The sequence below is a fragment of the Mesorhizobium sp. M0052 genome (assembly GCF_040323255.1).
Lineage (GTDB): Bacteria > Pseudomonadota > Alphaproteobacteria > Rhizobiales > Rhizobiaceae > Mesorhizobium.
In genome coordinates this window covers 401839-457269 of sequence record NZ_JAMYUS010000001.1, presented here as the reverse complement: position 1 = coordinate 457269, position 55431 = coordinate 401839, and the positions used below count along the sequence as shown (strand labels likewise).

Here is a 55431-nt window from a genome sequence, read left to right as displayed (position 1 = left end):
AAGAACTGTCCATTTCCGCCACCGATGCGAAGGGCAATTCTCTCGACAATTTTGAATGGAACCTGCCCGGTTTTCCCCTCGTAAGGCAATACCGCGTGCCGCCTGGGGAATATCAAGTGATGCTTGATGGGCAGCCAGGTGCATTGATCGCCAATGCCAAGGCCGGACAGATTTCATACATCGAGGTGTCACAAAATGACGCTTCTGATTTTCGCGCCGTTCTAAAATCTGACAATTTCGACGCGTATAAGTCTGGCTTCGTTGATGCGCTTGGAGCGATAACTGAAAAACTTGGATACGAGAGTATCAAACCTCTCATATTTGCTCCGGTCGGGAATAAGATCTATATTAGGATGGCGGGGCCGGGAGTTAAACCGCCCCCAAACTGATGGCAAATGCGATGCGCGAACCGTCTAAAATCAATTTTGATGCGCTCAGAAACGCGATCTACCACACCGCGCGGCGCAACTACTACGACCTGCTCAACCGGCTCATGAGCTTGATAATTGTCGCAGCGGGCGCAGCGGCCGTAGCCGATTTTGAGAAGACCTTCGCTCCCCCGGCGGTTCTGGCTTTTGTGGCAACCATGGCGGGACTATTGCAGTTGGTGTTCGACTTTGGAGGTAAGGCGCGCACACATGAATTTTTGCAACGCCGTTTCTACGAACTAACGGCGGAAATCGCTGAGGCCGACAAGCCTAGCCCCTCAACGGTCAGAGATTGGGAGGCGACCCTTAAACGCCTCTACGCAGAGGAGCCGCCTCCGATGCGCGCAATGGACGCCATAGCCTACAATGCTGCTGCCGAAAGCCTAGGCAGCGACAAGTCAAAGCGCATTTACTTGACTTGGTGGCAGATTATTAATCGCTACTGGTGGGCATTCAACGGCGCGGAGTTTCCCTTCGTTTCTGACGTAAAAGCAAAAGACGCGTCGCCTTCTGCTTAGCTTCACCAATCCGACGGGTACGGCAGGTCATTCACACTGCCGCCAGCGACCTTAGCCCTGCGATGATCACTCTCGATGTCGTGTTGGAACAGTCCGCCGACCGGACAGACTGAGCCACTGCCTATCTTGCGACCTGCCCGCAGCCATCCGCAGTCGTTAATGCGCGCCGGAGATGCGGCACGCGTCCATCCGTGTCAAACCGCAAGATCGGTCGAGCGCGACATATCCGGGAGCGCCTATCTGGTGTCGCCACGCAGGACGAGACGTTTGATGACGCCACTTGAAAACTACCATGCCCGGATGCAGCGGGTGCTGGACCACATCGACCAGCATCTGGACGGCGATCTGGGCCTGGAAGCGTTGAGCGGCGTCGCGGCGTTCTCGAAATACCATTTCCACCGGCAGTTCACGTCAACCTTCGGCTTGTCCGTGCATCGCTATGTCCAGCTCGCCCGCCTGAAGCGCGCTTCGTACCGGCTTGCCGAGAGCGACGCCCAAAGCGTCACCGAGATAGCGATGGATGCCGGTTACGACGCGCCGGATGCCTTCGCCCGCGCCTTCAGGCAACGGTTCGGACAATCGCCTTCGTCGTTCCGGAACTCTCCCGACTGGGGGTCGTGGCTCATGGCCTTCGGGCCGCTCGAAAAAGCAAGGACCACGCTCATGCAGATAATCTTCGAACCCGCCGACGTGATGATCCGCGATGTGCCGCCGACGCCGGTGGCGATCATGGAGCATCGCGGCGACCGGGCGACGCTCCAGGACACCATCCAGCGCTTCATCGCCTGGCGCAAGGCGGCCGGCCTCTCGCCCGAGACAAGCCCGACCTTCAACATCTTCCGTTCCGAAAGGGAGCCGGCGAACCCGGCCGATTACAGCATGGATATTGTGCCGGAACCGACCTGCCGGTAGAAGGCGGGCCGATCGAGGCCGCGCAGATGAAGGCCGGCGTGATCCCCGGCGGACGCTGCGCGGTGCTGCGCTACCCCGGCAACACCAACAATCTTGAGCCGGCAGCACTTTACCTCTATCGCGAATGGCTTCCGGCCAGCGGCGAGGAGGCGCGCGACTTTCCGGTGTATTGCCAGCGACACTTTTCGTCGAACGGACCGGTGCGCGAAGTGGTGCTTGAGCTGTTTCTGCCGTTGAAATAGCGCGGTGGGGTGGCGGCCTATCTCCGGCCCTGAGCTGGTTGAGCCGACGACCGTGTGAAATCTGATATGGCGCTCCCCACTCCGTCTCGGCTTCGCCGAGCCACCTCTACCCCCACATTCGTGGGGGAGAGGAAACCCAAGCTTTTTGAAGGGCTGCGATCTCGGAGATTGGCATTTCCTCATCCCCCATGAAATGGGGGGTCCGAAGGACGGGCGAGACCCGTGGCTCGCCCCGGCAAGGTGGCTCGGCGAAGCCGAGACGGAGTGGGGGTCAGCGCCGCCATAGGCGATTGGCCCAGCGCGCGGATAAGGCAAGGCTATCCCTAAGCCTGCCCGCGCACAGCCTTCCGCAACCGCGAATGCCGTACCGGAGACGCTGCCTCGGGCCCCGGCGCTATCTCCGCAGCTTCCCCCTCATGCAACCCCACCCGCAGCGCCGCGCCCGCCAGATGGTCGCGCATCGCGGCTTGCGCCCCTTCGGCGTCGCCGGCACGGATCGCTCTCAGGATGCGCTCATGTTCGCCGAGCGTGATGCGGGCCATGTCGTCCGACTTTTGCTGGTTGCCGGCGGCGAGAATGCTTTCGCGGACGCGCTCGGAAACGAAGACCAGGAACTGGCCCATGTAGGAATTGCGCGTCGCCTCGGCGACGGTCCGGTGGAATTCGAGGTCGCTGCGCAGCCAGGCGACGCTGCCATAGGGTGCGGCGCGCATGCCGGATAGCGCATCGCCCATGGCTTTGAGATCGGCGTCGCTGCGCCGTTTTGCGGCAAGGGCCGCCGCCTGCACTTCGAGGATGCCACGCAGTTCGAACAGATTGCGAAACGAGTCGGCGCGCTGCAGCGTCTCATGGTCGATGGTCAGCACCGTCGGGTTGGTGGTTTCGACGACGAAGGCGCCGCGCCCCTGCTGCGACCAGATTCGGCCTTCCGAGCGCAGCCGCGCGATCGCCTCGCGCACCACGTTGCGGCTGACCCCGAAAGTGGTTGCCAGCGCCGCCTCGGTCGGCAGCTGGTCACCCGGCTTCAGCCGGCCTTGCGCGATCTCGCGCGAGATGGAACTGGCCACCAGAGTGGAGAGGTGTGGGCCGCGATTGACCTTGTCGAGTTTCAGCGTCATCGCTCACCTATAGTCGACGGCGGGTGCGGACGCCAGAATGCGGCCGTTGCTGAGAATGTGGCGCGGGTCGAATGCGTCCTTGATGCCGGCGGCGAGGTCGAGCGTCACCGGATCGATGCGTTCGAGGAACGCCTTCTGCTTGACCCGGCCGATGCCGTGCTCGGCGCTGATCGAGCCGCCATAGCGATCGACGACGGTGAAGATCTCGGCTTCCGCCTGCTCGAACAGATGTTCCATCGCCTCGGTGCCCATGCCTTCCGGCGGCACGACGTTGAGGTGGATGTTGCCGTCGCCGACATGGCCGTAGGTGACGGCCAGCGCGTCGGGCCGGGCTTTCTCCAAGGCGGCCAGCGCATCGGTGACGAAATCGGCAAGCCTGGAGATCGGCACCGACACATCGGTGCGCAGGTAGCGCCCGCCCCTGCCCTGCCGCTCGACCATGATCTCGCGGTAGAGCCACAACCGCTCACCTTGAGCCCTGGTCGAAGCGATGACGCCGTCCTCGACGATGTCCTCGACGCTGCCGAGAAACCCCAGCAGCATATTGGAGAGGTCGATCAGCCCTCCCGACGACACCTCGATCAGCACATAGACGGGATAGGGCTGGCTGAGCGGATCGGGAAAATCCTGGCCGCCGCGCATGGTGATCTCGATGCCGCCGCGCAGGATCAGTTCGAAGGCGGTGAGCAAATCGCTGCAATCGCGCCGCGCCCTTGCATAGAGTGCCATCGCGTCCTCGACGGAGCGCAGGCCAACCAGCGCGGTTTCGATCTGCGTCGGCTTGGGGAATAGTTTCAGCGCCGCCGCGGTGACGATGCCGAGCGTGCCCTCCGAGCCGATGAAGATCTGCTTCAGATCATAGCCGCGATTGTCCTTGCGCAGCACTTTCAGCCCGTTCCAGACGCGGCCGTCGGCCAGCACCACTTCGAGGCCAAGCACCAGGTCGCGCGTCATGCCGTAGCGCAGCACGTTGAAGCCGCCGGCATTGGTGGCGACATTGCCGCCGATACGGCAGCTGCCCTGCGCGCCGAACGTGATCGGCAGCAGGCAGTCGCTCGCTTCGGCGGCGCGCTTGGCGTCCTCGAGGATGCAGCCGGCCTCGACCACCATGGCAAAGTCGATCGGGCTGATCGAGCGAATCCTGGTCATCCGCTCCAGCGAGATGACGACCTCGCCGCCATCCGCCGCCACCGCAGCACCCACAAGGCCGGTCAACCCGCCTTGCGGCACCACCGGGATGCGCTCGGCATGGCAGAACCGCATCAGCGCCGACATTTCATCCACCGAGGAGGGCCGCGCCACCGCCAGCGGCCGGCCGAAATGGTCGCCCGACCAATCGCGGCTGAAGCGCGCCAGATCCGCTTCATCGGTCAGCAGCCCGCCATTCGGCAGCACGCCGGCCAGGGCTGCGATCTGCGATGCGGAGGGCGCGGCATTCATGGATTGGCTCTGGGCCCCTAGGCAAAACGGCTGGACAAATACCGGTGTTGTCGTGTTATCATACAACCCTGATTGAGAACATCAAGCAAGGCTTGCCGCCAAGCGCTCGATGTGGATGGTCAGACCCGCAAATCACAGAATTCGGAGGACTCCCCCAATGAGCGACGCCCCGGGCTTTCGCTATATGCACACCATGATCAGGGTGCTCGACCTCGACAAGTCGATCGCCTTTTACACCGAGGTGCTCGGCATGACCCTGCTGCGCCGCGACGACTACCCCGGCGGCAAGTTCACCAACGCCTTTGTCGGCTATGGCCCCGAGGACAAGGAAGCCGTCGTCGAGCTGACGCTGAACTGGGGCCGCGAGGAGCCCTACGAGATCGGCACCGGCTTCGGCCATCTGGCGCTCGGCGTCAACGACATCTACGCCGTCTGCGCCGAACTGGAAAAGCGCGGCGCCAAAATCCCGCGCAAGCCCGGCCCGATGCAGCACGGCACCACCCACATCGCTTTCGTCGAAGACCCCGACGGCTACAAGATCGAGCTGATCGGCCTCGACACGATGTGATCCGATCGGGCCGGACCGCATCGGCCTCGCGCCGATGCGGTCCCGTCCTGTCCGCGCTTGCCTGGGAGGCGGGATCACTTGATGACCGCGATCTTGCTGCGGTCGATGGTGATGGCGACGGCAGCGATCAGCACCGCGCCGAACACCATGTTTTCCAGGAAAATGTTGACGCCGACAAAGGTCATGCCGATGCGCACGATCGAGATGATCAGCGCGCCGACCGCCGTGCGCGCAACGCCGCCGAGCCCGCCGGTGATCGCCGTGCCGCCGACGATTACGGCGGCGATGGCCGGCAGCAGCAGCTGGTTGGCCAGCACTGGCGAACCGCTCGACAGCCTGGCTGCCAGCACGACGCCGGCGATGGCCGCGAGCATACCCGACGCGGCAAAGGCGATGATCTTGGTGCGGTCGACATTGATGCCGGCCGCCCACGCCGCCGGTTCGCCGGCGCCGACCGCGATCGCTTGCCGGCCGAAGCGCGTGTAGCGCAGCGCCAGAAAGGCGGCGATGCCGATGACCGCCGAAATCAGCACCACCACGGGAATGCCGGCGACAGTGGCGTTGATCCAGGCGGTGTTTTCACGACCAGCCTCCTCGATGGTGATGGCGCGGCCATTGGAGACCCAGAGCGCCAGGCCGGTGACCACGCCGCCTGTGGCGAGTGTCGCGACGAAGGACGGCACGCGCAGCTTGACGTGGACGACACCGCTCAACACGCCGAAGGCGAGCCCCGACAGGATCGCCACCGGAAAGGCGGCGAGGCCGAGCGACGGCAGCAATTGCGCCAGGATGACGCTGGCTAGTGACGCCACCGCCTGGATCGACAAATCGATGCCGCCGAGCAGAATGGCGAAGGTGACGCCGGTCGCCAGGATGAACAGCACGGCGGTGTTGGCAAACAAAAGCGCCACGGTTTCGCCGGTGAGGAAGCCGGGCGCGGCGATCTCGATGATCAGCAGCAGGCCGACCAGCAGGATCAGCGGAATGGCGCCTTGCGTCCACTTGCCCTCGAAAACCTGCCTGATGGAGAACGCCTCATTCATCGGTTCACACCATTGCCCTGAGAAGATCGACCTGGTTCGGCTTGTTGCCCGGACTGGCATCGAAGCGCGCGGTGATTGCACCGTCGCGCATCACCAGCACCTGGTGCGACAGACCGATCGTTTCCTCCAGCGTGTCGGAAATCAAAAGGATCGCCACGCCTTGCGCCGAGAGATCGCGCACCAATTCGTAGACCTCCTCCTTGGCGCCGACATCGAGGCCGCGTGTGGGATGGTCGAGCACCAGGATGCGCGAGCCCGCCGTCATCCAGCGCGCCAGCACCACCTTCTGCTGGTTGCCGCCGCTGAGCTTGCGGCAGGCGGCATCGGGACCGGGCGCCTTGATGCGCAGCCGCTTGATCCAGTCGGCGGCAAGCCGGCGCTCCTTGCCATAGTCGATGGCGCCATGGCGCATGACGCTGGAGAGATCGGCCAGCGAAATGTTCTCCGCGATCGACAGGAACATCACCAGCCCTTCGAGCCGGCGCTCGCGCGGGACATAGCCGATGCCCTTGCGCACAGCCGGCTCCGGCGAGGAGAAGCGCACGGCATCGCCGGCGATTTTCATCTCGCCGGCATCATGCTGGACGAAGCCGCCAACGGTGCGCGTCACCTCCTCGCGGCCGGAGCCGACGACGCCGGCAATGCCGACAATCTCGCCGGCCCGGATCGAGAGATCGACGCCGTGATAGTAACCGTTGGCGCCAAGCCCCTTGGCCTCGACCATCACGATATCGCGCGGCGCGAGCTGGCGGGCCTCGCGGTAATATTCGGCCTGCAGGCCACGCCCGACCATGATCTCGTGCAGCTCCGGCGCGGTGACTTCAGCTGCGCGGTGCTCGGCGACGACCGCGCCGTCCTTCATCGTGTAGACACGGTCGGAGATGTTGAGCACCTCGTCGAGGCGGTGCGAGACGAACACAAAACTGGCGCGGGATTTAAGCGAGCGCACCCGCGCGAACAGCACCTCGATGTCAGCGGCGTTGAGCACCGAGGTCGGCTCGTCGAGCAGGATGAGCAACTGCCGCTCGACCACTTCCTCCAAGGTCAGCGCCTTGGCGAGCTCGACCATCTGGCGTGCGGCGAAGGTGAGTTCGGAGGTGCGCGCGGTGACGTCGATGTCGATGCCGATCTTGGCCAGTTGCCGCCGCGCCGCCGCGTTCATGGCGCGCCAATTGACGAGGCCGAAGCGGGTGAAGCGGTCCTCTTCGCCGAGATAGATGTTTTCGGCAACCGTCAGGTTCAGCACCAGCGACTGCTCCTGGAACACCATGCCGATGCCATGCCTGGCCGCATCACGGGCGTTGCGCATGCGCAGCTGTTCGCCATCCAGCGTGAGCGAGCCGCCATCCGGCCGGTAGCCGCCGGCCAGCACCCGCATCAGCGTCGACTTGCCGGCGCCGTTCTCGCCGATCAGCCCGACAACTTCATTGGGCCGCACCTCGATGGAGACGTCGCGCAGCGCCTGGACGCCGGGGAAATTCTTGATGATGTTGGACGCCTGCAGCATGGCGTTCACTTGACGATTTTCAGGCGGACACGGTCGAGCGACAGCGCCACCGCGGCGATGATCATCAGACCCTGCACCGTCTGCTGGATGTAGGGCGAGATGCCGAGCAGGATCATGCCATTGGCAAGCACGGTGACGATCAGCACACCGATCAGCGTGTTGACGACGCCGCCCTCGCCGCCGGTCAAAGCGGTGCCGCCGACGACCACTGCGGTGACCGCTGCAAACAGCCTGCCGTCGCCGATGACGGCGTGCGACTGGCCGAGCTGTGCCGCGGCCAGCACGCCGGCAATGCCGAAGAAGAACCCTGCCAGCGCAAAAGCGGTGATGCGCACGCGCACGACATTGACGCCGGAGAGCTTGGCGACATCCTCATCACCGCCGATCGCCAATATGTGGCGGCCGAGCTTGGTGTGATACTGGATGACAGTGGCGAGCAGGAAGGCGCCGAACGCGACCCAGACCGCCACCGGCAGGCCGAGGAAACGGTGCAAGGCCAGGTCGCGGATCGAGGCGTCGTTCAGCTTGATGGCCGTGCCGCCCAGCATATAGACCGACAGGCCGAGGCCGATGAACCACATGCCGAGCGTGCCCATGAAGGACGGGATGCGCAGCATGGTCTGGACGAGACCGCTGACGAAGCCCATGGCGGTGCCGGCGGCGATGGCAGCGAGCACCGCCCACCACCCATAGTCGTTGCCGTTGCCGTCATTGGCGGCGAGCAGCACAAGCACCATTGCCGCCACCGAAAGCGTGCCTTCGACTGCAAGGTCGATGCTGCCCATCAGGATGATGAAGGTCAGCCCCATCGCCAGCGTCAGCGGCACGGCGGCGGAATTCGCAAGCCGCACCAGATTGCGCAGCTCGATGAAATTGGGGTTGGCAATGGCGATGAGTACGCAGAGTACAATCAGCACCGCCAGCGGCGCCAGGCTGCGCCAGCGCCTGCCGCCCAGGAATGTCGCGATACGGCCGGGGAACGATGTCATAGGCGTCGTCCGCTCGATGTCCGAAACGGACTTCAGGGGTTCTGTATGGATTGTCAAGAAACCGCTTCCCGTCTGCTGGTGACAGCCGTCGCGACAAGGGGATCGCGACGGCTGCGGGAGGAAGCGGGCCGCCAGGGAGTTGCAGCCCACTCCGATGGATCAGGTGCGGATTGCTCCGGTGACCCGGCCCCACAGATCGTTCCAGTCGATCTCGGGCTTCGCATCGACATTGGTCTTGTAATATTCCTCGACATTGTCGTGCGAGATCAGCACCGCCTTGCCGTAGAACTCACGGTGCTCCGCGGGCTCCTTGGTCGGGTCGAACTTGCCGATCTTGGCGTTGTAGCCGATGGCCAGACCCATGCCGCCCTGCCAGAACGGATCCGAAGTGACGGTGCAGGCGAACTCGCCGGTGCGCACCGCATCGACCGCCGTCTTGATGCCGTCGACGCCGACGATCGGCACCTTGCCGGCGAGATTTTCGGCACGCAGCGCTTCCAGTGCGCCGGAGCCCATATCGTCATTGGCCGCCCAGATGCCCTTGATGTCGTCGCCGAAGCGGGTGAGCAGATTGCCCATCAGGTCGAAGGCTTCGGTCGACTTCCAGTTAGCGACCTGGAAATCGAGCAGCTTGATGTCTGGGTTGGCGGCAAGCGCCGCATCGAGGCCCTTCTTGCGTTCGATCGCCGCCGTGGTCGAGATCAGGCCGCCGAGTGCGACGATGCCGCCCTTGCCGCCTATGGTCTTGAACAGGATCTCGGCGATGGTCTTGCCGCTGTCGATGCCGTCGAACTCGATATGCGAGACATAGTTCGGGTTGAAATCCTTCGGGTGCAGATCCCCAGGCTTGTTCCACTGCGTCACCACATAGGCGCCGGCCTTGGCGCAGGCCTCGACGATCGGGCGCGCATCGGGCGTGTCGTTGGGATCGGAATTCAGCACCATGTTGCCGCCGGTCTTGGCCAGCATCGCCTTGATGTCGGCAATGCCCTTCTCGCTGTTGCCTTCCGAAACCAGCGTGACGTGTTCCAGCCCGGCCCATTTGGCATACGCTTCGGCGCCGGTCTTCCACACCGCGTGATAGGGGTTGGATAGCGAGCGGATCGACGTCACCAGAGTCGGCTTGTCCTGCGCGCGCAGCACGCTCGGCATGGCGAGTGCCGCCACGCCGGCGGTGGCGCCCATCATCAGCGTGCGCCGGTTGACCGCAAAATTCTTCGTGTCGTTCATACCTCGAAACCTCCCGATTGAATTCTGTTCCGCCCGGCATCTTGCGCAGGGAGCGCGGCCGGGACCTCCTGGTGAGGATCGTCAAGCTCCTCCACTTGTACGACAACCCTTCAACACGATAACCATACCCTTTCTCTTGACGTGGCACAAGCGACTTGAGATCGTCGCGCGCAAGAGGAAGGGGCGGTGATTTCACCGCTGGCAGGAGCTTGATCCCGAAAAGTGGGAACCGGTTTTCTCGGACAAACGGGAAACCGTTTTGTCCGGAGATCTTGCTCCCAAAAGAGAGCCTGGAGTGGAAATGACGGATTACATCATTGTCGGCGGCGGTTCGGCTGGCTGCATTCTGGCCGCCCGGCTGAGCGAGGACCCGGACGTGTCCGTCGTGCTGCTCGAGGCCGGTCCGCCCGACACCGATCGCTACATCCATCTGCCGGTCGGCTTCTTCAAGATGACGTCGGGGCCGCTGATCTGGGGCTATGACACCGCGCCCGGCAAGGAAATCGACGGCCGCACCATGGTCTATCCGCAGGCCCGCGTGCTCGGCGGGGGCTCCTCGATCAACGCCCAGGTGTTCACCCGCGGTTGCCCGCAGGATTATGACGGCTGGGCGGCTGACGCCGGCTGTGCCGGCTGGAGCTATGCCGACGTGCTGCCCTACTTCGTCCGCTCCGAGGGCAACGACACTTTTGCCGATGCGCAGCACGGCACTGACGGCCCGCTCGGCGTCTCCAGCGGCGCGCCGCATCCGCTGACCCGCATCTTCGTCAAGGCGGCGCAGCAGGCGGGCCTTCCTTTCCGGGCCGACTTCAACGCCGGTGAGCAGGCGGGCGCCGGCTTCTACCAGACGACGACGCGTCGGGGGAAACGCTCGAGCACGGCGGTCGCCTATCTGAAGCCGGCGCTCGGCCGCAAGAATCTGACGCTACGCACCGACGCCTCGGTCAGCCGCATCGTGGTCGAGAACGGCCGCGCCATCGGTGTAGAGATCATCGTCAATGGCCGCACCGAACTGCTCCGCGCCGAGCGCGAAGTCATCGTCGCCGCCGGCGCCATCGGCTCGCCGAAATTGCTGATGCTGTCCGGCATCGGCCCGGCCGTGCATCTCGGCCAGCACGGCATCAAGGTGGTCCACGATTCCAAAAACGTCGGCCAGAATCTGCACGATCACATGGACGTCGATGTCGTCGCCGAGCTCAACGGACCGCACGGCATCGACCGTTACAAGAAGAAGCGCTGGCAAGCGGTCGCCGGTCTTGAATATGCGCTGTTCGGCAAGGGGCCGGTGGCCTCCAACATTGTAGAGTCCGGCGGCTTCTGGTGGGGCGACCGCGCGGAGAAGACGCCGGACATCCAGTTCCATTTCCTGCCCGGCGCCGGCGTTGAGGAAGGCATCGGCTCGGTTCCCGGCGGCAATGGCTGCACGCTGAACTCCTACCATGTGCGCCCGCGTTCGCGCGGCAGCGTCACGCTCAAGTCCGCGGACCTGCGCGATGCGCCCATCATCGACCCCAACCCGTTCGCCGAGCGCTATGATCTCGAACGCGCCATCGACGGCATCGAGATCAGCCGCGAAATCCTGTCGCAGCCAGCCTTCGCCAGATACATCAGCCGCGAGTATCTGCCCGGCAAGGCGATGCAGGGGCGCTCAGCACTCGAAGCCTTCGCCCGAGAACATGGCCGCAGCGCCTATCACCCAGTCGGCACCTGCCGGATGGGCGGCGATGCCGACAGCGTCGTCGATCCCGAGTTGCGCGTGCGCGGTCTGCAAGGCCTGCGTGTCTGCGACAGCTCGGTCATGCCAAGCATCGTGTCCTCCAACACCAACGCGGCCGTGGTCATGATTGCGGAGAAGGCTGCGGATCTGATTGCGGGGCGAACGCTGCCGGTGGCGTAAGCAGGACAATCGCATGTGGTGGCGCCACGCGATTGCCCTGCCTTGAGCACCTGTCGCTGAGCGCATAGCACTCGAACCGCACTAAAAACGACAGCCTCCCGCAGCGCCTTCAACCGACGCTTGCGCAACCCACCAACCGACCGGAAACCCCCGGTTGCGGGCTCGTTGCCGACGCCTGCGCGGGGATGTGAAAGCGCTTTTGCGCCAGTTCCGCGATCACACCATATGAACCGATCCAAGCTCTGCTAGCTTGTGGGCGTGGGACTTGTCCCGCTTTGGCCGGTGCTTCAGGCAACCCCATCCCAACCCCCCGCCCCCTGCGGTACCGGCCATCCCCCTCCCCCTTTTGGCAGGCTTCTCGACCTGCCATCCTCAGCCGTCCCTGCCAACTTCGAGGTCGACGAAGAGGCTTGATGCGTTGCATGCAAATCCAAACCATCGGGCAGCGTATCGAGGAATTTCACATCGGCTGTCTGGACGACCTCCTGAAAGGCGACCAGATCCGGGTCGAGCCGCCTCAGCTCCCGGTTGATGGCGGTCAGACGTTCCGGCTCCCCTTCCGTGTTCCAGACATTGATAGTGACGACGCGCACGCGCATGAGATTTTTCCTCGATGATTGAATGACCTCAACGCGCGTGATGCGGATAGGTGCCACGATAGGGTTCCGTGTCTGGTGACGTTCAGCGACCCGCCGCCTCGATGCGTTCCAACGTGGTGCGCGAAACGGCTCGGCCATCGGCGCGGTTCGGCTTGCCAAATTCCGCCATGCCGCCCATACACGGCTTGAACAACCGCCCCGAGGGTCCGCGCCCATTTTGCCAAAGGATACTCTCCGATGTCTGTGACGCCGTCCCCCTGGTCAAAGCCGTGACGGCCTCCCTCGCAAGCCTGGGCTGGACGGATTTCTTCGGCGACCAGCTTGAAGCCGATGAGGCAGACCTCGTGCCGACGCGCATCGCCTCGGTGCACCGCGACCGCCTGGCCGGCCTGTCCCGGGCAGGGCCAGTGGATCTGACGCCGCCGGCCAATACCAACACCGGCGACTATGCCGTCGGCGACTGGGTGCTGGTCGAGCCGCATACGCATCTGCTGCGCCGCCGCCTGACCCGCAAGACGGTGCTGGAGCGCCGCACACAGGGAGGCAGGATCCCGCAGCTGGCCGCGGCCAATGTCGACACGCTGTTCATCGTGACGTCCTGCAATGCCGATTTCAACATCGCCCGGCTCGAGCGCTATCTGGCGCTGGCCAACCAGGCCGGAACGACGCCGGTGATCCTGCTGACCAAGGCCGACACCGCTGACGATGTCGAGAGATACCAAAGCCAGGCTGCCGCCCTTCAGCGTGGTTTGCCAGTAGTGACGCTGAACCCGCGCGTCGCCGATGCCGCAGCGGCGCTTGCTCCCTGGTGTGGCGCAGGGCAGACAGTGGCGCTGGTCGGCTCCTCCGGCGTCGGCAAATCGACGCTGGTCAACACGCTGGCCGGAGCGGCGCAGCAATCGCCGCAACAGACTGCGGGCATTCGCGAGCACGATGCCAAGGGTCGCCACACCACCACGGCGCGGTCGCTGCACCCCATCGCCGGTGGCGGCTGGGTAATCGACACGCCGGGCATGCGCACGCTGCATGTCAGCGACGTCGCATCCGGCATCGACACGCTGTTTGCCGAAATCACCGAGCTCGCACCGCTGTGCAAGTTCCGCGACTGCACCCATGTCCACGAACCGGGCTGCGCGGTGCAGGCTGCGTTGAAGGCGGGTACGCTCGACCCTGAGCGCCTTGCCCGCTGGCGCAAGCTGTCGGAGGAAAACCAGGGCAACACGCCGGTTCAGAGCGGCCCGCGCGGCAACAAATCGCCAGCCGGGCGCCCGAAGCGGCGTTGAGAGGATAGGAATTGCGGAACGAGACGTCGGAGGCCCGGCATGTGCCGGGCCTCCCTTTTTTCACTCTCCGCGCATCGTTGCCTGGAAGGTCGGCAGGTGCTTCTGCTGCGCCTCCAGCATGCGCTCGCGGTAGACGCCGTAGATGACGTCGGTGTCGTGCAGCGTCACGCCGGCAATGGTCGGCGAGGCGAAGACCGGCAGTTCGATGCCGCGCTTGGCGAGCTGCTCGGCCGTGCGCGCGATCAGCTCATGCGCCAGGATCATGGCAAGCACCGTCGATGAGCCCGACACCGGCCGGCTCCAGCCCTCGACCGGCACGATGGCGTCCTCGATCGGCGAACAGGTGTCGATGACGAGGTCGGCGGCATCCGCCAGCCGCTTGCCGGACGAGTGCGTCGCCGGCTTGTCCAGATTGTTCTTGCTGGTGACCGCGACGACGAAGATGCCGCGCTTCCTGGCGTAGAGCGCGGTGTCGATGCCCGACGAGTTGCGGCCGCTATGGCCGAAGATGATGATGGAATCGCCCTTGTTGAGCGGCTGGTGGTCGAGGAATTTTTCGGCGTATCTTTCCGTACGCTCCAGCCACAAAAGCTCGCGCACGCCGCCGGCGCCGAGCACATTGTGCCACATCACGCGCGGGTCGGTCAGCGGGTTGAAGCCGACATAGCTGCCATAGCGCGGAAACACTTCCTGCACCGGCAGCACCGAATGGCCGGAGCCATAGAGATGCACCAGCCCGCCGCCCTCGAGCGAGTCGGCAAAGTGGCTGGCGGCCTGGCCAAAGGCCTCTTCATTGGCTTTCGCAGCCTGGTCGATGAGGGCGGCGAGACGGTGGATGTAGAGATCGGACACGTGGGTACTCCTGTTTGATGTGTCGGTCTGGAATGGATCAGCTTCTCGGGTTCAGCGGCACGCGTCCGGCGCGCAGCGTCGAGCGGATTTCGTAGCGGTCGCCGCGCATGATCGAGACGGTGAATTCGAACGGGCCGCGCTCGTCGGTGGTGATGCGTTCTACGACGAAGGCCGGGCTGCCGACAGCGAGGTCGAGCAGTTCGGCGTCCGCCGCGCCGACCGCGCCGACCCGGTAGTTCTCCCGCGCGGCCACCGGCACGATGCCGTAATGGCGCTCCAGCGCCTCGTAGAGCGAGCCCTGCAGCAGGCCGGCGTCGAGGAAGCCCGGCACGCGCACGGCCGACAGCTGCGCCGTCTGGATGCCGATCGGCTCGTTGTTGCCGAGCCGCAGCCTGCGAATGCGCACCACCGGATCGCCCTCCTCGATCTCCAGCGCGCCGGCAGCCGCCGCATTGGCGGTGGTCAGGCTGCAGTCGAGCAGGCGCGAGCCCGCGACCACGCCCATATTGCCCATCTCCTGGGTAAAGCTGGTCAGCTCGCGCGTGCCGGCGACCAGCGTGGTCGAGCGCACGAACGTGCCGCGGCCATGTTCGCGCCTGAGCAGCCCGGCCTCCTCGAGATTGCGCAGCGCGTGGCGCAGCGTGATACGGCTGACGCCGAACAGGGCGCACAGCCTGTCCTCCGCCGGGATCTGGTCGCCCGTTGCCCATTCGCCGCTCTTGACGATGGCGCGGATCGCCTCTTCGACCTGATACCAGAGCGGCTCCGGCCGTCTGCGGTCCGGCTGCTGAAAGCTTGCTTCGCTCATCGCACCTGCCTCCACCCTTGCCCAACGGCGCCGGCCAGCGCCGCGCCGACCAGACCGGCGCGGGGACCGAACTTTCCAGCCTTGACGTCGATGCCGCGCAGATGCGGCGGCAGTTGACGTCGCAGCGCCGCAAGCAGCGGCGGCCGGATCACATCCAGCGCCTCCGCCAAACCACCCGAAATCAGCACCGCTTGCGGATCGAGCAGCGCGACAGCGCCTGCAAGCGCGGTGCCGAGCTGTCGCGCCGGCAGTTCAAGCAAGGTGAGTGCAGCCAGCTCGCCGGCCTGGGCAGCGGCGATCAGTTGACGGCCGTCGGCAAGGCCGATCTGGCCGGCAAGGGCATCGAGCGCCCGGCCCGACGCGACGCGCTCCAGCCAGCCGCTGCGCTCCACGCCATGATCTTTGACGTCGGCGCAGGCCCAGCCGAACGAGCAGGCGCCGCCATGCGCGCCGGCAACGATGCGGCCATTGGCCAGCACCGCCGAACCGATGCCGGTGCCGATGGCGAGCAGGATCGCATCTGACATGTTTTTCGCACTGCCTTCGACAGCCTCCGCCAGCAGCGCAATCTGTGCGTCATTGCCGAGCGCTACGCGCAATTTGGGAAACAGCGTCTGGATGTCGACGCCGTCGAGGAACGGCAGGTTGGGGATCCAGCGGCAGATTGAGCCCTCGACCAGACCCGGCACCGCGATGCCAAGCGCTGAGACCGGCCCGGCCTCCACGCACAGCGCGTCGATGCGAGCAATGAAGGCATCAAGGGTTGCCGGCGCCGGCTCGCTGCCCAGCGCCTCCAACGCACCGACATCGCCCGTAGATACGGCGGCGCGCAGATTGGTGCCGCCGAGATCGATGGCGAGTACCCGCCTCATCGACCGGACCCTTTGCCGAAGGGGAGCGAGAACAGGCCGCTGCCGGCATTCCACGAATGCGACGCCGCCGCGAAGGCCTGCGCATGGCGCGTGCCACGCAGGCAGCCGCGCAGCCGGTAGAGCGAACTGTAATAGTCGACATAGGGGAAGCTGCTCAGGCCGCGCGCCAGCTCATACTCCATGACCGCGTCGCGCCAGGCCTCGAACCCGTCGCTGACATCGACGAGATGCTCGGGCCGGAAGCCGTCATCGTCCTCCCAGTTCTCGCCGAACAGCAGCAGTTGCGGCGTGTGCGCCGGATGGTCGCTGGCAACGGTCGGCAGTCCGGCGAAGAAGATACCGGTCTTCGTCAAATGCGCGGCGGCGCGATGGTCCTTGTGCCAGCTGCCATGCCAATGGGTGATGACGATCTCGGGTTTCAGCTCGCGAATGATGTCGCCCACTTCGAGCGCCGTCTGATCGTCTGTGGGCAGGAAGCCGTCGCGCAGGCCAAAGCTACGCATGGCGATGCCGAGCCGCTCCGCCGCGCTGCCCGCTTCCTCTTCCTTCTGCACGCAATAATGCGCGGGAACCAGGTACGGATGGCCCTGCTCACCCATGGTCAGATGCAGGAAGGTCACCGTGGCGCCGCGCTTGACGGCAGCGGCCGCCAGCGGCCCGGCCATCACCTCGGCATCGAAGGCGTGTGCGCCGACCACCAGGATGGATTTCGCCGCATAAATCCTGTCTTCGATCATTTCATGCCCCCTCCGGTGCCGACGCCTTCGCGAATCTGCCGCGCCAGCAGACAATACATGATCAGGATGGGCGCCATGGATATCGCCAGCGAGGCGAACACCAGGCCCCAGTCGGTGCGGAACTGGCCGACGAAGACGCTGATCGCCAGCGGCACCGTCTTGTAGCGGTCGTCGAAGATGAAGATCAGCGGGAAGAAGAAATCGTTCCACACCGCGATCGCGGTGAAGATTGCCACGATCGACACCGCCGGCTTGACCATCGGCAGGATGATCTGGAACAGGATGCGGACCTCGCCGGCGCCGTCCATGCGCGCCGCCTCGTCCAACTCGGAGGGCAAGACGCGCATGAAATTGGCGAAGATGAAGACGGCGAAGGGAATGCGGATCGCCGAATAGACCAGGATCAGCCCGGTCAGCGAATCCAGCAGGCCGAGATTGCGCATCAGCGTGAACAGTTCGACCGAGGCCAACCGGATGGGCAGCATGATGCCGGACAGGAACAGGCCGAGCATGATGGCATTCCAGCCAAGCTTGTAGCGGCTGAGCGGATAGGCGGCCATCGCCGAGACGACGATGGTGAGGATGACGGCGCCGCCCGTGACGATCAGGCTGTTGATGAAATTCTGGCCGAGATCGGCGCGCGTCCAGGCGTTGATGAAATTGTCGAAGGCAAAGCTTTGCGGCAGGCCGAGCCTGTTGTCGTAGATCTCGGCCGTGGTCTTGAAACAGGAGACGATGAGGATGTAGAGCGGCAACAGCACGGCCGCCGTCCAAACGACCAGCACCGTCCAGCCGGGCAGCCGCGCCAGCTGCCGAGAGATGGCCGGTCTTTGTGAAATCGCCAGCGCGCTCATAGCTGCACCGTGCGGCGGTCGAAGAAGCGCAGCATCATGAGCGTGCCGATGCTGAGGATCAAAAACAGCACGGTGCCGAGCGCCAAAGCCAGACCGATATCGGTGATGCCGACAGCACCTTCCGCGCCGAAGGCCAGCCGGTAGAAGTACGTCACCAGCGTGTCGGTCGAATAGCTCGGATTGCCCTGCACGCCCTGCATGACATAGACGAGGTCGAACTGGTTGAAGGTGTTGATGAACGACAAAGTCGTCAGCGTGCCCAGCGCCGGCATCAGCAGCGGCAGCGCGATCGAGAACAGCATGCGCGCATTGCCGGCGCCGTCAAGTTTTGCCGCCTCGAAAATCTGGCCGGAAATCTGCCGCAGACCTGCCGTGTAGATCAGCACCGGCAGGCCCATCCAGTTCCAGGCATCGACGGCGATCAGCATGGCGAGCGCGGTGTGGCTGTTGCCGAGCACAGTCAGGCTGCCCTGGTGCAGGCCGAGCCCGTTCAGCGCCCATTCGACGACGCCACCCGGTGCCAAAAGCAACCGCCACAGCGCGCCAATGATGACCGGGCTCAGCACCGCCGGAAAGAAGAACACCGACTGGAAGAAGGCCGCACCCTTGTCGCGCAGGAATAGCAGCCAGGCGAACAACAGGCCGAGGCCATTTTGGAAGACCATGATGCCGAAGAACCAGGCGGTGTTGTGCCACAGCGCGCCGTAGATCCGCGCGCCGCTGGGGAAAACGAACAGCCTTGAGAAATTCGACAGGCCGGCGAACTCGACCATGCGCAGCCCCTTCCAGACGAAGAAGCTGCCCCAGAGCGACATCCCCAGGGGATAGAGAACGAACAGCGCATAGACCGCCAGCGCCGGCAGGATGAACAGCACGGCCATGCGCTGCTGCGTGCGGCGAAGGCTGCTGGTGCGGCGAAGGGTGCTCATGCGCTTTTCTGGTCCGTGAGAGGCCGGCCGCTTTGCGACCGGCCGCGCCTACTGCTTCGGCTTGAACCAGGTGGCGACTGCGGCCTGCATGTCGGCCGCCAGCTTCTCCGGCGCGATGTTGCCTTCGACCATGTCGATGATCTCCGACTGCAGCACCGAAGACGCCGTCGGCGACTGCCAGCGGAAGCCGACCAGCGTCAGATAGGGCGTCGAATTCTTCGCCATCTCCATCATCGAGGCCAGCACTGGATCCTTCACCGTCACATCCGTGCGGGCCGGCGGCCAGCCGAGCTCGTCGGCGAACATCTGCGCGAACTCTGCCGAAGCCATGAAGCCCAGCACCTTGGTCGCGGCTTCCTTGTTCTGGCTCTCGGAGACCAGGCCATAGGAGCCGTCGGAGAAGGCCGAGGTGTAGAGTTTTGCCCCGGCATCGTCGGCGGGGAACGGGAAGATCGAGAATTTCAGCTTCGGGTTCTGCGCCTTGAAGCTGCCGTTCTCGAACGAACCGCCGAGGAACATCGCCGCCTTGCCGCCGATGAACTGCTGCGTGGCGGTGGTGTAGTCGATGCCGGCGAAGCCGTCGGGGAAATACGGCTTCAGCTCGGCGAAGCGCTTCAGCGCCGCGACATAGCGCGGATCCTCGAAGGTCGCCTTGCCGCTCATCATCTGGTCGTAGAATTCAGGACCATAGACGGTCGGGCCGACGACGCCGACGGCGATCTCCAGTTCCCAGGCCGAGCCGTTGGCGCCGCCGGTGGCGATCGGCGTGATGCCGGCCGCCTTCAGCTTCTCGCAGACAGCGGTGAAATCCTTGTAGGTCTTCGGTATCTCGATGCCCTGGGCGGCGAAGATATCCTGGTTGTAGAAGACGCCCATCATCGGCACCGAATAGGGCACGCCATAGAGCTTGCCGTCGCTGCGGCCGCGCGCGCCGCCAAGCGCCGCGTCCTCCATGTTCTTCAGCTCCGGCACGCTGTCGTCCAGCGCGTCGAGATAGCCGGCCTCGACGAAGGGCTGCAATTCGCCATAGGCCTTGAGCTGGGCGATGTCGGGCCCGCGCCCGCCGCGCAGCGCCGTGCTCAGCCGGTTCTGGTAGTCGGCATCGGGCGTGAACTGGATGGCGACCTTGATGCCGGGGTTCTTCGCCTCGAAGGCATCGAAGATGCGGCGCATCGCTGCCTCGTCCTCGGTGCGCCAGCTCCACAGCGTCACCGTGCTGTCGGCGGCTCGCGCCGGCAATGAGGCGAAGACGCCGGCGCAGGCGGCGGCAAGGCCGCCGATCAGGCCAAGTGCTGCGCGCCGGTCAAGTGAAAGCATGCTCATTGCCAGTCTCCCATTGTTCTCTGTCCTTGGCGTCCCGCGGCATTTCCTGCCGTGAGAGAGCCATTGGCTCGGGAAAAGTCATTATAATGACATAGCGGCATTCGCAAGAGGTCTGCTGCGCCTCAGGAATGGCGGCGTTGGCCCCCTCACGACATTGCAGTACCCGCATCCGTTTGTTATCTAAGGATAAATATCCACATTCCAGCGCTGCAAAGAAATCTGTGACCGTGCCATGTGAGACTTTTTCGCCAGCAAGCCCTTGCGTCGCCGCGCTAACTTGTCATAACCTCATTGTGAACCGATAGGAGGATGAGGAATGTCGTTTGCCTGGACGTCGAAACTGGCACTGGCCGCAGGCCTCGCCATCCTGCCCACCACCGGCTGGGCGCAATCGGTCAACATCTCCTATCTCACCCACTGGTCGCCGGAGACGGTCGCGCTGCTGGAAGCGGCGGCCAAGGATTATGCCAAGACCAATCCGGATGTCAGCGTCACCGTGCGCGCCGTCCCCTTCGGCGACCTCCTGACCACGCTGCGCTCGCAAGGCGGCGGCGCGGACGGCCCGACGATCGGCGGCATCTACGATCTCTGGTTGCCGGAACTGGCGCGCGACAAGCTGGTCGCGCCCGCCCCCGATGCGGTGGCCAGCGAGGTCAAGGCCGCATGGCCGGCGGGCATCACCAGCGCCGCCTCGGTCGGCGGCACGCTCTACGGCATCCCCAACGAAATCGACGTCTATGCGCTGAACTACAACAAGGCGCTGCTCAAGCAGGCCGGCATCGCGGCGCCACCCAAGACCTGGGACGAGTTCAAGGATGCGGCCAAGAAGCTGACCAACCAGGATGCGGGACAGCAAGGCTTCGGCATGATCAACTCCTGGGCGGCCGGCGTCGTCCACCCCTTCGCCTCGCTGCTGGTCTCCAATGGCGGCGACCTGGTCAAGGACGGCAAGCCGGTGCTCGACAGCCCGCAGGCCGCGGAGACTTTCCAGCTCTATGAAGACCTGATCAAGTCGGGCGCCAGCGTGCCGTCGATGGCGACAGCCGACGCCAACACCACCGGCCCCTTCCTCGACAATTTCGTCTCCGGCAAGACCGGCATGATCATCATGGCCAATTGGTGGGAGAGCGCGCTGAAGGCCGGCATGGGCGACAGATTCGCCGACATTGCAACGGCGCCGATTCCCGTCGGCCCGAGCGGCGACAAGCCGCATTCGATCTCCTACTCCTGGATGACCGTGGTCAACGCCAATGCAGGTGCCGCCGAGCAGAAGGCGGCGTGGGACTTCCTCGCTTGGCTGAACAATCCAAAGTCCGGCAAGAACGGCGCTTCCGCGATGTCGGATATCCTCATGTCGATGGGCATCCTGCCCTCACGCCTCTCCGACATCGAGGCGCACAAGGACAAGCTCGGCTCGGAATTCCTCTCCGGCTATGTCAGCGTGCTCACCGACGCCAAGCCGTTCCCGGTGGTGCCGGGCGGCCAGGAATTCTCGGAATCGCTGCAGCAGACGCTCGAGGCGTTGCAGTATGGCCAGGTCTCGGCCAAGGATGCGCAGGCGACGGCGCAGGCCGACGCCATTTCGATCCTGGAGCGCGCCGCCAAATAATGATTCAGAGGTACCGTGCCTCGGCGGGCATCATGCTGGCGCCCGCCGTGACGCTGATCGGCATCTTCGTCCTGTTGCCAATGCTGCTCACCGTCTGGCTGTCGTTCCAGGACTGGTCGACGCAGACACCGTTTTCCAGCGCCGGCTTCGTCGGCGTCGACAATTTCCGCGAGATTTTTGGGGTCTCCTCGGTCGGCCGCGATTTCAAGGCCGCGCTCGCCAACACAGCCGTCTACACCGCGCTCTCCGTCGTCCTCATCCTGCCTCTGTCGGTGGCCTTCGGCCTGATGGTTTACCAGCGCGACGTCGCCGGCGGCACGGCGCTGCGCACGGTGCTGTTTGCCACCTACATGGTGCCGATGATCGCTGTCGCGCTGGTGTGGTCGAAACTCTATTCGCCGAGCGAAGGCCCTCTCAACCAGATGCTCGGCCTTATCGGCATCGGCCCGCAGCCTTTCCTGTCGTCGCCGCGCTCGGCGCTGATCTCGATCGTCTTCCTCAATGTCTGGCAGCAGGTCGGCTATTTCACCGTGCTGGCGATCGCCGGACTGACGCAAATCCCCGGCAGCCTGTATGAAGCAGCAAAGCTCGACGGCGCCAACCGTTTCGAGCAGTTCCGCTTCATCACCCTGCCGCTGATACGGCGCACGCTTCTGTTCAGCGCCGTCATCGCCATCATTAACGCCGTGCAGGTGTTCGAGCCGGTTGCCCTGATCACGCAGGGCGGGCCGGTCGGCTCGACCAATGTGCTGACCTACCACATCCGCCGCGTCGGCATCGAGCGTGCGCAGGGTGGACTGGGTTCGGCCATGGCGGTGATGCTGATGCTTTCGCTGATTGTCGTCGTCTGCGCGCTGTTTGCCTTCGCCAACCGGAAGAACGACGAATGAGCGCGGGATCGTCGAGCCGGCTGTCGCGCCGGCGCCCGTCGGGCCGCAGGGCTCTGCTGGCGACGCTGATGCTGCTGGTCGCCGTCGCCTCGGCCTTCCCGCTGGTATGGATGGTGCTGTCGAGCCTCAAGACGCCGGCCGAGAGCATGCAGGTGCCGCCGGTGTGGATCCCCCTTACGCCGAGCTTCGACGCCTATGAGAAGGTGTCGGGCGTGGTCAATGTCGGCCGCTCGATGTGGAATTCCCTGGTCATCGCCTCGATCACCACCGCCGGCATCCTGCTGACCAGCATGATGGCCGGCTACGCCTTCGCCAAATACCACTTCCCCGCCAAGTCGCTGCTGTTCTCTGTGCTGATCGCCACCATGTTCCTGCCGCCGATCGTGACGCTGATCCCGCTCTATCGCCTGGTCGGCTCGATCGGCCTCAACGCCAGCCTCGCCGGCATCATCGTGCCCAATCTCGCCAATGCTTTCGGCATCTTCCTGATGCGCCAGTTCATCTCCGGCGTTCCCGACGAGCTCATCGACGCCGCGCGCATGGACGGCGCCTCGGAGTTCTTGATCCTCTACAAGATCGTCGCGCCCAGCATCGCCCCCGCAATCGCGGCTCTGGCCCTCTTCGCCTTCGTCTACCACTGGAACAGCTATCTGTGGCCGCTGACCGTGCTGCAGGGCAATGCCGACGCCTATCCGATCGTCATCAGCCTGAGCCGCCTGCTCAGCTACAACAGAGGTGCGGTCAACACCGGCCTGGTGATGGCCGGCGCGACGCTGGCCGTGCTGCCGCCGCTCATCCTGTTCGTCTTCCTGCAGCGCTTCTTCGTCGATTCCATCGTCGGCTCGGCGATCAAGGGATAGCTCGCCTCACCCGAACCGCGCCGCCGTCCACACCCCACCAGCCGCATTCGACTCCACCGCCGCCGCAACAAACTTCACCCCGCGCGCGCCCTCCACCACATCGGGCACCTGCGCCGCACGCGCCGGATCGACCACCCCACCAGAGCGATGGGCGCGAATGATATCGGCGGCGTCGCGGTAGATATTGGCGAAGGCCTCGATATATCCCTCCGGATGCGCCGCCGGCATGCGCGACACGCGCTGGCTCTCAGTGGTCGAGCCATGGCCGCCGCGCACCAGCGTGCGGGTCTCCTCGCCGTAGATGGAGAAGCGCAGTTCTTCCGGCCGGCCGCCCGACCATTCGAGCCCGGCTTTGTCGCCATAGATGCGCACCGAGAGATCGTTGTAGTGGCCGGGCGAGGTCTGGCTGGCCAGGATCGTGCCGCGCGCGCCGCCCGTCCAGCGCACCAGCACATGCGCATTGTCGTCGAGCCGGCGTCCGGGGACGGCGGTGAACAGATCGGCCGACACCGCCTCGGCCTCACAGCCGGAGATATAGCTTGCCAGGTTGAAGGCATGCACGCCGATATCGGCCAGCACCGCCGACTGCCCGGCGCGCGCCGGATCGGTGCGCCACTCCGCCTGCTTCTGGCCCTCGGCGTCGATCGGCTTGGTCAGCCAGTCCTGGATGTAGGCGCCATGCACGGACACGATGCGGCCAAGCGCGCCCGCCGCCACCATCTCACGCGCCTGGCGGACCATGGCGTAGCCGGTGTTGTTGAGCGTGACGACGAAGCGGCGCTTTTTCACCTGCGCCAGCGCCACCAATGCTTCTGCGTCGGCCAGCGTCGTCGACAGCGGCTTGTCGCAGATCACGTCGATGCCGGCCTCGAGAAAGGCCGTGGCGATCGGCGCGTGCAGATGGTTGGGCGTGACGATGACCACCGCCTCGATGCCATCCGGCCGCGCTGCTTCGGTTCGCGCCATCTCGCGATAGTCGGCATAGCTGCGATCCGGCGCGATGCCGATCTCGGCGGCCGATGCGGCCGCGTTTTCCGGGTCCGACGACAGCGCGCCGGCGACCAGCTCGATCTGGTCGTCGAGGCGCATGGCCAGCCGATGCACGGCGCCGATAAAGGCATTGCGGCCGCCGCCGACCATGCCGACCCGCAGCCGCTTGCCGGCTGATCCGTCCGATGTTGCGTAGACCATTTTCAAGCTCCTCCCGGCACACCGCTTTCGAATACGATTTCCAATTTTCATATTGTAAAACGATCGTATCGCGCTAGCCTGAAATCATGAGTGGGGCAAGCAAGGCATCCGGACGGTCCAGCACCGACGAGGCGGCGACGCGCAAGCGCGGACGCTCGCTGGCCGCGCTTGGCTACATCCAGCCGCAGACCTATGAGGAGCTGCGCGCGGTGCTGTCGTCGGGCACGGTGCATTTCCCCAAGCGGCTGCGCCAGGTGGCAATCTTCCTGTGGCAGCATCCGAGCGACGTCGCGCTCGGCACCATCGCGCAGGTTGCGGCACAGGCCGGCGTGCAGCCCTCGACGCTGGTGCGCTTTGCCCAGATCTTCGGCTATTCCGGCTTTTCCGATTTCCAGGGCCTGTTCAAGGAGCACATCAAGGGCTCATGGCCGGAAGGGCGCGGCGAACCGCGCACCGAGACCGAGCCCAATCTGCATTTCCTGCACGGCATGGTCGGCGCGTCGCAGGCCTCGCTTGGCCGCATCGAGGCGGGCTTCGATGTCGCGAGTTTCGACAAGATGGTGGCGCTGCTGGCGGCCGCCGAGCTGATCTATGTCATCGGCTCCAAGCGCGCCTTTCCCGTCACCGCCTATCTCTCCCTGACACTGTCGCAGCAGGGCGTGCGCAATGTGCTGGTCGACAATGTCGGCTCCTCCGCACTCGACCAGATCGGCTGCATCAGCGGCCGGGATGCCGTGCTCGCTGTCTCGTTTAGCCCCTACAATTCGATCACGCCCGATCTCGTCGCGGTGGCGCATGAGCGCAAGGCGCGTATCGTCACCGTCACCGACAGCACCTTCAGCCCGCTGATCCCGCTCTCGGACAGCTGGCTGGAAGTGGTGGAATCTGACTTTGCCGGCTTCCGCTCACTGGCGGCCTCGCTCGCCGTTGGGATGGCGCTGGTCCATGGCGTGGCGGCGCGGCGCGACGAATGAGGCGTCACTGGTCCAATTGACTATCGGGAATTGCCGTTCCATATTTCTCAAAATAGAAACTTTATTCCCGGGAGGAGGAATGGAGATCCGGCTTGACGGCAAGGTGGCTCTGGTCACCGGGTCGACGCAAGGCATTGGCCGCGCCATTGCCGAGACGCTGGCGCGTTCCGGTGCCGCCGGGCTGTTGGTCACCGGGCGCGAGAGGGCGCGTGGCGAGGCCGTGGCGGCCGAGCTTTCGCAATTGGGCACGCCGACCATCTTCGTCGCCGCCGACCTTGCCGATCCTGACGCCCCCACCCTTCTGGCGCAGGCCTGCATCGAGCGCTTCGGCCGCATCGATGCGCTGGTCAACGCCGCCGGCCTGACCGATCGCGCCTCTTTCCTCGACGCCAGCCTCGACGATTGGGCGGCGCTGTTTGCCGTCAATGCGCGCGCGCCGTTCTTCCTGATGCAGGCGGCGATTGCCGACATGAAGCAGCGCGGCCAAGGTGGCGCCATTCTCAACATTCTGTCGATCAATGCCCATTGCGGCTCGCCGGAGCTTGCCGTCTATTCCGCCACCAAGGGCGCGCTGGCGACGCTGACCAGGAACGCCGCCAACGCCCACCGCTTCGACCGCATCCGCGTCAACGGCATCAATGTCGGCTGGACCGACACGCCGGCCGAACGCATCATGCAGGCGGAGACATTGGGCAACGGCCCCGGCTGGCTCGACAAGGCCAATGCCGCGCAGCCTTTCGGGCGGCTGCTGACCCCGAACGACATCGCCAGCCTCGCCGTCTTCCTGCTGTCCGACGCCGCCGGCCCGATGACCGGCGCGGTCATCGACCAGGAGCAGGCGGTGATCGGAGCGAACCGGTGAGCGCTTCCACCGAAACGCTTGGGCCGGCGCTGCTCGATCGCTTGCCGGCTTCGGTCCAGACACCGTCCTACGACCGCACGATGCTGGCGCCCGGCATGGCGCATCTCGGCGTCGGCGCCTTCCATCGCTGCCATCAGGCCGAATACACCGACGATCTCATCTCGCTGCGCTTCGACCGCTGGGGCATCGTCGGCATCAACATCCGTCCGCCCCGCCTTGCCGACACGCTGGGACGGCAGGGCGGGCTCTACACAAGGCTGATCCGCGAGAACAGCCACATCGAGGCGCGCGTCATCGGCAGCATCGTCCGGGTGGTCGACAGCCAGGAGAGTGCGGCACCGGCGCTCGGCGTGCTGATCTCACCCGATATCGAGCTGGTGACGATGACGGTGACCGAAAAAGGCTATTGCCACATCCCGTCCAGCGGCGAACTCGACCTTGGCCATCCCGACATCGTCCACGACCTCGCCAACCCCGAGACGCCACGCAGCGTGCCCGGCCTGCTGGTGCGGGCGCTGGAGCAGCGCAGGGCCACACATGAGCGACCCATAACGTTTCTCTCCTGTGACAACATCCCGACCAACGGTACTATTCTGAACAATGTCGTGCGGACGTTTGCCGAACGGCGGAGCAAAGGGCTGGCCCGCTGGATAGAGGCCAATGTCGCGTTCCCCGCGGCCATGGTCGACCGCATCGCGCCGGCGGTGACGCAGGATGACCTCGACAGTGTCGAACAATGGTTCGGCTACCACGATGCCGCCGTCGCTGTCGGTGAGCCGTTCCGGCAATGGGTGATCGAGGAAAAATTCGCCGGCCGCATGCCGCGCTGGGATCTGGTCGGCGCCACCTTTGTCGACGACGTCACGCCGTTTGAGCATCTCAAGATGCGGGTGCTGAATGGCGCCCAGACGGCACTCGCCACGCTCGGCGTTCTGGCTGGTCTCGAGCACACATCGGATGCAATGGCCGACCCGCTGCTGTCGGACTTCATCAGGCGCATGCTGGTCGAAGAGACTGTGCCGACGCTGATGCCGGTGCCGGGCATCCTGCCGCTTGCCTATGTCGAGCAGAGCCTCGGCCGGCTGAAGAACACCGCGATCCGCCACCGCAACCATCAGGTCGCAACCGACGGTTCGCAGAAGATCGTCCAGCGCCTGCTCAACCCGATCCGCGACCGGCTTGCGATGGGCCAGAGCATCGGCCTGCTGTCGGTGCCGGTCGCCGGCTGGATGGCCTATCTGATCCAGGCCTCGGAACGTTTCGGCAGACGCTGGCCGGTGTCGGATCCCTATGCCGGCAAGGTCGCCGCAATCGCCGACGCGACGGGTCCCGATGCCAGCGCGCTGGTGTCCGCCATCCTTGCCATCGACGGGATATTCGACCCCGGCCTTGCCGTTGACGGGACGTTCCGCGCGGCCGTCACATCGGCGCTGGGCGACCTGCTGTCGGACGATCCGATGGCGGCTGTCCGGCACAGTCTCGAACAAGATGAGGTCGCGAGGTTGAAGCGATCCAAACAATCGGCATTATAGTCGTCGGGGTCTAGGGAGGCAGAATGAAACTAGGAGTGCTTACAGCACCTTTTGCGGAGACGCCGCTTGGCGAGGTCGCCGGCTGGGCGCACTCGGCCGGCTTCGAGGCGCTGGAAATCGCCTGCTGGCCGAAGACCTCCGGCGCGACGCGGCGCTATGCCGGCACCAGCCATATCGATGCCGCTTCCACCTCGCCCGCGCAGGCCAAGGAGATCGTCGCTTCGCTGACGGAGAAGAAGCTGACGGTCTCCGGCCTAGGCTACTATCCCAACCCACTGCATCCGGACCCTGCCCATCGCGAGGCCGTCATCGGCCATCTGAAGAAGGTCATCGTGCTGGCCGCCAATATGGGCGTGCCGGTGGTCAACACCTTCTGCGGTGGCGATGCCTCGAAGACCGTCGACGTCAACTGGCAGGACGCGCTGAAAGTCTGGCCCGAGACCGTCGCCTATGCGCGCGGCCACGGGGTAAAACTCGCCTTCGAGAACTGCCCGATGATCTTCAGTTATGACGAATGGCCGGGCGGGCACAACATCGCCTATTCGCCGCTGGTCTGGCGGCGCATCCTCGAAACCTGGGGCGGCGAGGTCGGCATGAATTTCGACCCCTCGCACCTGGTCTGGCAAATGATCGACCAGGGCCGCTTCATCAAGGAGTTCGGCCCCTACATGCTGCATGTCCACGCCAAGGATTTGATGATCGATCATGATGGTTTGTATGAGCGCGGAATCCTTTCCGCCGGGATAGGCTGGCAGGTGCCGCGCATGCCGGGATTGGGCGATGTCGACTGGAGCGGCTTCTTCTCCGGCCTCTACCGCGCCGGCTATGACGGCTCGGTCATCATCGAACATGAGGACAGGCGGTTTGAAGGCAGCGACGATGCGGTGAAGCGGGGCTTCCTGCTCGCCCGCGACGTGCTGCGCCCCTTCGTCAAATGACGAGGTGAATGACTTGGTCCGATCCTGCCGAAGGGTCTGGCCCTGAGACGAAAAACAACAATGTGGAGGAGTACTGACATGAAGAAAATACTGACCATGGTCCCGTTGCTTGCGGGCGCTGCCTTGCTGGCATCGATGGGCGTGTCGTCGGCCGAAGCCAAATACACGATCGGCATTTCCAACACCGTGCAGGGCAATGGCTGGCGCGAGGAAATGGTCTGCGCCATGAAGGCGCAGGCGCTGGCTTCGGGCGAAGTGACGAAGCTCAACATCGCCCACCGCAACACCGATGCCGCCGGCCAGCTCGAAGACATCCGCAATCTGATCAGCGCCAAGGTCGACGCCATCGTCGTCAACCCCGCTGATCCCGCCGGCATCAAGGCGGGCCTGGAAGAAGCCACCAAGGCCGGCATCGTCGTCGTTGCCGTCGACCAGGCGGTGACCGAACCGTCGGCCTACATCATCTCCAACAACCAGGAACAGTATGCCTATCTCGGCGCCAAATGGCTGTTCCAGCAGATGGGCGGCAAGGGCGAAGTGTTCTACATGCGCGGCGCCGCCGGCGCCTCGGCCGATAGCGATCGCGACAAAGGCTTCAAGAAGGCGCTGGCTGAAAACCCCGGCGTGAAGGTGGCTCAGGAAGTCTTCACCGGCTGGCAGCAGGATCAGGCCAAGCAGCAGATGCTGTCGTTCCTGGCCACCGGCACGCCGTTCAACGGTGTGTGGACCTCCGGCATCGACAACGTCATCGTCGACGCGCTGGTCGAATCGCAGGCGCCGCTGGTGCCGGTGGTCGGCGCCGACAATGCCGGCTTCGTCGGCCAGCTGAGCTCGGTGAAAGGTCTCGTCGGTGCAGCCGTCACCAACCCCGGCTCGATCGGCGGCGCGGGCGTGACGCTCGCGCTGCAGATCCTCGACGGCAAGAAGCCGGCGCAGCAGACCGTGCTGGTCGACCCGCAGCTGTGGGACAACGCCACCGACGAAGGCAAGGCCAAGCTGAAGGCAGCCGCCGACCCGTCGCTCAGCCCGGAATGGCCGGTCTCGATCTCGATCCCGGAGTGGACGACCTACACGAAGGAGCAGATCGTGGCCTGCAAGGGGCCGGGGGAGTAAGCCTGGTTTGAATGAACTGGCGAGGACGGCGAACGGCCGTCCTCGTCACACAGACTAGCGCTCTACGGCGCCCCCTCTGTCCTGCCGGACATCTCCCCCACAGGTGGGGAGATTGGCTGTCATCTCGGCTTTCGCTAATTTTCTACGTCGCAAGACGAGGGGCGGCGCCGGAACTGCCAATCTCCCCCCTTGTGGGGAGATGTCCGGCAGGACAGAGGGGGGCGCCGTAGAGCGCCGACATTAGTTTCTGGAACCATCAATTTTGACAACAAACCATTTGACCACCAGCCCCCTCCTCGACGCCACCGGCGTCGCCAAGAACTACGGCGCGGTTGCAGCGCTTCGCAACGCGTCGCTCTCCGTGCTGCCGGGCGAGGTCCACGCGCTGATGGGCGCCAACGGCGCCGGCAAGTCGACGCTGGTGAAGATCCTGACAGGCGCCATTCCGGCGAACGCCGGCCGCATCCTGATCCGCGGCGAGGCGCGCGACATTCGCTCGCCGGCCGCCGCGCGCCGCGCCGGGCTGCTGCCCGTCTACCAGGAACCGTCGCTGATCCCCGATCTCGACGTTCTCTCCAACCTCAGGCTCACCGGCACGCCGGTCGAGCTATTCCGCGCCTGGGTGCGCGAGCTCGGCATTCTTGACCTCGATCTGCGCGACACCGCGCGCGACATCCCGCTCGCCGTGCTGCGCGTGCTCGACCTGGCGCGGGCGCTCGCCGTCGAGCCCGACGTGCTGCTGCTTGACGAGATGACGGCGGCCCTGCCCGCCAACCTTGCCGAAAAGGTGCTGGAAGTGGTGCGCCGCCAGGGCGATTCGGGCCGCGCCGTGATCTTCATCTCGCACCGCTTCGTCGAGATCTCGGCGCTGTGCGACCGCGCCACCGTGCTGCGCGACGGCGAGACCGTCGGCGTCGTCGACATCGTGCCGGGCGTGGAAGAAAAGATCGTCGAGCTGATGCTCGGCACCCGCATCGTCAAAACCCATGTCGCTGCCCGCAGCGCTGCCGAGAAGGCCGCGCCCGCGACCACCCGGCCGCGCATTTCGGTGCGAAACCTGCGCGTCGGCGCCAAGCTCAGCGATGTCTCCTTCGATCTCGCCGACGGCGAAGTCGCCGGCGTCGTCGCGCTCGAAGGCCAGGGCCAGGACGAGTTGTTCGCAGCGCTTGCCGGCTCGATCCGGCCCTCCGGCGGCACCATCGAAGTCGATGGCCAGCCCGTGAAATTTTCCCACCCGATCGACGCCATCCGCGCCGGCATTGCCTATGTGCCGGGCGACCGCTCCGAGGCGCTCGCCATGCAGCGCTCGGTGCGTGAAAACATCGCCCTGCCCTTCAGTGCCGCGCTGCGCAACTGGGGGCCGATCAACATGCGCCGCGAGCGCGCGACCGTGCTCAGCGCCATCGAGCGGCTGCAGATCGACACCCGCGCCCAGGGCGAAGTGCAGCGCCTGTCCGGGGGCAATCAGCAGAAGGTGACCATCGCCCGCTGGATCGCGGCGGATGCCCGCACCATCCTGTGCTTCGACCCGACGCGCGGCATCGATGTCGGCACCAAGCAGGAGATCTACAAGCTGCTGCGCGAACTCGCCGGCAACGGCAAGTCGGTGCTGTTCTACACCTCCGAACTGGAAGAGGTGCAGCGCGTCTGCGACCGTGTCATCGTCATCTTCGGCGGCCGCCTCGTCGACATTTTTCCGGTCGAGGAGGCCGACGAGCCGGCGCTGATGCGCGCCGCCTACGGCCTGCCGCGCGGCGCCAAGGCCGATATCGGCATATTGGCTGATCCGACCGCGAACACTTCGGCTTCGCCGGAGGCCGCGCCATGAGCCATTTCCTGCGCCGCCAAGGCTGGGTCGTCGGCCTGTTCGCCCTGCTCATCGTCCTGTTCATCGCCACCAGGATCATCCAGCCGGCCTATGGCAGCAATGATTTCGGCTCGCTCGCCCGAGCCGTTCTGCCCTATGCCTTCGCAGTCGCCGCGCAGACCGTCGTCGTCATCGCCGGCGGCATTGACCTGTCGGTCGCCGCCATGATGGCGCTGACCAGCGTCACCGCGGCGTCGATGATGAATGGCGCGAGCGAGGAATACGCGCTGTTCGTGGTGCCCTTCGTGCTGGCCATGGGTTTCGTGCTCGGCGCACTCAACGGCCTGCTCATCGTCGTCACCCGCGTGCCCGACATTGTCGTGACGCTGGCCATGCTGTTCGTGCTGCAGGGTGCAGCCCTGCTGGTACTCGACGCGCCGGGCGGCGGCATCGCCGAATGGCTGAAGGCGCTGATCTCTGGCACCGTACCGATCCCCGGCCTGCCCGACGCCATAGACGCCTGGCTGCCCAAGGCGCTGCTGGTGCTGATCGTGTGCCTCTGCGTCATCTGGATACCGCTGCGGCGCTCGCGCCTCGGCCTCTCCATCTACGCCATCGGCTCTAGCGAACTGGCGGCGTTCCGCTCCGGCGTGCCGGTCAAGCGCACTCGCATCATCGCCTATGCGCTGTCGGGCCTGTTCGCCGCCTTTGGCGGCCTGGCGCTGACCATGAGCACCGGCATCGGCGCCCCCATCCCCGGCCCCTATCTGCTCGCCAGCGTCGCCGCCGTGGTGCTGGGCGGCGTAGCGCTCGGCGGCGGCAAGGGCGGCCTGCTCGGCCCCATCGTCGCCGTCTTCGTGTTGCGCCTGGTGCGCACGGATTTGACGCTGCTTGCCATCGACCCGAATGTCACCGCCATCATCGAGGGGCTGATCATGGTGGCGGTGGTGATGTTCGGCGCGTTTATCACGATGCGGGGGCGGCAATGATGGGAGGGCTGTCGCAGAGAGACGTCGGCGTTCCTTCGCGCCCCCCTCTGTCCTGCCGGACATCTCCCCCACGAGGGGGGAGATCAGCTGTCATCGCCGCTTTCGCCAGCCTTCAACGTTGCAAAAAGGAGCGAGGCGCTGGAGCTGCCAATCTCCCCACAAGTGGGGGAGATGGCCGGCAGGCCAGAGGGGGGCGCCGTAGAGCGCCATCCTCGCAGCACACAACACCAAGAGCCGCCCCATGAGCACCACCGCCATCACCCCGGTCCCCTTCGGCCGCCGCATAAAGCGCTTCATGGCCGATCGCCCGCTCATCCCGCTGATCGTCCTGCTCGCCATCCTGGTTATAGTCCTGCAGGTCCTGCGCCCCGGCATCGTCAACGAGCGCTGGATCGCCAACACCATCAAATTCGCCATCCCGCTGGCGATCCTCTCGGGATGCCAGACCATAACCATGCTGACCGGCGGCATCGACCTGTCGGTCGGCACGGTGGCGACGATGAGCGCCTTCATCATGGCCACGCAAGTGGTCAACCAGGATCCGGCGGTGGCGTTCCTCCTGGCGATGATGCCGGCGGTGCTGATCGGCCTCGTCAATGGCATCGGCGTCGGCGTCTTCCGCGTCCACCCGCTGATCATGACGCTGGGCACCAGCCTGATCGGCACCGGCTGCCTGCAGGTCTACCAGCGCACGGTGATCGCGTCGGGCGCAAAAATCCCCGACTTCCTGGCTTGGCTCGGCACCGGCGTGACATGGGGCTTCCCCAACGCGCTGCTTTTGTTCGTGCCGCTCGCCGCCCTCATCGTCTTCACGCTCGCCCGCACCGGCTTCGGCCGCCTGCTCTACGCCGTCGGCGACAATGAGCGCGCGACCCGCCTGTCGGGCGTGCAATACTGGCAGGTCATCACCGCGCTCTACGTCACCTCCAGCGTGCTCGCCGGCATCACCGGCCTGCTCTATATCGGCTTGATCAAGGCGCCGTCGCTGTCGCTCGCCGAACCGCTGGTGCTGCCCTCGGTCGCCGCCGCCGTCATCGGCGGCACCTCCATCTTCGGCGGCCGCGGCGGCTACACCGGCACCATCATCGGCGCCCTGATCCTGACCGTGCTGACAACACTGCTGACCATCCTGCAGATGCCGGAGGGGGCACGGCGGATCTTGTTCGGGCTGATCGTGCTGTTCGTGACGGCGGCGTATTTGCGGATTGTGGAGGAGCGGTAGGGGGCTGGCGGCAGTAGTGCCGCCGGTCCGGCGCTGCAAGCCAGGCTTACCCGTCAGAAGCGCAAGGCTATCGCCTACGGCAGCGCCAGCCCCCACTCCGTCTCGGCTTCGCCGAGCCACCTCTACCCCCACGTCCGTGGGGGAGAGGAAATGCCAAGCTTTCATAGGAAGGAAATCCAAGTTTTTCTTGAGGCAGAACCTAAGCCTTTGAAGCCGCGACTTCCAAAATTAGCGTTTCCTCTCCCCCACGAAAGTGGGGGTAGAGGTGGCTCGGCGAAGCCGAGACGGAGTGGGGGACCGACCTACTGATTGCCACCATCCTGGGCGACCTTGCCCACCCAGACGCAACGCCCCTTACTTCAACGAAATCGCCATCCCGCTCAGATCCGCATTCACCTGCAGGCCCACCTGCCGGCCGGTAAGCTCGAGCTGGGCGCCCTTGTCGTTGGTCATGACGATCACCTGCGCCCCCTTGCCGAGCGCGCCGCCACCGCCGGCCGCGCCATAAACGCCGGTCGCATCCCGCACCCTGCGGATATGGCGCACGGTGCCCCGGAAATAGGTCTTGGAAACCCCGAAGGCGAAGCCGCCCGAAACGCCGCCGATCGTGATGGGATAGGAGCGGCCGTGGAAGGTCAGCGTCCCCTCGCCGCCGGAACCGCCGACGAAGAAGGCCGCCTTGTAGACGGCAAAGCGGATCGTGCCGCTATCGGCATGCGCGGCGCTGGCAGCGCTGACGGACACAGTTGTGATGGCCGCAACCGCAAGCGAACGAAAGCTGGACGAGATGGTCATGGTGGGAGCTCCTCAAGTGCGCCGCTTGCCCAGCCGGCAGGCGGCGTCGAATTCGTAACCAACTTGAACAATCTAGCCCGTGATTTGGTTCCAGGCAGGCTGTGACAAGATCCGACGAAACGTGACGTGGTGTACTTTCGGGTTGCGGAGGAGGCGGCGCCTATTTTCTCTTCCTGAGCACTTTTCGCAGCATTAACTTCAGCCGCCTCATCTGGTAATGGCGCCGCAACTTGGCCAGCGCCGACTGGTGGGCGGTGTCGATTGCAGCCAGCGAGTCCGCCTCGGTAGCCTGCGGCAGCGCGAGCAGCGCGTCGGCCTGAAGATCGGCAAAGGGCTTGGGGTCATAGCTGGCGAACGGCGTCGGCGGGTCGCTGAGCACGGTGGGGTTGCTGTTGATCTCGAACACTACAAGCCTGCCGTCCACGAAAGTGTAGTCGATGCGGCCATACTGCATGCGGGCTTTTTCGAAGACCTGCATGACCGCATTGGCGTCAGGATTCGTATCGATATAGGTCCTGATTTCTTCGATATGCGCCGGCAGCAATTGCTCGGGCGAATTCTTGACGAACCACGATTTCGACATGGCGCAATGCTGGCCGTAGATCGTATCGCCGACCCGAAACGCCGCGTACTTCCTGAAATAACCGTCCATTCCGGGGGTGCCGATCATCTCCACCACCATCGGCCGCACCAGATCGCTACCGTCCAGCCGGGCGATCGCGGCGTCCAGCGCCGGCCGGTCGTGCAGCAGCGGCGGCTCCCTGTAGAGTGCGCCCGTCTCGTCGCGGATGAAAACGGGATAGCGTATCGCCTCTTCCAGCTCGTCCGGCCTGAACACACGAAAAGCGTTGCTGCCGTCGGCATGAAGCAGGCGCAGCAGGTCGAAGCGCTGCAGGCTGGCGGTCGGGTGATTGAGCTGCGTCAGGCCGGTGTTGTCAGCCAGTTCGGCGCTGATGCCGGCCGCGCGGCTCAATTCGTCCGATGTCAGCCGGTCCATGTCGGACCAGATGACCACCCCGGCGCGAACGCCGCGCAGCAGCCCGGCATCCTCGTAGCGCACCAGCCGGAACCACGCCTCCAGGTCAGTCCGGTGATACAGAAGCACCACCGCCTGCGTGTAGGCGTGCTCCCGGTGCGCGACGTAAAATATCATGCGTTTCCGTTGTCCGTATGTAATTGCAAAGGGGAACCATGATAATTAGACAGGCTTGTGAAAGCCGTGAAATGGTTCTCGATCCGGCATGCGTCAAACAGGAGATAGAACAGGTTGACGTTTCCGTGAAGCTGCAAACCGCATTGGCAAGAAACTGCCATGCGCCATCAACGCGTTAGAAGTCGAGGCAGCCGACACATGAATTTAGACGATGTTGCGATACCCATCCGCCGGTTAGACCTGGAAGACATCCCTTTGCTGATGGAGCTTGAGGCTGCCGCCTGGGCCGCACCGCTGCAGGCGAGCGAAACGACCATCCGCCACCGGCTGGCACTCGGACACACCATGTTCGGCGCGATCGATGGCGATCTGCTTGCTGGCACCATCTGCTTTACCGAGACCAGCCAGGATCCGCTGGTGCGCGCCGATTTCCCCAGGAATTTCGATGCCTATGCATCGCTGCCGCGCAGCGAGCCGGTTTACGCACTTTACGCCTACAATCTCTGCGTCCGGCCGAGCCATCGCGGCTCCAACACGGCGGTGCGGCTCTTGAAGGAGATGGAGAGCCACGGCCGCCGCCTGGGCGCCAGCTGGCTGATCGGCGATGGCCGCTGCTCGTCCTATGCCGGCTCCTCGGGCGAAGAGTATGATCATGTCAAGGCCGATGCGCGGTTCCGCGCCACCATCGACCGCTGGAACCAGACCGGCACAAGACCGCCGCTGGAAGAGATCATCCGCGATCCGCTGCTGCGCATGCACTACCGCGTCTACGGATGCGAGTTCCTCTACGTCATGCCGGACTTCTTCCCGCAGGACGCCACGTCAGGCGGCTTCAGGGTCATTTCAGCCAAGAATCTCAAGGCATGAGATTCGAGCCGTCATGACAGCTCCGCATTTCGATCCGTTCGCGCTCGGCGACGACCCGTTTCCGCATTTCGCCCGCATGCGCGCCGCCGGCGGCATTGCGCGCGGCGTCGCGCCCTATCCCGAGCTGGCCGACGCGCATTATGTGTTCAGCCATGAGCTGGTGTCGGGCGCGCTGAAGCATCCCGCTCTTCTTCAGGCGCCGCCGGGTACATATGAAGAGGTCCGCCGCAAGCTCGTCGACCATGCGCCCATGGCTCTGCTCAGCCGCTCGGTGCTGCTCGCCGATCCGCCTCAGCATGGCGCCTTGCGCCGGCCGGTCGCTGGCTTTTTCTCACGGCCGGCCATCGAAGCGCTGACGCAAGGTCTTCGCGCGCTGAGCCACGAGCTGGTCGAGCGTGCGCTGGCGGATGGCCGCGTCGACGCCGTCGCCGGGCTCGCCGTGCCGGTGTCCTTCTGGCTGCTGCAGGAAATCCTCGGCATCGAGATCGAGGACCCTTGGGCGTTGAAATCGGTGACCCGCCGCATGGCCAGCGCATTCGACCTGCGAAGAGCGCAGCCGCCGGCAGCAAGCGCCGAGGCCTATCGCGAATGCCAGGCTTTTGTCGAGGAGCGGCTGGCTCGACAGGCCTACCGGCCGGACGGAATGGTTGCCGGCATGGTGCGGGAGGTTGCGCAAGGCCGCTGGTCGCGCGGGGACATGGTGGCCAACATCGTCTTCATGCTGTTTGCCGGACAGGAGACTGTCGTCGACGCTCTCGGGAACGCAATTGTTGCGCTGGATCGCTTTCCCGAACAGCGCGCGCTGCTCGAGCGCGGCGCTGTCGACTGGAGCAGCGCGGCGGCCGAACTGCTGCGCTATGGCGCCTCGGTGCAATACGCCGTCGCCCGCATCGCGGCGCAGGACATCGACCTCGGCGACGTCAGGATTGCGGCTGGCGAAGCGGTCGTGCCGGTGCTCGGCAGCGGCAATCGCGACGATGCCGTCTTCGCCGATGGCGACCGGCTGGACCTCACGCGCCCGCCAGCCATGTCGATGACCTTCGGCACCGGCCTGCATGTCTGCCTCGGGCAACATGTCGCCCGTATCGAGATCGCGGCGATGATAGCAGCCCTGTTCACCCGTGCGCCCGGATGGCGGCTCGATGCCGCAAATGCCGAGCGCCGCGCCGCGATGTCGTTTCACGGCATGGCTACCGCGCCGCTGATCCTCGACCCCGCTGCGTGAAAAGCGGCCGCGTCTGGGCGATGACCGCCGGGTCGAGCGACCTGACGATTTCCGAAACCTTTGCCCGCAAGGCGCCCACCGTCGCATCGTCGAGCGGATCGATAATATCGTTCTGATCTCTCGATACCCGGTACTCGTCCAGCGACGGCGCCTCGCTCAACGGCGTGAAGCCGCCGCCGCGGGCATGCTTGTCGGCCAGTTCCTGCCTCGATTTCACGGCATAGTGGCGGATCCAGCCGATCTTCCATTCCATCGGCATGGCCGCCGGGTGCTTGTCGAGCGTCATGCCGTCGACCAGCGTCCTGCGCAGCGAGATGCGGAAACCGTGCGGGTGCGGCATGAACTGCCCGGGATCCCGCAGCGCCTTGCGCAGCACCGAGGACACGCGGGCAAACGACTTCTTCCAGCGCGCGGTCGGGGCGTCATGCGTGCCGCGCCTTTGAAACCGCACCGTCACCAGTTCGTCGTCATAGGCCTCTTTGCCGTCGCTGCCGAAATTCACCCAGCGAAAGGCGACGCTGCGCACGCCCGGGCGGCTCAAAAGCGAGCGGACCAGTTCGGCTCCGCTCCAGGGCGGCCCGTCGAGCGGCTCGAGGAACTCGTCGGCGTCCATGAAGCCCAGATAGCGATAGCCGTGGAGCAATGCCTGCCAGTAAAGATAGGAATAGGCCCGCCGCTGCGGCAGCACCGTGTCGTGCCGCCAGTCGACGAGCCGGATCCAGCCGGCATCGCGCAACGCCTGGAGCACCGCCGACTGCGGGCCGGCGCTGCAGTTGTCGGCGATCATCAGGTCGAAGCCATGCAGCTTGTGCCAGGCGACCCACTCGATCACATAGGGCTGCTCCAGCTTCATGATCGCGCAGATCACCGGCCTGTTGACGGAAAACGGAATTCTCATCGCAACGCTTTCCCGGCGCCACCCGCTGCTGCTTGAGGCTCGACCTGACGGAACGGGATCGCATCGCCATAAAATGCCGCAAGCTGCTCCGAAGAGCCCGTCCAGTCGCCCATGTCGAACTGGTGGAACCGATAGCGTGGGTCGTCAAGCGGCAGCAGGTCGATATCCGGCCTGATGCACCGGTCGAATATGCCGGCCACCGGCAGATGGATCGTCCGCGCCGAAGACAACCAACCGGCCAGCCAGGAGAAGCTGCTCACCCCCGTGACGAGATGGCTCGCCCGGCGCAGCGTCTCGAAATCGGTCAATGGCGACGCCTTCGGCGCGAAGACAGCATCGGGAAAACGCTGACGCAGGCGCCGGCAATAATCGTTGTCGTCATGGGTCTGGCCGACGAAGACCGGCTTGCGGCCGCTATCCTTGATGAGCGTCTCGAAGAAGCCGAATGGCATCGGGCAATAGTTGCGGTGGAAGCCGTCGAGGATGTCGCCGGCCCGCACATGGATGACGAGAAAATCGTCGCCATGGGTCGGCGCGGCGACGGCACGCCCGTCGAACAGCCCGGAGACCTCGTCCCGGTCATAATAACCCAGCCGCTGCGCGAAGCCCTTGAAGCGGATGCTCCGCGCTCGCCTGTCGCGGAACGCGGCTATGATCCCGTCGAGGTCGTAGCGGTGATAGCCGTCGACCCGAAGCAGCCGGTATTTCCACAACAAAGGCGGCCGCACCCTGGCAATGGACCATTCCGGCAGGTCGGCGTCGCAGACATAGCCACCGGGGATACGCTTCGCCAGCACATGGCAAAACATGTACTGGAACATCTTGTTCGCCATGCCGCCAAACGGCTGCATCACGATGGGCACTTGCCGCATTGGACCCCTTTCGCCAAAGACGGTCATTGTTACCCGAGCTGCGCGGGCCGGTCGACTGGCCTCTGACGCCAAGGGCGCATCATGATCGCCGCCGGCAAGCCACCCTCAGGGGTAATGCGTCGGCTTTGGCGCGTAGATCTTTGGATCGAAGTCCAGATCCCTCGGCAAGGGCAGGCTTGAGCACTGCAAATGCACCTCGCGTGCGAGCAGCCTTCGCTGCTTCTGCTCGTTCTCCTTGATGGCCGCCACGAGGCCCATGCTGTAGGGCCCCAGCACGACGCCGGCGGCCCATCCCGGATGCTCCTTCTCGCGCGCGTCGTAATTCATGGCATCGGTGCGGGCCTGCTGGCATTCCGGCGTCGCCCATTTCGGGTCTTGGGTCGAGAGCGAGGCTCCATACTGGACCGGAGACGATACGCACCCTGCCACTGTCGCAGTCAACGCGACGACCATTGCAATTCTCATCCGCAAGCCCCTCCTAATGTAGGAGGCGACTACAAGACGATTCCAGCGGGAAAAAGGCAGCTTCAGGATGCGGATTTTGCAGGGCCGCTCACCCCAGCAGGTTGCGCGCCGTGCGCATGAAGATCTTCGAACCGATCGGGATCAGATCGTCGGGAAAATCATAATCGGGATTGTGCAATGACGGGGTGCGCTCGCCCGCGCCGAGGAAGAACATCGCCGACTTCGCCTTGTGGCCGAAGATGCCAAAATCTTCCGAAGCGCGCATCGGCAGGGCTTCCTCGCTGCGCGCGACGCCCTCTTCGTCCAGCGCGCGGTTGAGATGTTCCACCGCGTCCGGCGCATTGACGCTGGCGACGAAGATTTCGTGATAGTCGCAGCGCACGGAAAGGTGGTGCTCGGCCGCTATCCTGGCGGCCAGCGCCTCCGCAGCTGCGACCAGCTCCGCCATGCGCTCGTCACGCCTTGTGCGCAGCGTCGCCCAAACCTCGGCGTAGCCGGGCGCGATGCCGAACACGGCCTCGCCCATCGTCGCATGGGTGACGGTGACCATGCTGAAATCGTCATCGGCGAAAGTGCCGCGCCCCAGTGCCGGAAGCGCCGGCATCAGCTGGCTGATCGCCGGCATCGGCGACACGCCGGTTTCGGGCATGGAGGAATGCGCGGTCTTGCCGTCCAGCACGATGCGGATGCCGCGCGAGGCGCAGTTGACGACGCCGGGCTTGAGACGCACCTCGCCGAACGGCACGCCCGGCAGATTGTGCAGCGAGAAGGCGAAGTCCGGCGCGATCTCGCCAAAGCGTGGATCGGCGACGACGCCGGCCGCACCATTGCCGGTCTCCTCCGCCGGCTGGAACATCAAGACGACGCGGCCGCGGGCCGGCCGCTCACGCCCGAGCTGGCGGCCAAGTGCGGCGAGGATCGCGGTGTGGCCGTCATGGCCGCACATATGCGATTTTCCCGGCACCTGCGAGGCATGCTCGACGCCCGAAAGCTCCTCGATAGGCAGCGCATCGATCTCCGAGCGGAACAGCACCGTCGGTCCCGCCTGGCCGCTGTCATAGACCGCCGCCACGCCATGACCGCCGAGGCCGGTCAGCACCTTGTCCGGCGCTGTATCGGCGAGGAAGCTGACGACTTCCTTGGCGGTCTGTTCTTCCTCGTTGGAGATTTCCGGGTTTTGGTGCAGCTTGCGGCGCCATGCCGTCAGCTCGATGATATCGCGATTGGTGAGGGTCATGGCTTGGGCTCCGCTTTGGTGCTGCAGGTTACACAAACACGATAGGGTTTTTCTCACGCCGTGCCATGCTGATCAATTCCACTGGTCCATCTGCCTGTCTTGTGTGAGCGTAGATGACGACATCCCATGACCACCACACAACCCAGAGAATTTCCAGCTCCGCACTGAGGCCGTCGATCTCATCTCCGACATCCGGTGGCTTCTCCTGAAAAGCGCCGCGTGCTCGCCTGTGCGACATCTTTGCTTCCATCCACCCGAAGGAACGTTTCGGAGCAACAATGGCCAGGCGGTTTGCGTTTCTCTTGGTTCGCGACTTCACGCTGTCGCCGCTGTCGCTGTTCATCGACACGCTGCGGCTGGCCGGCGATGAAGGCGACCGCAGCCGCCGGATCGAGTTCGACTGGGAGATCGTCGGCGAGCGTGGCCTGCCGATCCGCGCGAGTTGCGGTGTCGAGTTGCTGCCGACCAAGGCGATCGGCAATCCGCAGGAGTTCGACAATGTCGTCGTGGTCGGCGGTCTGCTCGACACCAACCGCAGCCTCAGCTCCGAAAAGGAGGCCTTCCTGTTGCGGGCGGCCGAAAAGTGCGTGCCGCTGACGGCACTCTGCACCGGCAGCTTCGTGCTCGCGCGCTACGGCCTGCTCGATGGCTACAGTGCCGCCGTCAGCTGGTTCCATATCAAGGATTTCCGCAGCCAATTCCCTGACGTGAACGCCCATGCCGACAGCCTGTTTTCCGTCGATAGGGGCCGCTCGACCTGCGCCGGCGGCACGGGTGCGGCCGACCTTGCCGGCCATTTCGTGTCGCAGTTCATCGGCCGCAAGGCGGCGGAAAAAGCCGCCAAGATCCTCGTGCTCGACCGCATCCGCTCGAGCCTGGATGTGCAGCCCGTCGGCGATCTCTTTCCGGCCGCGTCGAGCCGAGCGGTGAAACGGGCGCTGCTTCTGATGGAAAGCAATCTCCAGGAGACGCTGTCGGTCGCCGAGATCGCGGGCCGGTTGCATTTATCCCGGCGCCAGCTTGAGCGGCTGTTCGGCGCCGAGCTCGGCATCGGCCCGATGGCCGCCTATCTTGCGCTGCGCGTACATCAGGCCAAGTCGCTGCTGGAGGGGAGCGACTTGGCAATCGGCGACATCGCCTACCGCTGCGGTTTTCCCAATGCCGGCCATTTCAGCCGTGTCTTCCGCCATCAGACCGGTATCACGCCGACCCATCTCAGGCATCCGAACCGAATGTCCGGTGTCTTTGCCGACGGCAAGGGGAGCGGTCCCTAAGCCTATATTGGGGCGTGCGATCTCGCCGTTGGTATGATAATATCATACCAACCTGATAGGAGGGATCGATGTCCGCCACCGAAAAACGCACCTTCAGCCTGCCGGCCGAGCAGGCTGCTTTCATCGACCAGCTCGTTCGGTCCGGCACATACGCGACCAGCAGTGAAGTGATCCGCGCCGGTCTTCGCGCATTGCAGGAACGCGACGCCGCCGTGGAGCGCTGGCTGCGTGAGGAGGTCGCGCCGACCTATGATAGGTGGAAGGCAGACCCCTCCCAGGCCATCCCGGCCGACAAGTCTTTTGACAGCATCCGCGCACATCACGCAGCTCGCCTCAAGGGGAACGTGTGAAGCGCCGGCATGTTGTCCTTTTGCCGGAAGCCCAGACGGACCTGTTATGGATATACGACACGGTCGCTCACGCATCCGGCAACCTCACCGCCCTTCGCTACATCGAGCGGATCGAGCGATTTTGCCTGGGTCTCGACTATGCCTCGGAACGCGGAACCCTAAGGGATGATGTGCGGCCGGGGCTTCGCATCGTTGGCTTCGAGCGCCGCCTGACTGTGGCCTTCACCGTAGAAGGCGACCAGGTGGTGATTCTCAGGGTGTTCTACGGCGGCGTCAACTGGGAGGACGAGTTGGCGCCTATCGCTCCGTGAACGCCCGCGCGAACGAGTCCAGCATCGGCCGCGCCAGATATTCGAGGAAGGTTCGGTCGCCGGTGCTGATAAACGCCTCGACCGGCGTTCCTGGGTAAAGCTGCTCGGCTTTCACGCCCTGCGGCAGCGTGTCGGTGATCTTCAGCCTGGCGCGGAAATACGCCTCATGCGTGGTTTCATCGATCAGCCGGTCGGCGGAAATTTGCTTCACCGTAGCCGGGACCTCAGGGGTGAGGCGCGCGTTCAGGGCGGACAGCCTGAGCTTCGCCGGCTGGCCGACGCGAACCAGGTCCACGTCTTTCGGCCGCAGCTTCGCGTCGACGATGAGGCCCGACGCGGTCGGCAGGATCTCCATGATCTTCTGCCCCGGCGCAATCACGCTGCCTTTGGAGTTGTAGATCGAGGATACCACGATGCCGGCTGCCGGCGCCTTGATCGTCGTGCGCCCCAGCACCGCCTCGGCTGCGGTGATCTGTTCGCCGATGTCGGCCAGGCTGGTGCGAACCTCGTCGAGCTTGGTCAGCGCGTCCTCGACGCGCTGCGTGGTCGCGCGCTCGACCTGCGCCTGGGCTTCGACGATCTGCGTCTTGGTCGCTGCGATATCCGCCTCCAGCGCGCCGGCCTGGCCGACCAGATCGGCCTCGCTGCGCAGAAGCTGCGAATATTCGCTGCGGTTGGTGAGACCCTTGTCGAGCAGGCCGGTCTTGATGCCGAGTTCCTTCTTCACGATCTCGGCCTGTTGCTGGATGGCGAGTTTCTGCGCCTCCAGTCCCAGCGCCGACTCACGATGCATGGCGACGCGCTGCGCCAGGATCGACTGCTCGGAGCGGAACCGGGCGAGCCTGGCCTCGAACTCCTTCTGCTGTTCGTGCACCAGATTGTCGAAATCGCGCTGGAACGGCGCGGGTGCTGCTTCGGCGATCGGCGCCAGCCTGTCCGATCCGTCGCGCTCGGCCTCAAGTCGCGCGGCACTTGCCCTGAGCGCGATCGTCTGTCTGGTCAGCCGGTTGAGGTCGGTCTCGGCCGCCCTGCGGTCGAGCAGGACCAGCGGTTCGCCTTGTTGCACGCGGTCGCCTTCATGCACCAGCAACTGCTCGATGATGCCGCCCTCGGGGTGCTGGATGAGGATGTTGCCGCCCGTCGCCGAGATCGTGCCGGAGGTGATCACCGCGCCGGAGAGCGGCGCGTTCGCCGCCCAATAGCCGAAGCAGCCGACGAAGAGCGCTATGGCCACGTAGCCGACGACGGCCATGCGGCGGAAGTCGGTGCGCGGTCGACCTTCGAAGGCGAGGCTCTGCTGCATCATCGTCTATGACCCGAAGCGGACGCTGTGCGGGCGCACGGTCGGCACGAACGAGCCTGTCACCACCGCGCTCCCGGCCTTGCCGGCCGCCGGTTGCCTCAGCACCTCGCTCGCAGGGCCGAAAGCTTCGACCATGCCGTTGCGCAGGACCATGACGCGGTCGCAGGCCGCGGCGATCGAAGGGCGATGCGTGATGACGACTGTCGTGACGCTTACACTTCGCGCGGCCGAAAGCATCCCTTCGAGCGCCGCCTCCCCACTGCCGTCGAGATGGGCGTTGGGCTCGTCCAGCACCAGGATGCGTGGCTTGCCGTAGAAGGCGCGCGCCAGCCCTATCCGCTGGCGCTCGCCGCCCGACAGCACGGTATGCGACGGGCCTATCATGGTCTGATAGCCGTCGCGCAGCGTGAGAATCAGCTCATGCGCCTCGGCGCGCCTGGCCGCTTCGACGATCGCGGCGTCATCGGCGTCGGGTTCGAAGCGGGCGACATTTTGCGCGATCGATCCCGGGAAAAGCTCCACCTCCTGCGCGAGATAGCCGATATGCCTGCCAAGCTGGGTTTCGTCCCAGCTCCTCAGGTCGGCGCCGTCGACCCTGACCGCGCCGCCGGTCGGCTGCAGCGCGCCCACAAGCAATTTCGCCAGCGTCGATTTGCCGGCCCCGCTCGGGCCGACGATCGCCACCGCTTCGCCGGCGCCGATGGCAAAATTCAACCGCTTGAGGATGGGCTCCGTGCCGAAAGCCGCAGTCGGCGCGATGAAGAACAGATCCTGCACCGAAATCGCGCCCAATGGATCGGGCAGTGCGAGCTTGCGCCCCTGCGCTGGTTGCGCCGCAAGGGCGGTGTCCAGCCGCTTCCAGCATCGCTTGGCGTCGACGATCTGCCGCCAGGATCCGATCAGCTGGTCGAGCGGCTGCAGCGCGCGCGACGACACCAGCGACGAAGCGAAGATCATGCCGGCGGTCATCTGCCCTTGTAGCACCAGCCACGCGCCGGCGCCGAGGATCGCCAGTTGCAGCATCATGCGCAGCGCCCGCGACGTCGCGCTGAAGATCGCATTGGCGCTTCCGGAACGGTCATGCAGGGTCAGCGCCTCAGCAACGTGCTGTCCCCAGACCGCGGCGGCATTTTGCACCATGCCCATGGCGCGCAGCGTGTCGGTGTTGCGGGCGAAGGCCTGCTCCGCCTGGCTGGCCACCGCCGAGCGTTCCGCCGACATGGCATCGTTCCTGCCGATGGCAAGCTGGTTGGCCACGACCAGGAGAAACAGCAGCACGGCACCGGCGAGCGTCAGCCAGAACAGGACGGGATGGATGAAATAGAGCAAGGCCAGGAAGACGGGCGCAAACGGCAGGTCGAACAACACCGCCACGCCGCGCGACCTGATGAAGGCGCAAGTCGTGGCAAGGTCGTTCAGCGGCGACAGCCCGCTGCCGGCATGTCTGGCGCCAAGCGAGGCGGCGAATGTCCGCGCGCCCAGTTTCTGGTCGACGGTGGCCGCAACACGTTGCGCGTAGATGGCGCGGACCGCGTCCAGCAGGCCGAGGAAGGCGAGCGCGAGGACCGCCATGGCCGAGAGATAAAGCAGCGTCTCGACGCTGGAGGACGGCAACACCCGGTCATAGACCTGCAGCAGATAGAGCGGGATCACCAGGAGCAGGATGTTGATCAGCAACGAAAAGATGCCGATATCGGCGATGCCGCGCAGGAAAACCGGGCGCAGGCCGATGGCGGCATCCCTGAGTGGCGCGCGGTCCCGTGACATCTAGACCGCGTGCTCGGCTGTCGTGCTCAGATGGCTCTGCTGCAAATCGTTCAGCGTATAGGCGTGGATATAGTCGATCTTCATTTGCGCGGGCGTCGCCAGATGGTCGGGCGGCGCGCCGGCTTGACCGCCGACCGCAAGGTCGACCAGCATATACATGGGCTTGTTCATATCGGACGGCGTCGCCGCTTCCGCGACCTGGACGCCATCATAGGTCCAGACCAGCTTGTCCGGCGTCCACAACAGGCCATAGGTGTGATAGCCGTCGGTGTTGGAGACATTCACCGTCGACCCGACCGTGGTGTGGGTTCCCGTCTCATTTGTGTGCGCGGTCATGAGAAGCGCATTCGGGTTCTGCCCATACATTTCGATCACGTCGAGTTCCGGGGGCCATGAACCGTCTTCGGGCAGAAGCCAGAAGGCCGGCCACGCGCCGGCATTTTCCGGGAGATCGGCCCGCATTTCGAAATAGCCATAGGTCTGCGAGAAGGTGTCGTGCGTCGTCAGTATGCCGGAAGTGTATTCGTAATTGTTGATCAGCGGCTTGATGTCGTCGGGCGCATGCGCCGCGGTTATGGTGAGCACGCCGCTTGCGACGCTGAACGGATGGACCGAGCTGGTCGGCGCATAATTGGCGTCGATATACCATTGCAGCTCGCCGTTCTGGGGCTGCGAGCTGCCGTTCTGCGCCCCCCACCAGAAATTGGAATCCCAGATGCCGCTCTGGCCGTTCCACAGGCTCAGCGTGTTGAAATCGTCGTTGAACGACAGCGTCATGCCGGTCTTGTCGATCGGCAGCTCGAACTGGCCGGGCTGAAACTTGTCGATCGTGGTGTTGTGGAACACCAGCACCTCGCTCGAGCCGAGGTTCAGCTGCACGTTCGATCCCACCTGGACCATATTGGCGTGGACGGCCTCGAACGAGGTGAAGGCATAGCCGTTGAGGCGCACCGTGTCGGTCGCGCCGAAATCGGAGATAAGGTCGCTGCCATTGCCCTTGGTGATGATGAAGGTGTCGGCGCCGGCGCCGCCGATCAGCACGTCATTGCCCTTGCCGCCGTCCAGCGTCTGGCTGCCAGCGCCGCCCGTTATGATGTTGTCCTGAGCATTGCCGAAGGCATAGTGGCCGTCGCCGGTGACGACGAGGTTCTCGAAATTGGCGGGCAGCTTGTAGCTCATCCAGGTATCGATCGTGTCGACGCCCGCGCCGTAGTTCTCGACCGCTTTGTTGATCGTCGAATAGAGATGGTAATAGTCGTCGCCCGCGCCGCCATACATGGTGACCTTGACGTTGGTGTCGCCCCAGAAGGAATCGTTGCCCGAGGTGCCGTAGCGGTAAGGCGCGCCTCCAGTCGCCGAGAACCAATGGGTGGAAGCGCCGGTATAGGGAAGTGGAATGCCTTTGGCGTTGAGGACTGTGGTCATTCCGACACTCCTTGCGCGTGCTGCCTTGGTCGTTCGACAACCTTCGAGCGACCATTTCGGATCAACTCTTAAATTGATCCGTCGTTCCAGGGAATCATTCTATAGTACACCAAGGAGATCGTCGCCCCTCATTTAATAGATAATGCCGAAGGCGTTAAGCTGATCCTAATACAACTTTGTAGGAGAGACTTACAATTTTAATAATTGTGAGATCCGCGCCGAAAGGTTAGGCAACCTGTCAATGGTTCATGCAATTTGACGCGACACGACCGCCTGCCTGAGGCGGCGACTCGAAGTCGCGGGCGGATGGCTGCCGGCAAAGGGCTCAAGAAAATTTGACAGGCTATGTCGGACCGGGTGAGGTTCACCCGTCCTTGGGGCATCGAACAACGAAACCACAAAGGATACCGAAGAGATGCCAAGCACCGTACGTTTGCACCGCGTTCTGACGACCAGCCCGGAGAAGGTCTACCGCGCATTCACAGAAGCCGACGCGCTGGCGAAATGGCTTCCGCCGAACGGCTTCACTTGCACCGTGCACAGCTTCGACGCGAAAGTCGGTGGCGCCTTCAAGATGTCGTTCCGAAACTTCACGACGGGCGGCAGCCATTCCTTCGGCGGCGAATATCTCGAACTCGTTCCCGGCGAGCGCCTGCGCTACACCGACAGGTTCGACGACCCCAATTTGCCCGGCCAGATCGAAGTAACCGTGCTCCTGAAGAAAGTGTCGGTCGGCACGGAACTCGACATCACGCAGGCCGGCATTCCGGACGTTATTCCGGCCGAAGCCTGCTATCTCGGCTGGCAGGAGTCGCTGCGCAATCTGGCAAAGCTCGTCGAACCCGAGATCAATCAGTAGAGCCCATCGGATCGGCGGCGCCGCCCAGCCAGTCCGCGCCGCCGACAATGCCGAGCCGAGGACTCATCCCTCACCGCCCGGTGCAGATCGGCAACGGTTGTGGCGGCGGTGGCGGGTTGTCCTTGGCGTATTGCGCGATGATCGGCTCAAGGCTCTTTCGCGGCCAGAATTTCGGCTTCCCGATCTCCTTCAGGCAGGACGCATTCCAATAGGCGCCCGATTTACCAACGGCGGTGATGTCGCGCGATTCCGGGTAGATATAGAGCGTCGTCGGATTGCCCTTCACCATCGAAATGATCTGGTCGGCGTCGGACGGCGACCAGCTGGTGCAGCCATTGCTGCGGCCGCCGGCATAATCCACCAGCTTGCCGTATGGCACGAAGCCGTCATGGTCGGCATAGGAGCTGTTCGGGTTCTTGCGCAGGCACATGCCGCGCAACAGCCGCGCCGCGTGGCCACCGATCACCCGCTGCCTGGCATTCGCCGTCTCCCCCTCACCGTCGAACTGGATGAAGGTGCGCAGCAGCGCCTGGTCCTTTTTTGCGCCGATGCGGTAAAAACCCTTGAATGAGGTCTTTGCCTCGCCGGTCATATAGGCGCCACCGGTCGTCAAGGACGAGTCCAGGGCATTGCCGAAGTTTTTCGCGCAGCGTTTGCCGTTGGAGAAATCGACCACGCCTTTCAAATTGCGGCCGCCGCCATGGCCCGACGAGATCGCCCTGAACGACTGCTTGGCCTCGCAAATGACGTAGTAGCGCCGCCCCAGCACGCCATTGCCGAGATCGCCGGGGCGCGTCGCATCCATGGCGAAATAGCAGCCATTGTGGACCGCGCCTTGCGCGACCTTCTTCAGGTAAAGCGCGCGCGCCCGCTCCAGCACCACTTGCGAAATCTCGCCGTCGTCATTGCCGACATGGGCCTGCAGCCAGGCCGGTATATCGGAGGACGCGGCAAAAGACCGGGCAGACATCGTCAAGGCGATGCCGGCGATGGCAAGGAGGCCAAAGACAAAGACAGCCAGAGATTTCAACCGCACCGGACAACCCTCCCGCCCGAACCGTTCTGCGATTCTCGGAAACCCATCATAAATCGTCGCGCGCCGATCGGCGAAACACATCTTGTTCAGAACCGCGCAAGCAAGTCAGGTAGCTGCCTGTTCGCCTTTCAGAGCGCCAGGCTGCCCTGTTCCGCCTCCGCGGCATTGGGGTCGCCCGGCGCCGTCGCCCAGGCGAGCTCGACCAGCGTCACCGTGCGGCGGCCGGTGCCGTCGAGCTGGCAGACGATGAGGCCCTGCTCCTCGATATAGGTGAGCAGCCGCCGGGCGCGCCGCAGCGAATGCGAGCCGTAGGCGCGCGCGATCGCCGCGTCGCTCGGGCACGGCCAGCCTTCTTTGGCGGCGCGGGCGATCATCATGAACACGCCCTGCATGTCCTCGGGCAGCAGCGAGGCGCGCACGGAAACGTCCTGCCAGGCGTCATCGCCTGCCATGTCGGCGCCGAGCCCGGCGCGGGCACGCGTCAGCATGCGACGGAATTCTGAGAGGTCCGGCACCACCGAAGCGAGGCCTTCGATGCGGCAGCGGACGACGAACTCCTGATAAAGCACGCCGATGACGCGGAAACCCGCATCGGGCTGCGCCAGGATGGCGCGCAGGACACGGTCCACCCGCTCTCGCCGCTCGGCCATATCCTCGGCGCTTACCGCCGGTTCCGCAGGTTCCGGGCGGATCTCCATCGCCGCCGATTTGGCCGCCATCAGCTGGTCGAGCAGCTCCGGCGACGCCATCCGGCGCGGCGCGCGCATCGTCTCGGGCGGCGGCGCCGCCAGGATGATGGCGCGCGCGTCTTCAAGCGCTGTTTCCGGCATTGCCATCAGCCGCGGCGTACCGTTGCGCGGGCTGGTCTCGGTCTGGCCGATGCGCACGCCCAGCGGACGGCGCGACAGCGCTGGGCCCAACGCCATGAAGTGCCCGCGCTCCAGGTCTCGAAACGCCTCGGCCTGACGCCGTTCCATGCCCAGAAGGTCGGCGGCGCGCGCCATGTCGATATCGAGGAAGGTACGGCCCATGAGGAAATTGGACGCCTCCGCCGCTACATTCTTGGCGAGCTTTGCCAGCCGCTGCGTGGCGATGATGCCGGCAAGGCCGCGCTTGCGGCCGCGGCACATCAAATTGGTCATGGCGCCGAGCGAGAGCTTTCGCGCCTCGTCGGACACTTCGCCGGCCACGGCGGGCGCGAACAGCTGCGCTTCGTCGACCACCACCAGCATCGGATACCAATGCTCGCGGGCAACCTCGAACAACCCGCCGAGAAAGGCAGCGGCGCGCCGCATCTGGTTCTCGGCATCGAGCCCTTCGAGATTGAGCACCGTGGAGACGCGGTGGATGCGCGCCCGCTCGCCGGCTGCTTGCAGGCCACGCTCCGTATGCTCCTCGGCATCGATGACCAGATGGCCGTAATGGTCGCCCAGCGAGACGAAATCGCCTTCCGGGTCGATGATGGTCTGCTGCACCCAGGGCGCGCTCTGCTCCAGGAGCCGGCGCAAAAGGTGCGATTTGCCGGAGCCGGAATTGCCCTGCACCAGAAGCCGGGTGGCCAGCAGCTCCTCAAGGTCGAGCGCCGCCGACGCACCCGCCGTCGTCTGTCCCATCTCGATGGCTACGGTCATGTCACGACTCTCCTTGCGGACAGGGCTTATCAACCCGGCCGCGAGCCGTCGAGCGCGCCATGGCAACTCGCCCGCTGTTCCACACCTATGCTGCCAAAGCGCCACACATCAGCCCATCTGCCCAAAGGGAAGGCACATCAAGCGGAGTTGACCGGCGGCAGAAGCGGCGCTTCCAGCCCGTTGAAGGGATCGCGCCAGGCATCGATGGCTTCGAGCCGGCGATACCAACCCAGAACAGAGGGATAGTCCGCCAGCGGCAGGCCGGCTGCATCGTTGAACGGCAAAAACGTCGCCATGCGGAAATCGGCATAGGAGAGCGACTTGCCCACAAGCCATGGCCGCTTGGCGAGCTCCGCCTCGAGAATCGCTGCCGCGATGCGGAACTCCGCCAGCCCCTCCTCGACCTTGCCCTGGTCGACGGGCGCAATCCCGTAGCGCTGCTTGGTTCCGCGCTCGAAATGCACGATGTCGCAGGCCCGGACGAAATTCTCCTTGCCCCAGCTCAGCCAGCGGATCATGTCGGGTTGGTCATCGCCGCCGCGCCAGAAATCCGAACCCGCTTCGCGCGACAGAAGGCAGGCTATGGCGTCTGCTTCCCACAGGCTGCCGCCCGGCCATGCCAATATCGGCAGGGTAAGATTGGGATTGAGCTGACGAAACCGCTCAGCCTGCCCGGGCGCCATGGGTGCCGCAAACTCACACTCGACCTTGGCCTGCAGATGACGTGCAGTTGCAACCGCGAGGCGCGGATTGGGATTGCGGCTGAAGTACAGTTTCATGTCCCGTCCTGGACGCTGTGGGCTCGATCCTATCAAACACGCAAACGTGCCCTCCAGGCAATCTGGTCGGACCACGATTCCGCTGGCACACGCCGTCGTTCGGCGTATTATTTCCTTCGGGAGAGGGTTCTTGGCAGGAGGAAGCCATGAACGTAGTGCCGAGCGTACCTGTCATCGACGTGACAACCCAGAACCTTGTTTCCTCTGCGCTTTCCAGATTCCGCGCCGGCGATACCGTCTCGACCAGGGCGGCGCTCGACGCCATCCGCCGCATGGATCCAACCTGTGTCGACAGCGACGACGATCTCGTCGAACTCGTCGTCATGGCGGCAATTGGTAAGACCATGGCGGTTGTGTTCGACCACCGCTCCCGCTAGCCCTGTTGGACGAACCTGTCCCGTTCAACTCGCTTGAGCTCGAGTGGGTTCGGTTGGCGAGCTTTTACAGCTGCAGCCCGGAAGCGGACGTCTTCGTGCGCGAAGCCGGCAATAGCATAAGCGGGTAAACCTCAGATCCCCAAGGGATGTGGCATGTAGCCGACGAAGCCGCCGATCTTCCAGTGGCCCGCCACCTTCCTGCAAAAATACAGCGTCTGCCATTTCAGCTTGTCGACGCTGCCATCGGCCTTGGCCACCGAGCCGTTGAACTTCTTGTGCAGCACGGCGCGGTCGCCATCGACATCGATGTCGCGCATGTTGGTGACGCGAAACAGCGCCTCGCGCAGCGGCTCGGCGAATCTGGCCGCCGCCGTCTCCTTGGCCTGGCGCAGCCATTCGTCGCGATAGACGGCAAGGCTCGGGAATTGCAGACGCCAGGCGTCGGCATCGCTGAGGAAATGCGCATGCATGCCGAAGAAGCTGTCGGCGAGGAAATCATCCTCGACCATCGACCAGTCCTGACCGATAAAGGCGTCGATGTCGCGCCGCACCAACATTTCCCAGAGCGCGTGGCGATCGGCATCGCCCTCTGGAAACGGGTTCTTGTCGAAGGTCATTGAAATCTCCTGTCGGGAAAATGCGACGCGCAAGATGCTGGCGAGCCTGCGATAAAGCAACACGCGTTTGGAAAAATGCTGCTTTCCAAAAAGCCCCCTATGAGGATCACCGGGACAGGCGTAGAGCGGTCGTCGAAAACGGGGCGCGGCCCGCCATTCTGAACAGGAGTTTCCTTTGCCTAAAGAGTGTTTTGGAACATCCCACGTGCCGCTGTCGCCGGCCGTGCGCGCCGGGGATTTCGTCTACATCTCAGGCCAGGTGCCGGTCGACAGCGACCGCATCGTGGTCAAGGGCGGCATCACCGAGCAGACCGAGCAGGTGCTGCAGAATGTGAAGGCGGCACTCGCGCTGGCCGGTTGCACCATGGACGATGTCGTCAAGACCACGGTCTGGCTCGAGGACGCGCGCGACTTCGGCGCCTTCAATGCCGTCTACGCCAAGCACTTCCCGAAGAATCCGCCGGCCCGCACCACGGTCGAATCGCGGCTGATGATCGATATCAAAATCGAGGTCGAAGCCGTCGCCTACCGGCCGGTTTGACCAGTCGGGGCATGATCTCGAAAAGTGGAAACCGGTTTTCTCGGACAAACGGAAACCGTTTTGTCCAGAGATCATGCCCCAAAACGAAGAGAGGCAGGCGCCGATGCAGTTCGATCTCCTGATCAAGGGCGGCCGCCTGATCGATCCGGCCTCGGGCCTGGACGCGCCGCGCGATGTCGCCGTTGCGGGCGGACGCATCGTGGCCATCGAGGCGGCGATCGATGCCGAGCACGCCACCAAGATAGTCGATGCTCGTGATTGCATCGTCACACCCGGCCTCATCGACCTGCACAGCCATGTCTACTGGGGCGGCACCTCGCTTGGCGTCGACGCCGACCGGCTGGCGGCCAAGAGCGGCACCACCACCTTCATCGATGCCGGCAGCGCCGGCGCCGGCAATTTTCTGGGCTTTCGCCGCCATGTCATCGAGCGCTCGAAGGTGCGCATCCTGGCCTATGTCAACATCTCCTTTGCCGGCAATTCGGCTTCTCGCAAAGCGTCTCTGTCGGCGAATGCAGCGATCTCAGGCTCTGCGAGCCACGCGAGACGGTGGCTGCGGTGCGCGAGCACGCCGATGTCGTCGTCGGCGTAAAAGTGCGCTCCGGCAAGCATGCCGGCGGCGCCAGCGGCATCGCGCCGGTCGATCTCGCGCTGGAAGCCGCCGACCAGGCCGGCCTGCCGCTGATGGCGCATATAGACGAGCCGCCGCCCGGCCGCTCCGAAGTGCTGCCGCGGCTGCGCAAGGGTGACATCCTCACGCACTGTTTTCGCCCGTTCCCCAACGCGCCGGTCTTCGCCTCCGGCGCGGTGCGGCCGGACATGCGGCTGGCCCGCGAACGCGGCGTCATCTTCGACATCGGCCACGGCATGGGATCGTTCGACTTCGCCGTGGCGAAAGCGATGCTGGCCGAGGGCCTCGCGCCCGACGTCATCTCCAGCGACGTGCATCTCTATTGCGTCGACGGTCCGGCCTTCGACATACTGGTCTGCATGTCGAAGCTAATGGCGCTGGGCATGCCGCTGGTCGAGGTGCTGCGCGCCGCCACGCAAAGGCCAGCCGAGGCGATCGCCAGGCCGGAGCTTGGGACGCTGAAAGTTGGCGGTGTCGGCGATGTCGCGGTGCTGAGACTGCGCCCCGGGCGCTTTACCTTCGTCGATGCGGTCGGTGCGGCGCTGATCGCGGATCAGCGGCTCACATCGGACGGCATCGTCGTGGGTGGTGTCTGGTGGCCGAACGAAGCCGCCGACCACAACGAGACCGAGCGCTTCGAGGCCCACACGCACCATACGCATGTCGAGGTCGCGGCACGGCATTTCGGGCGTAGGCACGATTAGCTGGTCTCCCCTTCATGGGAGATGGTCTGTCTTTCGGCGGCGCGTTTGAGGACCGCCTTCCCCCACTCCGTCTCGGCTTCGCCGAGCCACCTCTCCCCCTCCGGAGGGAGAGGAAAGGCGCCAGCTGGAATCGCTTCGCGCCATTCCTCTCCCCCGTCGATCGGGGGAGAGGTGTCGA

The 55431-nt window shown here is 64.6% G+C and carries 52 protein-coding genes and 2 pseudogenes (1 of these 54 only partly in view); 26 read left to right on the top strand and 28 right to left on the bottom strand.

Annotated elements, in window-relative coordinates; genetic code table 11:
• The 3 genes and pseudogenes from NKJ77_RS02245 to NKJ77_RS02235 form a co-directional block, all read left to right on the top strand.
• Positions 1–389: the 3' portion of a hypothetical protein gene (locus NKJ77_RS02245; RefSeq protein WP_155927100.1), read on the top strand. 277 nt of this gene lie to the left of the window's left edge; the window shows 389 of its 666 coding nt (coding positions 278–666); its start codon lies beyond the left edge, outside the window; its stop codon occupies positions 387–389.
• An 11-nt stretch (positions 390–400) separates the two neighbouring features.
• Entirely contained in the window at positions 401–946 is a 546-nt protein-coding gene (locus NKJ77_RS02240; protein WP_023728487.1) for a hypothetical protein, read from the top strand.
• Between the two features lie 270 nt (positions 947–1216).
• A pseudogene (locus NKJ77_RS02235) lies at positions 1217–2100 on the top strand (AraC family transcriptional regulator).
• Positions 2101–2423: 323 nt separating this feature from the next.
• Here NKJ77_RS02235 and NKJ77_RS02230 read toward each other — a convergent pair.
• Together NKJ77_RS02230 and NKJ77_RS02225 are read right to left on the bottom strand one after the other, a co-directional pair.
• Complete coding sequence (locus NKJ77_RS02230) at positions 2424–3218, bottom strand: FadR/GntR family transcriptional regulator (RefSeq protein WP_023691897.1); 795 nt, start codon at positions 3216–3218, stop codon at positions 2424–2426.
• A 3-nt stretch (positions 3219–3221) separates the two neighbouring features.
• Positions 3222–4658, bottom strand: coding sequence for an FAD-binding oxidoreductase (locus NKJ77_RS02225; protein ID WP_352534125.1), 1437 nt, complete (start codon positions 4656–4658; stop codon positions 3222–3224).
• 157 nt (positions 4659–4815) lie between these two features.
• On the opposite strand from NKJ77_RS02225, the gene gloA reads away from it, so the two are divergent.
• A complete protein-coding gene (gloA, locus tag NKJ77_RS02220) occupies positions 4816–5226 on the top strand; it encodes a lactoylglutathione lyase (RefSeq protein WP_019856614.1) in 411 nt (136 codons plus the stop codon).
• Between the two features lie 74 nt (positions 5227–5300).
• Here the strand turns inward: gloA and NKJ77_RS02215 are convergent, their stop codons facing one another.
• The 4 genes from NKJ77_RS02215 to NKJ77_RS02200 form a co-directional block, all read right to left on the bottom strand.
• A complete protein-coding gene (locus NKJ77_RS02215; protein ID WP_023700940.1) occupies positions 5301–6269 on the bottom strand; it encodes an ABC transporter permease in 969 nt (322 codons plus the stop codon).
• A gap of 4 nt (positions 6270–6273) precedes the next feature.
• A complete protein-coding gene (locus tag NKJ77_RS02210) occupies positions 6274–7776 on the bottom strand; it encodes a sugar ABC transporter ATP-binding protein (RefSeq protein WP_023671076.1) in 1503 nt (500 codons plus the stop codon).
• Between the two features lie 5 nt (positions 7777–7781).
• Complete coding sequence (locus tag NKJ77_RS02205) at positions 7782–8822, bottom strand: ABC transporter permease (protein WP_352534123.1); 1041 nt, start codon at positions 8820–8822, stop codon at positions 7782–7784.
• Positions 8823–8924: 102 nt separating this feature from the next.
• On the bottom strand, positions 8925–9995 hold the full coding sequence (locus NKJ77_RS02200; RefSeq protein WP_023671074.1) for a sugar ABC transporter substrate-binding protein: 1071 nt from the start codon (positions 9993–9995) through the stop codon (positions 8925–8927).
• A 301-nt stretch (positions 9996–10296) separates the two neighbouring features.
• Here NKJ77_RS02200 and NKJ77_RS02195 point away from each other — a divergent pair, with 301 nt between their 5' ends.
• Entirely contained in the window at positions 10297–11892 is a 1596-nt protein-coding gene (locus NKJ77_RS02195; RefSeq protein ID WP_352534120.1) for a GMC family oxidoreductase, read from the top strand.
• Positions 11893–12179: 287 nt separating this feature from the next.
• Here NKJ77_RS02195 and NKJ77_RS02190 read toward each other — a convergent pair whose 3' ends face one another.
• Positions 12180–12491: an endonuclease/exonuclease/phosphatase family protein gene (locus NKJ77_RS02190; RefSeq protein ID WP_352534118.1), complete on the bottom strand. Its 312-nt coding sequence runs from the start codon at positions 12489–12491 to the stop codon at positions 12180–12182.
• A 269-nt stretch (positions 12492–12760) separates the two neighbouring features.
• On the opposite strand from NKJ77_RS02190, the gene rsgA reads away from it, so the two are divergent.
• Positions 12761–13774: a ribosome small subunit-dependent GTPase A gene (gene rsgA, locus NKJ77_RS02185; protein WP_352534116.1), complete on the top strand. Its 1014-nt coding sequence runs from the start codon at positions 12761–12763 to the stop codon at positions 13772–13774.
• A 60-nt stretch (positions 13775–13834) separates the two neighbouring features.
• On the opposite strand, the gene NKJ77_RS02180 is transcribed toward rsgA, so the two are convergent.
• The 7 genes from NKJ77_RS02180 to NKJ77_RS02150 are packed head-to-tail and all read right to left on the bottom strand — an operon-like array spanning position 13835 to position 20149.
• Positions 13835–14626: a sugar isomerase domain-containing protein gene (locus tag NKJ77_RS02180; protein WP_352534114.1), complete on the bottom strand. Its 792-nt coding sequence runs from the start codon at positions 14624–14626 to the stop codon at positions 13835–13837.
• A 37-nt stretch (positions 14627–14663) separates the two neighbouring features.
• The gene (locus NKJ77_RS02175; protein ID WP_023683130.1) at positions 14664–15434 is read right to left on the bottom strand and encodes a GntR family transcriptional regulator; all 771 of its coding nucleotides are present in this window, start codon (positions 15432–15434) and stop codon (positions 14664–14666) included.
• Entirely contained in the window at positions 15431–16306 is an 876-nt protein-coding gene (locus tag NKJ77_RS02170) for an ROK family protein (protein ID WP_352534112.1), read from the bottom strand. The genes NKJ77_RS02175 and NKJ77_RS02170 overlap by 4 nt, the downstream gene beginning before the upstream one ends.
• Complete coding sequence (locus tag NKJ77_RS02165) at positions 16303–17043, bottom strand: PIG-L deacetylase family protein (RefSeq protein ID WP_352534110.1); 741 nt, start codon at positions 17041–17043, stop codon at positions 16303–16305. Before NKJ77_RS02165 ends, NKJ77_RS02170 begins: the two co-directional genes overlap by 4 nt.
• Positions 17040–17897 carry a carbohydrate ABC transporter permease gene (locus NKJ77_RS02160; RefSeq protein ID WP_023698619.1) on the bottom strand — a complete coding sequence of 286 codons (858 nt, stop codon included), beginning with the start codon at positions 17895–17897 and terminating at the stop codon, positions 17040–17042. The genes NKJ77_RS02165 and NKJ77_RS02160 overlap by 4 nt, the downstream gene beginning before the upstream one ends.
• A complete protein-coding gene (locus tag NKJ77_RS02155) occupies positions 17894–18826 on the bottom strand; it encodes a carbohydrate ABC transporter permease (protein WP_031196540.1) in 933 nt (310 codons plus the stop codon). The genes NKJ77_RS02160 and NKJ77_RS02155 overlap by 4 nt, the downstream gene beginning before the upstream one ends.
• A 48-nt stretch (positions 18827–18874) precedes the next feature.
• On the bottom strand, positions 18875–20149 hold the full coding sequence (locus NKJ77_RS02150; protein ID WP_023700928.1) for an extracellular solute-binding protein: 1275 nt from the start codon (positions 20147–20149) through the stop codon (positions 18875–18877).
• A gap of 316 nt (positions 20150–20465) precedes the next feature.
• Between NKJ77_RS02150 and NKJ77_RS02145 the strand changes: the two genes are divergently transcribed.
• From NKJ77_RS02145 to NKJ77_RS02135, 3 genes are read left to right on the top strand one after another with little or no spacing between them, the layout of a single operon-like run.
• Positions 20466–21758 carry an ABC transporter substrate-binding protein gene (locus tag NKJ77_RS02145; RefSeq protein ID WP_023698622.1) on the top strand — a complete coding sequence of 431 codons (1293 nt, stop codon included), beginning with the start codon at positions 20466–20468 and terminating at the stop codon, positions 21756–21758.
• The gene (locus NKJ77_RS02140) at positions 21758–22648 is read left to right on the top strand and encodes a carbohydrate ABC transporter permease (protein ID WP_023698623.1); all 891 of its coding nucleotides are present in this window, start codon (positions 21758–21760) and stop codon (positions 22646–22648) included. The genes NKJ77_RS02145 and NKJ77_RS02140 overlap by 1 nt, the downstream gene beginning before the upstream one ends.
• Positions 22645–23508 (top strand): carbohydrate ABC transporter permease, encoded by an 864-nt coding sequence (locus NKJ77_RS02135; RefSeq protein ID WP_352534106.1) that lies wholly within the window; start codon positions 22645–22647, stop codon positions 23506–23508. The genes NKJ77_RS02140 and NKJ77_RS02135 overlap by 4 nt, the downstream gene beginning before the upstream one ends.
• Before the next feature lie 6 nt (positions 23509–23514).
• Here NKJ77_RS02135 and NKJ77_RS02130 read toward each other — a convergent pair whose 3' ends face one another.
• On the bottom strand, positions 23515–24699 hold the full coding sequence (locus NKJ77_RS02130; protein ID WP_352534104.1) for a Gfo/Idh/MocA family protein: 1185 nt from the start codon (positions 24697–24699) through the stop codon (positions 23515–23517).
• Between the two features lie 86 nt (positions 24700–24785).
• Here NKJ77_RS02130 and NKJ77_RS02125 point away from each other — a divergent pair, with 86 nt between their 5' ends.
• The 8 genes from NKJ77_RS02125 to NKJ77_RS02090 all read left to right on the top strand — a co-directional run bounded on the left by NKJ77_RS02125 (position 24786) and on the right by NKJ77_RS02090 (position 34136).
• A complete protein-coding gene (locus NKJ77_RS02125) occupies positions 24786–25673 on the top strand; it encodes a MurR/RpiR family transcriptional regulator (protein ID WP_023714096.1) in 888 nt (295 codons plus the stop codon).
• Between the two features lie 79 nt (positions 25674–25752).
• Positions 25753–26535 carry an SDR family oxidoreductase gene (locus tag NKJ77_RS02120; RefSeq protein WP_023744114.1) on the top strand — a complete coding sequence of 261 codons (783 nt, stop codon included), beginning with the start codon at positions 25753–25755 and terminating at the stop codon, positions 26533–26535.
• On the top strand, positions 26532–28067 hold the full coding sequence (locus NKJ77_RS02115) for a mannitol dehydrogenase family protein (RefSeq protein ID WP_023751382.1): 1536 nt from the start codon (positions 26532–26534) through the stop codon (positions 28065–28067). The genes NKJ77_RS02120 and NKJ77_RS02115 overlap by 4 nt, the downstream gene beginning before the upstream one ends.
• Positions 28068–28090: 23 nt before the next feature.
• Positions 28091–29005 (top strand): sugar phosphate isomerase/epimerase family protein, encoded by a 915-nt coding sequence (locus NKJ77_RS02110; RefSeq protein ID WP_023751383.1) that lies wholly within the window; start codon positions 28091–28093, stop codon positions 29003–29005.
• Positions 29006–29083: 78 nt separating this feature from the next.
• Positions 29084–30118, top strand: coding sequence for an ABC transporter substrate-binding protein (locus NKJ77_RS02105; protein ID WP_023704174.1), 1035 nt, complete (start codon positions 29084–29086; stop codon positions 30116–30118).
• Positions 30119–30395: 277 nt separating this feature from the next.
• Positions 30396–31946, top strand: a complete 1551-nt coding sequence (locus tag NKJ77_RS02100; RefSeq protein ID WP_023714099.1) for a sugar ABC transporter ATP-binding protein — start codon at positions 30396–30398, stop codon at positions 31944–31946.
• Positions 31943–32914: an ABC transporter permease gene (locus tag NKJ77_RS02095; RefSeq protein ID WP_023669686.1), complete on the top strand. Its 972-nt coding sequence runs from the start codon at positions 31943–31945 to the stop codon at positions 32912–32914. The genes NKJ77_RS02100 and NKJ77_RS02095 overlap by 4 nt, the downstream gene beginning before the upstream one ends.
• A 241-nt stretch (positions 32915–33155) precedes the next feature.
• On the top strand, positions 33156–34136 hold the full coding sequence (locus NKJ77_RS02090; protein WP_352534101.1) for an ABC transporter permease: 981 nt from the start codon (positions 33156–33158) through the stop codon (positions 34134–34136).
• 354 nt (positions 34137–34490) lie between these two features.
• On the opposite strand, the gene NKJ77_RS02085 is transcribed toward NKJ77_RS02090, so the two are convergent.
• A complete protein-coding gene (locus NKJ77_RS02085) occupies positions 34491–34931 on the bottom strand; it encodes a lipid-binding SYLF domain-containing protein (RefSeq protein WP_023686526.1) in 441 nt (146 codons plus the stop codon).
• A gap of 160 nt (positions 34932–35091) precedes the next feature.
• Positions 35092–36084 (bottom strand): hypothetical protein, encoded by a 993-nt coding sequence (locus NKJ77_RS02080; RefSeq protein WP_352534099.1) that lies wholly within the window; start codon positions 36082–36084, stop codon positions 35092–35094.
• Positions 36085–36282: 198 nt separating this feature from the next.
• Between NKJ77_RS02080 and NKJ77_RS02075 the strand changes: the two genes are divergently transcribed.
• Together NKJ77_RS02075 and NKJ77_RS02070 are read left to right on the top strand one after the other, a co-directional pair.
• A complete protein-coding gene (locus NKJ77_RS02075) occupies positions 36283–36951 on the top strand; it encodes a GNAT family N-acetyltransferase (protein ID WP_031202403.1) in 669 nt (222 codons plus the stop codon).
• 13 nt (positions 36952–36964) lie between these two features.
• The gene (locus NKJ77_RS02070; RefSeq protein ID WP_352534097.1) at positions 36965–38176 is read left to right on the top strand and encodes a cytochrome P450; all 1212 of its coding nucleotides are present in this window, start codon (positions 36965–36967) and stop codon (positions 38174–38176) included.
• Here the strand turns inward: NKJ77_RS02070 and NKJ77_RS02065 are convergent.
• The 4 genes from NKJ77_RS02065 to NKJ77_RS02050 all read right to left on the bottom strand — a co-directional run bounded on the left by NKJ77_RS02065 (position 38142) and on the right by NKJ77_RS02050 (position 41648).
• Positions 38142–39074 (bottom strand): glycosyltransferase family protein, encoded by a 933-nt coding sequence (locus NKJ77_RS02065; protein ID WP_352534095.1) that lies wholly within the window; start codon positions 39072–39074, stop codon positions 38142–38144. The genes NKJ77_RS02070 and NKJ77_RS02065 overlap by 35 nt on opposite strands.
• Entirely contained in the window at positions 39071–39946 is an 876-nt protein-coding gene (locus tag NKJ77_RS02060) for an alpha-1,2-fucosyltransferase (RefSeq protein WP_023686531.1), read from the bottom strand. Before NKJ77_RS02060 ends, NKJ77_RS02065 begins: the two co-directional genes overlap by 4 nt.
• Positions 39947–40051: 105 nt before the next feature.
• Positions 40052–40411 carry a hypothetical protein gene (locus NKJ77_RS02055; protein ID WP_023691921.1) on the bottom strand — a complete coding sequence of 120 codons (360 nt, stop codon included), beginning with the start codon at positions 40409–40411 and terminating at the stop codon, positions 40052–40054.
• An 88-nt stretch (positions 40412–40499) separates the two neighbouring features.
• On the bottom strand, positions 40500–41648 hold the full coding sequence (locus tag NKJ77_RS02050) for an amidohydrolase (RefSeq protein ID WP_023831698.1): 1149 nt from the start codon (positions 41646–41648) through the stop codon (positions 40500–40502).
• A gap of 278 nt (positions 41649–41926) precedes the next feature.
• Here NKJ77_RS02050 and NKJ77_RS02045 point away from each other — a divergent pair, with 278 nt between their 5' ends.
• From NKJ77_RS02045 to NKJ77_RS02035, 3 genes are all read left to right on the top strand, one after another.
• Entirely contained in the window at positions 41927–42922 is a 996-nt protein-coding gene (locus NKJ77_RS02045; RefSeq protein WP_023744108.1) for a GlxA family transcriptional regulator, read from the top strand.
• Positions 42923–42990: 68 nt separating this feature from the next.
• Complete coding sequence (locus tag NKJ77_RS02040; protein ID WP_023669694.1) at positions 42991–43272, top strand: type II toxin-antitoxin system ParD family antitoxin; 282 nt, start codon at positions 42991–42993, stop codon at positions 43270–43272.
• Positions 43269–43583 carry a type II toxin-antitoxin system RelE/ParE family toxin gene (locus tag NKJ77_RS02035; protein WP_023669695.1) on the top strand — a complete coding sequence of 105 codons (315 nt, stop codon included), beginning with the start codon at positions 43269–43271 and terminating at the stop codon, positions 43581–43583. The genes NKJ77_RS02040 and NKJ77_RS02035 overlap by 4 nt, the downstream gene beginning before the upstream one ends.
• Here the strand turns inward: NKJ77_RS02035 and NKJ77_RS02030 are convergent.
• From NKJ77_RS02030 to eglC, 3 genes are read right to left on the bottom strand one after another with little or no spacing between them, the layout of a single operon-like run.
• A complete protein-coding gene (locus NKJ77_RS02030; protein WP_352534092.1) occupies positions 43570–44889 on the bottom strand; it encodes an HlyD family type I secretion periplasmic adaptor subunit in 1320 nt (439 codons plus the stop codon). The genes NKJ77_RS02035 and NKJ77_RS02030 overlap by 14 nt on opposite strands.
• A 3-nt stretch (positions 44890–44892) precedes the next feature.
• Positions 44893–46653, bottom strand: a complete 1761-nt coding sequence (locus NKJ77_RS02025; RefSeq protein WP_352534090.1) for a type I secretion system permease/ATPase — start codon at positions 46651–46653, stop codon at positions 44893–44895.
• Entirely contained in the window at positions 46654–48078 is a 1425-nt protein-coding gene (gene eglC / locus NKJ77_RS02020) for an endo-1,3-1,4-beta-glycanase EglC (protein WP_023669698.1), read from the bottom strand.
• 415 nt (positions 48079–48493) lie between these two features.
• On the opposite strand from eglC, the gene NKJ77_RS02015 reads away from it, so the two are divergent.
• Positions 48494–48937 carry an SRPBCC family protein gene (locus NKJ77_RS02015; protein ID WP_023683102.1) on the top strand — a complete coding sequence of 148 codons (444 nt, stop codon included), beginning with the start codon at positions 48494–48496 and terminating at the stop codon, positions 48935–48937.
• A 70-nt stretch (positions 48938–49007) separates the two neighbouring features.
• Here the strand turns inward: NKJ77_RS02015 and NKJ77_RS02010 are convergent, their stop codons facing one another.
• The 3 genes from NKJ77_RS02010 to NKJ77_RS02000 all read right to left on the bottom strand — a co-directional run bounded on the left by NKJ77_RS02010 (position 49008) and on the right by NKJ77_RS02000 (position 52383).
• Positions 49008–49973: a hypothetical protein gene (locus NKJ77_RS02010; RefSeq protein ID WP_352534088.1), complete on the bottom strand. Its 966-nt coding sequence runs from the start codon at positions 49971–49973 to the stop codon at positions 49008–49010.
• A gap of 128 nt (positions 49974–50101) precedes the next feature.
• Positions 50102–51604, bottom strand: a complete 1503-nt coding sequence (locus NKJ77_RS02005) for a helicase HerA domain-containing protein (protein ID WP_023737555.1) — start codon at positions 51602–51604, stop codon at positions 50102–50104.
• Positions 51605–51741: 137 nt separating this feature from the next.
• On the bottom strand, positions 51742–52383 hold the full coding sequence (locus tag NKJ77_RS02000) for a glutathione S-transferase family protein (protein ID WP_352534086.1): 642 nt from the start codon (positions 52381–52383) through the stop codon (positions 51742–51744).
• A gap of 146 nt (positions 52384–52529) precedes the next feature.
• On the opposite strand from NKJ77_RS02000, the gene NKJ77_RS01995 reads away from it, so the two are divergent.
• Positions 52530–52760: a hypothetical protein gene (locus tag NKJ77_RS01995; RefSeq protein WP_023669703.1), complete on the top strand. Its 231-nt coding sequence runs from the start codon at positions 52530–52532 to the stop codon at positions 52758–52760.
• 131 nt (positions 52761–52891) lie between these two features.
• Here the strand turns inward: NKJ77_RS01995 and NKJ77_RS01990 are convergent, their stop codons facing one another.
• A complete protein-coding gene (locus NKJ77_RS01990) occupies positions 52892–53377 on the bottom strand; it encodes a hypothetical protein (protein ID WP_023669704.1) in 486 nt (161 codons plus the stop codon).
• A gap of 175 nt (positions 53378–53552) precedes the next feature.
• On the opposite strand from NKJ77_RS01990, the gene NKJ77_RS01985 reads away from it, so the two are divergent.
• Both NKJ77_RS01985 and NKJ77_RS01980 read left to right on the top strand, forming a co-directional pair.
• Positions 53553–53918, top strand: coding sequence for a RidA family protein (locus NKJ77_RS01985; protein WP_023707576.1), 366 nt, complete (start codon positions 53553–53555; stop codon positions 53916–53918).
• 103 nt (positions 53919–54021) lie between these two features.
• A pseudogene (locus tag NKJ77_RS01980) lies at positions 54022–55253 on the top strand (amidohydrolase/deacetylase family metallohydrolase).
• Positions 55254–55431: the final 178 nt, after the last annotated feature.

Excerpts from the sequence above, each read along its gene's own strand:
- NKJ77_RS02160 (WP_023698619.1), bottom strand. The coding sequence starts at position 17,897 with ATGAGCGCGCTGGCGATTTCACAAAGACCGGCCATCTCTCGGCAGCTG.
- NKJ77_RS02085 (WP_023686526.1), bottom strand. The coding sequence starts at position 34,931 with ATGACCATCTCGTCCAGCTTTCGTTCGCTTGCGGTTGCGGCCATCACA.
- NKJ77_RS02030 (WP_352534092.1), bottom strand. The coding sequence starts at position 44,889 with ATGATGCAGCAGAGCCTCGCCTTCGAAGGTCGACCGCGCACCGACTTC.
- NKJ77_RS02040 (WP_023669694.1), top strand. The coding sequence starts at position 42,991 with ATGTCCGCCACCGAAAAACGCACCTTCAGCCTGCCGGCCGAGCAGGCT.
- NKJ77_RS02005 (WP_023737555.1), bottom strand. The coding sequence starts at position 51,604 with ATGACCGTAGCCATCGAGATGGGACAGACGACGGCGGGTGCGTCGGCG.
- NKJ77_RS02105 (WP_023704174.1), top strand. The coding sequence starts at position 29,084 with ATGAAGAAAATACTGACCATGGTCCCGTTGCTTGCGGGCGCTGCCTTG.
- NKJ77_RS02075 (WP_031202403.1), top strand. The coding sequence starts at position 36,283 with ATGAATTTAGACGATGTTGCGATACCCATCCGCCGGTTAGACCTGGAA.
- NKJ77_RS01995 (WP_023669703.1), top strand. The coding sequence starts at position 52,530 with ATGAACGTAGTGCCGAGCGTACCTGTCATCGACGTGACAACCCAGAAC.
- NKJ77_RS02190 (WP_352534118.1), bottom strand. The coding sequence starts at position 12,491 with ATGCGCGTGCGCGTCGTCACTATCAATGTCTGGAACACGGAAGGGGAG.
- NKJ77_RS02015 (WP_023683102.1), top strand. The coding sequence starts at position 48,494 with ATGCCAAGCACCGTACGTTTGCACCGCGTTCTGACGACCAGCCCGGAG.
- gloA (WP_019856614.1), top strand. The coding sequence starts at position 4,816 with ATGAGCGACGCCCCGGGCTTTCGCTATATGCACACCATGATCAGGGTG.
- NKJ77_RS02120 (WP_023744114.1), top strand. The coding sequence starts at position 25,753 with ATGGAGATCCGGCTTGACGGCAAGGTGGCTCTGGTCACCGGGTCGACG.
- NKJ77_RS02000 (WP_352534086.1), bottom strand. The coding sequence starts at position 52,383 with ATGAAACTGTACTTCAGCCGCAATCCCAATCCGCGCCTCGCGGTTGCA.
- NKJ77_RS02090 (WP_352534101.1), top strand. The coding sequence starts at position 33,156 with ATGAGCACCACCGCCATCACCCCGGTCCCCTTCGGCCGCCGCATAAAG.
- NKJ77_RS02055 (WP_023691921.1), bottom strand. The coding sequence starts at position 40,411 with ATGAGAATTGCAATGGTCGTCGCGTTGACTGCGACAGTGGCAGGGTGC.
- NKJ77_RS02110 (WP_023751383.1), top strand. The coding sequence starts at position 28,091 with ATGAAACTAGGAGTGCTTACAGCACCTTTTGCGGAGACGCCGCTTGGC.
- NKJ77_RS02155 (WP_031196540.1), bottom strand. The coding sequence starts at position 18,826 with ATGAGCACCCTTCGCCGCACCAGCAGCCTTCGCCGCACGCAGCAGCGC.
- NKJ77_RS02050 (WP_023831698.1), bottom strand. The coding sequence starts at position 41,648 with ATGACCCTCACCAATCGCGATATCATCGAGCTGACGGCATGGCGCCGC.
- NKJ77_RS02175 (WP_023683130.1), bottom strand. The coding sequence starts at position 15,434 with ATGAGCGAAGCAAGCTTTCAGCAGCCGGACCGCAGACGGCCGGAGCCG.
- NKJ77_RS02045 (WP_023744108.1), top strand. The coding sequence starts at position 41,927 with ATGGCCAGGCGGTTTGCGTTTCTCTTGGTTCGCGACTTCACGCTGTCG.
- NKJ77_RS02200 (WP_023671074.1), bottom strand. The coding sequence starts at position 9,995 with ATGAACGACACGAAGAATTTTGCGGTCAACCGGCGCACGCTGATGATG.
- NKJ77_RS02150 (WP_023700928.1), bottom strand. The coding sequence starts at position 20,149 with ATGAGCATGCTTTCACTTGACCGGCGCGCAGCACTTGGCCTGATCGGC.
- NKJ77_RS02065 (WP_352534095.1), bottom strand. The coding sequence starts at position 39,074 with ATGAGAATTCCGTTTTCCGTCAACAGGCCGGTGATCTGCGCGATCATG.
- NKJ77_RS02170 (WP_352534112.1), bottom strand. The coding sequence starts at position 16,306 with ATGAGGCGGGTACTCGCCATCGATCTCGGCGGCACCAATCTGCGCGCC.
- NKJ77_RS02225 (WP_352534125.1), bottom strand. The coding sequence starts at position 4,658 with ATGAATGCCGCGCCCTCCGCATCGCAGATCGCAGCCCTGGCCGGCGTG.
- NKJ77_RS02125 (WP_023714096.1), top strand. The coding sequence starts at position 24,786 with ATGAGTGGGGCAAGCAAGGCATCCGGACGGTCCAGCACCGACGAGGCG.
- NKJ77_RS02145 (WP_023698622.1), top strand. The coding sequence starts at position 20,466 with ATGTCGTTTGCCTGGACGTCGAAACTGGCACTGGCCGCAGGCCTCGCC.
- NKJ77_RS02165 (WP_352534110.1), bottom strand. The coding sequence starts at position 17,043 with ATGATCGAAGACAGGATTTATGCGGCGAAATCCATCCTGGTGGTCGGC.
- NKJ77_RS01990 (WP_023669704.1), bottom strand. The coding sequence starts at position 53,377 with ATGACCTTCGACAAGAACCCGTTTCCAGAGGGCGATGCCGATCGCCAC.
- NKJ77_RS02095 (WP_023669686.1), top strand. The coding sequence starts at position 31,943 with ATGAGCCATTTCCTGCGCCGCCAAGGCTGGGTCGTCGGCCTGTTCGCC.
- NKJ77_RS02025 (WP_352534090.1), bottom strand. The coding sequence starts at position 46,653 with ATGTCACGGGACCGCGCGCCACTCAGGGATGCCGCCATCGGCCTGCGC.
- eglC (WP_023669698.1), bottom strand. The coding sequence starts at position 48,078 with ATGACCACAGTCCTCAACGCCAAAGGCATTCCACTTCCCTATACCGGC.
- NKJ77_RS02135 (WP_352534106.1), top strand. The coding sequence starts at position 22,645 with ATGAGCGCGGGATCGTCGAGCCGGCTGTCGCGCCGGCGCCCGTCGGGC.
- NKJ77_RS02215 (WP_023700940.1), bottom strand. The coding sequence starts at position 6,269 with ATGAATGAGGCGTTCTCCATCAGGCAGGTTTTCGAGGGCAAGTGGACG.
- NKJ77_RS02070 (WP_352534097.1), top strand. The coding sequence starts at position 36,965 with ATGACAGCTCCGCATTTCGATCCGTTCGCGCTCGGCGACGACCCGTTT.
- NKJ77_RS02195 (WP_352534120.1), top strand. The coding sequence starts at position 10,297 with ATGACGGATTACATCATTGTCGGCGGCGGTTCGGCTGGCTGCATTCTG.
- NKJ77_RS02080 (WP_352534099.1), bottom strand. The coding sequence starts at position 36,084 with ATGATATTTTACGTCGCGCACCGGGAGCACGCCTACACGCAGGCGGTG.
- NKJ77_RS02140 (WP_023698623.1), top strand. The coding sequence starts at position 21,758 with ATGATTCAGAGGTACCGTGCCTCGGCGGGCATCATGCTGGCGCCCGCC.
- NKJ77_RS02240 (WP_023728487.1), top strand. The coding sequence starts at position 401 with ATGCGCGAACCGTCTAAAATCAATTTTGATGCGCTCAGAAACGCGATC.
- NKJ77_RS02060 (WP_023686531.1), bottom strand. The coding sequence starts at position 39,946 with ATGCGGCAAGTGCCCATCGTGATGCAGCCGTTTGGCGGCATGGCGAAC.
- NKJ77_RS02230 (WP_023691897.1), bottom strand. The coding sequence starts at position 3,218 with ATGACGCTGAAACTCGACAAGGTCAATCGCGGCCCACACCTCTCCACT.
- NKJ77_RS02210 (WP_023671076.1), bottom strand. The coding sequence starts at position 7,776 with ATGCTGCAGGCGTCCAACATCATCAAGAATTTCCCCGGCGTCCAGGCG.
- NKJ77_RS02130 (WP_352534104.1), bottom strand. The coding sequence starts at position 24,699 with ATGGTCTACGCAACATCGGACGGATCAGCCGGCAAGCGGCTGCGGGTC.